General features: G+C 39.5%; 59 protein-coding genes (1 of these 59 running past the window's edge). 10 read left to right on the top strand and 49 right to left on the bottom strand.

The window, feature by feature from the left end; translation table 11 throughout:
* The 3 genes from G6554_RS08915 to G6554_RS08905 form a co-directional block, all read left to right on the top strand.
* Window positions 1–1,216 carry the 3' portion of an aminopeptidase gene (locus G6554_RS08915; protein ID WP_166240883.1) on the top strand. It extends 17 nt beyond the left edge of the window, so only the last 1,216 of its 1,233 coding nucleotides appear in the window; the start codon falls outside the window, past its left edge; its stop codon occupies window positions 1,214–1,216.
* 144 nt (window positions 1,217–1,360) lie between these two features.
* Window positions 1,361–1,750 (top strand): large-conductance mechanosensitive channel protein MscL, encoded by a 390-nt coding sequence (gene mscL, locus G6554_RS08910; protein ID WP_166240881.1) that lies wholly within the window; start codon window positions 1,361–1,363, stop codon window positions 1,748–1,750.
* A 50-nt stretch (window positions 1,751–1,800) separates the two neighbouring features.
* Entirely contained in the window at window positions 1,801–2,436 is a 636-nt protein-coding gene (locus G6554_RS08905) for a Bax inhibitor-1/YccA family protein (RefSeq protein ID WP_166240879.1), read from the top strand.
* A 38-nt stretch (window positions 2,437–2,474) separates the two neighbouring features.
* On the opposite strand, the gene G6554_RS08900 is transcribed toward G6554_RS08905, so the two are convergent.
* From G6554_RS08900 to G6554_RS08850, 11 genes are all read right to left on the bottom strand, one after another.
* Window positions 2,475–4,205: an aromatic amino acid hydroxylase gene (locus G6554_RS08900; RefSeq protein ID WP_166240876.1), complete on the bottom strand. Its 1,731-nt coding sequence runs from the start codon at window positions 4,203–4,205 to the stop codon at window positions 2,475–2,477.
* Window positions 4,206–4,243: 38 nt separating this feature from the next.
* Window positions 4,244–4,747: an RNA polymerase sigma factor gene (locus tag G6554_RS08895; RefSeq protein WP_166240874.1), complete on the bottom strand. Its 504-nt coding sequence runs from the start codon at window positions 4,745–4,747 to the stop codon at window positions 4,244–4,246.
* 91 nt (window positions 4,748–4,838) lie between these two features.
* On the bottom strand, window positions 4,839–6,170 hold the full coding sequence (locus G6554_RS08890; protein WP_166240872.1) for a polysaccharide biosynthesis protein: 1,332 nt from the start codon (window positions 6,168–6,170) through the stop codon (window positions 4,839–4,841).
* Window positions 6,171–6,278: 108 nt separating this feature from the next.
* Window positions 6,279–8,045, bottom strand: a complete 1,767-nt coding sequence (locus tag G6554_RS08885) for an FTR1 family iron permease (RefSeq protein ID WP_166240870.1) — start codon at window positions 8,043–8,045, stop codon at window positions 6,279–6,281.
* 31 nt (window positions 8,046–8,076) lie between these two features.
* On the bottom strand, window positions 8,077–9,369 hold the full coding sequence (gene efeB, locus G6554_RS08880) for an iron uptake transporter deferrochelatase/peroxidase subunit (RefSeq protein ID WP_166240868.1): 1,293 nt from the start codon (window positions 9,367–9,369) through the stop codon (window positions 8,077–8,079).
* Window positions 9,370–10,218 (bottom strand): iron uptake system protein EfeO, encoded by an 849-nt coding sequence (gene efeO / locus G6554_RS08875; protein WP_166240866.1) that lies wholly within the window; start codon window positions 10,216–10,218, stop codon window positions 9,370–9,372.
* 140 nt (window positions 10,219–10,358) lie between these two features.
* A complete protein-coding gene (locus tag G6554_RS08870) occupies window positions 10,359–10,991 on the bottom strand; it encodes a response regulator transcription factor (protein ID WP_166240864.1) in 633 nt (210 codons plus the stop codon).
* Window positions 10,984–12,033 carry a sensor histidine kinase gene (locus tag G6554_RS08865; RefSeq protein WP_166240862.1) on the bottom strand — a complete coding sequence of 350 codons (1,050 nt, stop codon included), beginning with the start codon at window positions 12,031–12,033 and terminating at the stop codon, window positions 10,984–10,986. The genes G6554_RS08870 and G6554_RS08865 overlap by 8 nt, the downstream gene beginning before the upstream one ends.
* Window positions 12,030–12,764, bottom strand: coding sequence for a cell wall-active antibiotics response protein LiaF (gene liaF / locus G6554_RS08860; RefSeq protein WP_166240860.1), 735 nt, complete (start codon window positions 12,762–12,764; stop codon window positions 12,030–12,032). Before liaF ends, G6554_RS08865 begins: the two co-directional genes overlap by 4 nt.
* Before the next feature lie 84 nt (window positions 12,765–12,848).
* Complete coding sequence (locus tag G6554_RS08855) at window positions 12,849–13,493, bottom strand: PspA/IM30 family protein (protein WP_166240858.1); 645 nt, start codon at window positions 13,491–13,493, stop codon at window positions 12,849–12,851.
* Between the two features lie 24 nt (window positions 13,494–13,517).
* Window positions 13,518–13,862, bottom strand: a complete 345-nt coding sequence (locus G6554_RS08850; protein WP_166240856.1) for a lmo0954 family membrane protein — start codon at window positions 13,860–13,862, stop codon at window positions 13,518–13,520.
* Between the two features lie 316 nt (window positions 13,863–14,178).
* Between G6554_RS08850 and G6554_RS08845 the strand changes: the two genes are divergently transcribed.
* Window positions 14,179–15,885, top strand: a complete 1,707-nt coding sequence (locus tag G6554_RS08845) for an IS200/IS605 family accessory protein TnpB-related protein (RefSeq protein ID WP_242637814.1) — start codon at window positions 14,179–14,181, stop codon at window positions 15,883–15,885.
* A 103-nt stretch (window positions 15,886–15,988) separates the two neighbouring features.
* Here the strand turns inward: G6554_RS08845 and safA are convergent, their stop codons facing one another.
* On the bottom strand, window positions 15,989–16,600 hold the full coding sequence (safA, locus tag G6554_RS08840; RefSeq protein ID WP_166240854.1) for a SafA/ExsA family spore coat assembly protein: 612 nt from the start codon (window positions 16,598–16,600) through the stop codon (window positions 15,989–15,991).
* Between the two features lie 108 nt (window positions 16,601–16,708).
* Between safA and G6554_RS08835 the strand changes: the two genes are divergently transcribed.
* The 3 genes from G6554_RS08835 to G6554_RS08825 all read left to right on the top strand — a co-directional run bounded on the left by G6554_RS08835 (window position 16,709) and on the right by G6554_RS08825 (window position 18,969).
* Entirely contained in the window at window positions 16,709–17,083 is a 375-nt protein-coding gene (locus tag G6554_RS08835; protein WP_166240852.1) for a DUF1360 domain-containing protein, read from the top strand.
* 87 nt (window positions 17,084–17,170) lie between these two features.
* Window positions 17,171–17,314, top strand: a complete 144-nt coding sequence (locus G6554_RS08830) for a hypothetical protein (RefSeq protein ID WP_166240850.1) — start codon at window positions 17,171–17,173, stop codon at window positions 17,312–17,314.
* Between the two features lie 128 nt (window positions 17,315–17,442).
* The gene (locus tag G6554_RS08825) at window positions 17,443–18,969 is read left to right on the top strand and encodes an FAD-dependent oxidoreductase (RefSeq protein WP_166240848.1); all 1,527 of its coding nucleotides are present in this window, start codon (window positions 17,443–17,445) and stop codon (window positions 18,967–18,969) included.
* A 104-nt stretch (window positions 18,970–19,073) separates the two neighbouring features.
* Here G6554_RS08825 and G6554_RS08820 read toward each other — a convergent pair whose 3' ends face one another.
* The 12 genes from G6554_RS08820 to G6554_RS08765 all read right to left on the bottom strand — a co-directional run bounded on the left by G6554_RS08820 (window position 19,074) and on the right by G6554_RS08765 (window position 30,749).
* On the bottom strand, window positions 19,074–19,211 hold the full coding sequence (locus tag G6554_RS08820) for a hypothetical protein (RefSeq protein WP_166240778.1): 138 nt from the start codon (window positions 19,209–19,211) through the stop codon (window positions 19,074–19,076).
* A gap of 52 nt (window positions 19,212–19,263) precedes the next feature.
* Entirely contained in the window at window positions 19,264–20,724 is a 1,461-nt protein-coding gene (locus G6554_RS08815; protein WP_166240846.1) for an amidase family protein, read from the bottom strand.
* A 96-nt stretch (window positions 20,725–20,820) separates the two neighbouring features.
* On the bottom strand, window positions 20,821–21,966 hold the full coding sequence (locus G6554_RS08810) for a DEAD/DEAH box helicase (protein ID WP_166240844.1): 1,146 nt from the start codon (window positions 21,964–21,966) through the stop codon (window positions 20,821–20,823).
* Window positions 21,967–22,054: 88 nt separating this feature from the next.
* On the bottom strand, window positions 22,055–22,354 hold the full coding sequence (locus tag G6554_RS08805) for a DUF5658 family protein (protein WP_166240842.1): 300 nt from the start codon (window positions 22,352–22,354) through the stop codon (window positions 22,055–22,057).
* Between the two features lie 98 nt (window positions 22,355–22,452).
* The gene (locus G6554_RS08800; protein ID WP_242637813.1) at window positions 22,453–23,301 is read right to left on the bottom strand and encodes an MBL fold metallo-hydrolase; all 849 of its coding nucleotides are present in this window, start codon (window positions 23,299–23,301) and stop codon (window positions 22,453–22,455) included.
* A 149-nt stretch (window positions 23,302–23,450) separates the two neighbouring features.
* Entirely contained in the window at window positions 23,451–24,248 is a 798-nt protein-coding gene (locus G6554_RS08795) for a response regulator transcription factor (RefSeq protein ID WP_166240840.1), read from the bottom strand.
* Window positions 24,245–25,933 (bottom strand): histidine kinase, encoded by a 1,689-nt coding sequence (locus G6554_RS26185; RefSeq protein ID WP_166240837.1) that lies wholly within the window; start codon window positions 25,931–25,933, stop codon window positions 24,245–24,247. Before G6554_RS26185 ends, G6554_RS08795 begins: the two co-directional genes overlap by 4 nt.
* A gap of 78 nt (window positions 25,934–26,011) precedes the next feature.
* The gene (locus G6554_RS08785; protein ID WP_166240835.1) at window positions 26,012–27,667 is read right to left on the bottom strand and encodes an ABC transporter permease; all 1,656 of its coding nucleotides are present in this window, start codon (window positions 27,665–27,667) and stop codon (window positions 26,012–26,014) included.
* On the bottom strand, window positions 27,657–28,766 hold the full coding sequence (locus G6554_RS08780) for an ABC transporter ATP-binding protein (protein WP_166240834.1): 1,110 nt from the start codon (window positions 28,764–28,766) through the stop codon (window positions 27,657–27,659). Before G6554_RS08780 ends, G6554_RS08785 begins: the two co-directional genes overlap by 11 nt.
* A gap of 100 nt (window positions 28,767–28,866) precedes the next feature.
* Complete coding sequence (locus G6554_RS08775) at window positions 28,867–29,910, bottom strand: ABC transporter substrate-binding protein (RefSeq protein WP_166240832.1); 1,044 nt, start codon at window positions 29,908–29,910, stop codon at window positions 28,867–28,869.
* A gap of 170 nt (window positions 29,911–30,080) precedes the next feature.
* Window positions 30,081–30,290 (bottom strand): heavy-metal-associated domain-containing protein, encoded by a 210-nt coding sequence (locus G6554_RS08770; protein ID WP_166240830.1) that lies wholly within the window; start codon window positions 30,288–30,290, stop codon window positions 30,081–30,083.
* 15 nt (window positions 30,291–30,305) lie between these two features.
* Complete coding sequence (locus G6554_RS08765) at window positions 30,306–30,749, bottom strand: flavodoxin (protein ID WP_166240828.1); 444 nt, start codon at window positions 30,747–30,749, stop codon at window positions 30,306–30,308.
* A 159-nt stretch (window positions 30,750–30,908) separates the two neighbouring features.
* Here G6554_RS08765 and G6554_RS08760 point away from each other — a divergent pair, with 159 nt between their 5' ends.
* Window positions 30,909–31,613: a Crp/Fnr family transcriptional regulator gene (locus G6554_RS08760; protein ID WP_166240826.1), complete on the top strand. Its 705-nt coding sequence runs from the start codon at window positions 30,909–30,911 to the stop codon at window positions 31,611–31,613.
* Here the strand turns inward: G6554_RS08760 and G6554_RS08755 are convergent.
* Complete coding sequence (locus tag G6554_RS08755) at window positions 31,610–31,858, bottom strand: amino acid decarboxylase (protein WP_166240824.1); 249 nt, start codon at window positions 31,856–31,858, stop codon at window positions 31,610–31,612. The two genes, G6554_RS08760 and G6554_RS08755, sit on opposite strands and share 4 nt — an antisense overlap.
* Before the next feature lie 259 nt (window positions 31,859–32,117).
* Between G6554_RS08755 and G6554_RS08750 the strand changes: the two genes are divergently transcribed.
* On the top strand, window positions 32,118–32,372 hold the full coding sequence (locus G6554_RS08750) for a hypothetical protein (RefSeq protein WP_166240822.1): 255 nt from the start codon (window positions 32,118–32,120) through the stop codon (window positions 32,370–32,372).
* 69 nt (window positions 32,373–32,441) lie between these two features.
* On the opposite strand, the gene kynB is transcribed toward G6554_RS08750, so the two are convergent.
* The 10 genes from kynB to G6554_RS08700 all read right to left on the bottom strand — a co-directional run bounded on the left by kynB (window position 32,442) and on the right by G6554_RS08700 (window position 43,814).
* A complete protein-coding gene (gene kynB, locus G6554_RS08745) occupies window positions 32,442–33,059 on the bottom strand; it encodes an arylformamidase (protein ID WP_166240950.1) in 618 nt (205 codons plus the stop codon).
* A gap of 126 nt (window positions 33,060–33,185) precedes the next feature.
* Complete coding sequence (locus G6554_RS08740; protein WP_166240820.1) at window positions 33,186–34,952, bottom strand: WG repeat-containing protein; 1,767 nt, start codon at window positions 34,950–34,952, stop codon at window positions 33,186–33,188.
* A gap of 113 nt (window positions 34,953–35,065) precedes the next feature.
* A complete protein-coding gene (locus G6554_RS08735; RefSeq protein ID WP_166240818.1) occupies window positions 35,066–36,031 on the bottom strand; it encodes an ABC transporter ATP-binding protein in 966 nt (321 codons plus the stop codon).
* A complete protein-coding gene (locus tag G6554_RS08730) occupies window positions 36,031–37,008 on the bottom strand; it encodes an ABC transporter ATP-binding protein (RefSeq protein WP_166240816.1) in 978 nt (325 codons plus the stop codon). The genes G6554_RS08735 and G6554_RS08730 overlap by 1 nt, the downstream gene beginning before the upstream one ends.
* A gap of 9 nt (window positions 37,009–37,017) precedes the next feature.
* The gene (opp4C, locus tag G6554_RS08725; RefSeq protein WP_481747915.1) at window positions 37,018–37,923 is read right to left on the bottom strand and encodes an oligopeptide ABC transporter permease; all 906 of its coding nucleotides are present in this window, start codon (window positions 37,921–37,923) and stop codon (window positions 37,018–37,020) included.
* A 31-nt stretch (window positions 37,924–37,954) separates the two neighbouring features.
* Complete coding sequence (locus G6554_RS08720) at window positions 37,955–38,911, bottom strand: ABC transporter permease (protein ID WP_166240812.1); 957 nt, start codon at window positions 38,909–38,911, stop codon at window positions 37,955–37,957.
* A 58-nt stretch (window positions 38,912–38,969) separates the two neighbouring features.
* On the bottom strand, window positions 38,970–40,649 hold the full coding sequence (locus G6554_RS08715; protein ID WP_166240948.1) for an ABC transporter substrate-binding protein: 1,680 nt from the start codon (window positions 40,647–40,649) through the stop codon (window positions 38,970–38,972).
* Window positions 40,650–40,984: 335 nt separating this feature from the next.
* Window positions 40,985–41,350, bottom strand: coding sequence for an SCP2 sterol-binding domain-containing protein (locus G6554_RS08710; protein ID WP_242637812.1), 366 nt, complete (start codon window positions 41,348–41,350; stop codon window positions 40,985–40,987).
* A 193-nt stretch (window positions 41,351–41,543) separates the two neighbouring features.
* Window positions 41,544–42,560, bottom strand: a complete 1,017-nt coding sequence (locus G6554_RS08705; protein ID WP_166240810.1) for a 4Fe-4S binding protein — start codon at window positions 42,558–42,560, stop codon at window positions 41,544–41,546.
* Between the two features lie 270 nt (window positions 42,561–42,830).
* A complete protein-coding gene (locus G6554_RS08700) occupies window positions 42,831–43,814 on the bottom strand; it encodes a Gfo/Idh/MocA family protein (RefSeq protein ID WP_166240944.1) in 984 nt (327 codons plus the stop codon).
* Between the two features lie 193 nt (window positions 43,815–44,007).
* Here G6554_RS08700 and G6554_RS08695 point away from each other — a divergent pair, with 193 nt between their 5' ends.
* On the top strand, window positions 44,008–45,663 hold the full coding sequence (locus G6554_RS08695; protein ID WP_166240808.1) for a glutamine--tRNA ligase/YqeY domain fusion protein: 1,656 nt from the start codon (window positions 44,008–44,010) through the stop codon (window positions 45,661–45,663).
* Window positions 45,664–45,746: 83 nt separating this feature from the next.
* On the opposite strand, the gene G6554_RS08690 is transcribed toward G6554_RS08695, so the two are convergent.
* The 14 genes from G6554_RS08690 to G6554_RS08625 form a co-directional block, all read right to left on the bottom strand.
* Window positions 45,747–46,766: a PAS domain-containing sensor histidine kinase gene (locus tag G6554_RS08690; protein WP_242637811.1), complete on the bottom strand. Its 1,020-nt coding sequence runs from the start codon at window positions 46,764–46,766 to the stop codon at window positions 45,747–45,749.
* A 14-nt stretch (window positions 46,767–46,780) separates the two neighbouring features.
* On the bottom strand, window positions 46,781–47,230 hold the full coding sequence (locus tag G6554_RS08685; protein ID WP_166240804.1) for a GAF domain-containing protein: 450 nt from the start codon (window positions 47,228–47,230) through the stop codon (window positions 46,781–46,783).
* 15 nt (window positions 47,231–47,245) lie between these two features.
* Window positions 47,246–47,899, bottom strand: coding sequence for a response regulator (locus G6554_RS08680; RefSeq protein ID WP_166240802.1), 654 nt, complete (start codon window positions 47,897–47,899; stop codon window positions 47,246–47,248).
* Between the two features lie 21 nt (window positions 47,900–47,920).
* Window positions 47,921–48,574 (bottom strand): sensor histidine kinase, encoded by a 654-nt coding sequence (locus tag G6554_RS08675; RefSeq protein ID WP_166240800.1) that lies wholly within the window; start codon window positions 48,572–48,574, stop codon window positions 47,921–47,923.
* A 272-nt stretch (window positions 48,575–48,846) separates the two neighbouring features.
* Window positions 48,847–49,119, bottom strand: coding sequence for a hypothetical protein (locus tag G6554_RS08670; protein ID WP_166240798.1), 273 nt, complete (start codon window positions 49,117–49,119; stop codon window positions 48,847–48,849).
* Entirely contained in the window at window positions 49,106–49,420 is a 315-nt protein-coding gene (locus G6554_RS08665) for a hypothetical protein (RefSeq protein WP_166240795.1), read from the bottom strand. Before G6554_RS08665 ends, G6554_RS08670 begins: the two co-directional genes overlap by 14 nt.
* Window positions 49,413–49,604 carry a hypothetical protein gene (locus tag G6554_RS08660; protein ID WP_166240793.1) on the bottom strand — a complete coding sequence of 64 codons (192 nt, stop codon included), beginning with the start codon at window positions 49,602–49,604 and terminating at the stop codon, window positions 49,413–49,415. Before G6554_RS08660 ends, G6554_RS08665 begins: the two co-directional genes overlap by 8 nt.
* Window positions 49,594–50,118: a Rieske 2Fe-2S domain-containing protein gene (locus tag G6554_RS08655; RefSeq protein WP_166240791.1), complete on the bottom strand. Its 525-nt coding sequence runs from the start codon at window positions 50,116–50,118 to the stop codon at window positions 49,594–49,596. Before G6554_RS08655 ends, G6554_RS08660 begins: the two co-directional genes overlap by 11 nt.
* 11 nt (window positions 50,119–50,129) lie before the next feature.
* Window positions 50,130–50,690: a 4Fe-4S dicluster domain-containing protein gene (locus G6554_RS08650; protein ID WP_166240789.1), complete on the bottom strand. Its 561-nt coding sequence runs from the start codon at window positions 50,688–50,690 to the stop codon at window positions 50,130–50,132.
* Window positions 50,691–52,859 carry a molybdopterin oxidoreductase family protein gene (locus G6554_RS08645; protein WP_166240788.1) on the bottom strand — a complete coding sequence of 723 codons (2,169 nt, stop codon included), beginning with the start codon at window positions 52,857–52,859 and terminating at the stop codon, window positions 50,691–50,693.
* Window positions 52,846–53,928, bottom strand: a complete 1,083-nt coding sequence (locus G6554_RS08640) for a respiratory nitrate reductase subunit gamma (protein ID WP_166240786.1) — start codon at window positions 53,926–53,928, stop codon at window positions 52,846–52,848. Before G6554_RS08640 ends, G6554_RS08645 begins: the two co-directional genes overlap by 14 nt.
* A gap of 149 nt (window positions 53,929–54,077) precedes the next feature.
* Window positions 54,078–55,253, bottom strand: coding sequence for a hypothetical protein (locus tag G6554_RS08635; protein ID WP_166240784.1), 1,176 nt, complete (start codon window positions 55,251–55,253; stop codon window positions 54,078–54,080).
* Window positions 55,254–55,398: 145 nt separating this feature from the next.
* Entirely contained in the window at window positions 55,399–56,559 is a 1,161-nt protein-coding gene (locus G6554_RS08630) for an HD domain-containing phosphohydrolase (RefSeq protein ID WP_166240782.1), read from the bottom strand.
* 126 nt (window positions 56,560–56,685) lie between these two features.
* On the bottom strand, window positions 56,686–57,671 hold a 986-nt coding region (locus tag G6554_RS08625), incomplete at its 5' end, for an ATP-binding protein (protein WP_166240780.1).

The raw sequence follows: 57,671 nt of genomic DNA, 5'->3' as shown, positions 1-57,671 counted from the left end.
AAAGCTTGAAAAATATGCTGAGCTTGCCGTCAAGGTCGGCGTGAATGTTCAACGGGGACAAACATTAGTCGTCCAGGCAACATTAGATGCTGCAAAATTTGTCCGCCTAGTGGTCAAAAAGGCGTACGAAGTAGGTGCCCACAATGTCGTTGTCAACTGGAATGACGATACAGTTACGAGAACAAGGTATGAGCTTGCTCCAGATGAAGCCTTCACCGAATACCCTATTTGGCGTGCAAAGGAAATGGAAGACCTTGCGGATTCAGGCGCAGCCTTTATGTCGATTATTTCTTCCAGCCCTGATTTGTTAAAAGGCGTGAACCCTGAGCGGATTGCTAATTTCAATAAAGCTGCAGGAAAAGCCCTGGGAAATTACCGCAAGGCGGCCCAATCCGATAAAGTGAGCTGGACGGTCATTGCTGTGCCATCTGAGGCATGGGCGGCAAAAGTATTCCCGGATGCGCCTGCTGAAACCCAAGTCAATATGTTGTGGGATGCCATCTTTAAAGCAGTTCGAGTGGATGTTGAAAATCCAGTTGATGCCTGGAAGAAGCATGACGAAGCCCTTCATGAGAAAGTACACTATTTAAATGAAAAGCGTTATCAGAAGCTTCATTATTCAGCACCTGGCACTGACCTAATGATCGAACTTCCGGAGAAACATCTTTGGGTTGGAGCTGGAAGTGTGAATGAAAAAGGCTTTGAATTTATGGCCAATATGCCGACAGAGGAAGTTTTCACTGTTCCATTAAAAACCGGTGTAAATGGTACAGTAGCAAGCACAAAACCATTAAGCTACGGTGGAAATATTATTGACCGTTTTTCAGTTACGTTTGAAAACGGGAAAATTGTTGGTGTGAAAGCTGAAGAAGGCGAGGAAATCTTGAAGCGTCTTGTCGAAACAGACGAGGGTTCTCATTATCTTGGCGAAGTGGCGCTTGTTCCTTTTAATTCACCGATTTCACAATCAAATGTTCTTTTCTTTAACACATTGTTTGATGAAAATGCATCAAACCACTTAGCAATTGGAAGTGCCTACGCCTTCTGCATCGAAGGCGGCAAAAAAATGACCTCCGAAGAATTATCTAAAAATGGACTAAACGAAAGTATTACCCACGTTGATTTCATGATTGGGTCGGCAGCAATGGACATCGACGGAATTACTGCAGATGGGAAATCAGAAGCAATATTCAGAGCAGGAAATTGGGCTTTTTAAACAATACTTTGAGCAGGTGTTATCGACACCTGCTTATTCCTTTATAGTAAAATTGGCTGATTCACTAGGTTCGATATTGCATTTCAAGTTGGTTAGAGGATAAAATGGACATTTAAGAAAATCCCATTTCGAAGGAGACTATATATGTGGAAAGAATTTAAACAATTTGCGATGAAGGGTAACGTCATGGACTTAGCTGTTGGAGTCATTATTGGCGCAGCCTTTGGAAAAATAGTTTCTTCCCTTGTCGCAGATATTATCATGCCAATTATTGCGTTATTTATTGGGGTCGTCGACTTCAAAGAATTACATTATAAAGAAATAAACTATGGATCGTTTATTCAAACAGTCGTTGATTTCTTTATCATTGCCTTTTCCATTTTCCTGTTTGTTAAGTTCATCAACCGCTTTAAAAAGAAAGAAGAGGCAGTACCTGCCCCTGTGAAAGTCGATCACAGTGAAGAGCTTTTAGCTGAAATTCGCGACTTATTAAAAGAAGAGAAAGAAATTTTAAGAAAAAATGAAACATCTTGACCACTTCCTCGTATATTTCTAGTAAGAAAACATTTTAGAGGTGAAGAAAATTGTATACACAAACATCAGCAGAATATATGCCATCCGTCCTACGCACGTTTGCTTTATCTCTGGCAATTGCCTTTCTTGGCACAATGGCAGGAGTATATGTACCGCCTAGCTTATTTTTACCGTTAGCTATTTTGGAATTTGTAATGATTCTCGCTGCTGTCTTCTTTAGACGTAAAAAGGCCATTTCTTATTCATTTTTATATATTTTTACGTTTATCTCGGGGATTACACTTTATCCCATTGTCGCTTATTATGCTGCAACGGCAGGTGCAAATGTTGTCATCATGGCATTTGCTACAACAACAATTGTCTTCAGCGGTATTTCGATTTACGCTGCAAAATCAAAACGGAATTTTTCTTTCTTAGGGGGGTTCTTACTTGCTGCCCTGCTGGCAATGGTGGCGATTGGACTATTTAATATGTTCTCCCCGCTTAGTTCTACAGGAATGCTTGCCTATTCCTTTATCGGAGTTTTAGTATTCAGTGGTTATGTTCTATTTGATATCAACCGCATGAAAAACTACGGCGTGAGAGCAGAAGATGTGCCATTAATGGCCTTAAGTTTATACTTAGATTTCATTAACCTATTCGTAAGTATTCTTCGTATATTTGGAATATTAAATAGTAGAGATTAACTCTAAAAGGAGCTTGGTAATCCAAGCCCCTTTTCTTTTTAGCTATTAAGAATTAACGTTAACCCCCGTTGGATCATTTGATTAACGGAAGCATCCCAATTAGTAGTCTGTAGCCGTTCCTCGATGAGGGCAATTTGTGGATGATCTGCATGGTACATTTTATAGAGTTCTAAAATTTCAAGACGCAATAGCCATTCCTTTGGATACTTTTCTTCTAAACTAGTTAAGACCTGTGCTACTCTTTGTTCATCCCACTCCTGCCCCTCACGCAAGCCCCTAATTTCCCCATATAAGGTTTCTAGTTCGTTCCAGCCCTGTTGCTCAACCTTTTCCGCTCCTTCCTCATTTGAAGGAATATCATAGTAATTGTTAGGATCAGCTGCACCTGCAAAGACAGAGGAAACATTAGCCCCGACGGCCATATCAAATGTCCCCCAGGCTGGTTCAAACAGCAACTTGCCCTGATAAGTCACTTTGCAATTACTAAACGAAATTAAGATGGGGGTTCCCTCTGCCAGCAAAATCCTTTTTACAGTCCCCTTTACCTTTACACCACTTTGAAATGTTAATTTTGCAATCCTTTGTTCTATGATTCCTAATTTTTGTAACTGCTCCGCAGAGCAATCCTCAAGTACAATATTCCCTTCTAGACAACCAACTGGTGTCCCAAAGCCTTTGCGATGTGTTTCTCTCCCATGGCCACCCAGCTGCTTATTGTTGAACGCTAATGCAGTTGGCCCCTTCGTCCGGAAATAAACCGCTTCACCATATTTATCCTTCAAAATCGTATCCAGCGTGCCGGATACTTGCAACCCGGAAGAAAACACCATCGTTGCCACACTATCGGTTAGCAGTGCCTTATCTAGGCTTTCCGTTCCGCCTTTTCGAAAGGCCATTGTCGCAGCAAATTGATCAACCGCTGCTACTAAGTCTTCAAAGGTCTTACAAACAAATAACTGTGGCTGTGGCTTTGTCACATTATATGGAGTCATGGTACACTCTTCAATCGAAAAGGGAATTTTCCTGACATCGTCTTTCAAACAGCTTTGGCTCTCCCCAACTGACGACAGTAACCCTGCCCCGTAAATCTTAGGATTGTCTAGCTCACCAATTAAGCCATATTCAACCGTCCACCAAAACAGTCTTGAAACCTGATCTGCTTCCGTTAATCCTTTTACCTTCGTTCTCGCTTCAGCAACTTGCTTTTCTGCTTCCTTTACCTGCTCAGAGGTGGAGTTAGGATCCTCCGCGACAATTGTTAGATGGCGAACGGCCATAAATACTTCTAGCTTCTCCTTACTGGAAAGTGCCTTGGCACCCATTTCACCAATTTTTCTCACAAATTTACGATACGATTCATCCAACAAAATCGGCGCATGGCCCGCAGCTTCGTGAATCATATCCGGCGCGGGTGTGTAGGCAATGTTGTGGATGTTTCGTATTTCTGTTGCAATCGGAAGAATCCCCTCTGCTAAAAAGCCATAAAATGCTGAACCGGGAATGAGCCCATCGATGGTAACTGCCCCCCAGCCCACTTTTTCCAGGCTTGTATTCATGTCCTCTACCTTCGGAATCGACTCGGTCTTGATTCCTGAATCCTTTAAACCATTTACATAGGCAGGATGGGCGATATCCTTTAAAAAAAAATGATTCTGTTTCATGACAAAGCGCCAAACCGCATGCTCTATCGGTGTATAGCAATGATAATATTGCTTTGAAATATATGGCTGTAAATGCACAGGAATATTTTTCATTCCTTTTCCAGTCATTTGACCATTCCCCTTTTTTAAAAAATTGAAATGTAGTCTTAAGCAAGTGAGAGCATTTTTGGCCGTAATCGTTCCTTTGCCCGTCTCATTCTGGTTTTGACGGTTGACATGGGCAGATTACTTTTCGTAGCAATTTCTAGAAGGGTTAGATCCTGATAGTAATAGAGATAAATAGGATAACGATATATTTCTGGTAATGTCATCACCTTTTCAGCCAGTTGTTCCGCAGATAATTTATGTAAGACATCCTCTTCAGGAATGGATATTGGTTCGCACGCGGCTGAATAAGAATAGACCTCTTCCTTCCAAAATTGTTTCGACTTTTTTTCTTTCCGCCAGTAATCACGGCATTTATTAACCGCAATCGTAAACAGCCAGCTTTTGTATTTAGACTCTTCCTTAATGGAAGGATATGCTAAATAGGCGGAGAGTAATACCTCTTGATATAGATCCTCTGCTAACTCCTTATGACCGACTAACGAAAATATATATTTATATATAGCGATTCCATATGCATGAACTAAATCGTCAAATGATTTCATTTTTCTAAGTCCTTTCCTTTTCTACAAACATCTTCATTTCATTAGACGGAAAGGACCGCTTCAACCCCTACACTCATTCGGAAAATTTTTATCACTCACTTGCCTTTGGGATTGCACCTTTTAGAAAAACAGAAACCCCAATCTTCTTACAGACCGTTAAGTAATGCATCATCGCCAATAAAACTGACCCGGTATTCATTCCAATAATAACCCCATTCATTTGCCATCCTTGGGAGGATCCCAGCCAAAGAATGAGTGCAAAACTAATAATCGTCGACCAGATGATATGGATAAAGCATTCCTTAATCAGATCGAGGCCAATTAAAAAGGCCTGCAATGGCATGATGAAAAAATGAAATAAGAAAAACGGCCATAGCAGCTGCAGAAAAATGGCTGATAGCTCTGATTTGAAAAAAAGAGACGTTAATTGCGGGGCAAATAGATAGAAAATGGTCACCGCCGCAACACCGTATAGCAAGGTCAGTTTCATCACCTGCTGTAGCATCTTTCTGAGTGTGGAATAATCCTTTTGCGAATGAGTTTTCGATACACCCGGAATGAGGACGATCATTAGTGAGTGGGCAATAAAGGCTGGGAAAAACCCAATCGATACCGCCACACCCATTAGCATTCCAAATTGCTCAGTCGCAAGAGTGTCGGTCAAACCGGAATGAACTAATGCCGCCTTTATGATAAACGGCTGAATTGCACCGGTGAAAGCTGAAAATAATCGTAAGCCGGTCGTCGGAATAGATACCGCCATTAAGTTCTTCCGAACAATCTTCTTATTGATATTGGAGAATGGCTGACGCTTCAGCTGCTGAAATTGGATGATAAACATGTAAACTAAATAAAGAAACACGACAATTTCACTGCCAATCAATGTTCCGATCGCAATTAACAGCGATGATTCCGCGTTAAACGAGAAAAAACGGAACAGGACAAACAGGGCGCCTAATTGAATGGCTTTTCGTAAAAAATTGGAAACGGCAATTTTCCCCATCTGCTGCAGCCCCATAAAATAGCCTCTAGCCACGGAGGTGAAGGCAATCACTGGAATGAGAATCATCACAAGCCATCTAATATAGGGATGATACGTATTAAATACCGGAATAAACGGGATAACCGCTGCAGCAACCAAAAACAGGATACTGGTGAAAATAATCGTAATCGTTAATGCGTGATAGAGGATATTTCGGTGGTAGCGTTCCTCTTTTTCCGCAATGAATTTGGAAATAGATACAGGCAGCTCAAAGCTGGACAGTAACACAATTAAAAAGATGGTTGGCAAAATGGACATATATAGCCCTAATCCATGTGATCCCAACTCCCTTGCAAGAATCATGTTCACCAAGACTTCAATTCCTTCCCCTAAAAAAGCAGCAGCAGCTAAAAAGAAAATTCCCTTATAGTAAATAGCCAATTTTTCTAATCTCCTTTTTTTCATCTCTAACAATAACTTATGAGACAAGTTCCTTGAATAGTAGGAGATTTTTTCCCACGAAAAAAAGGGCTAATGGAATAGCCCTTTTTAAACATTTGTGGTAATGAGTGGTTTATCAGAATTTCTTTTAACCAGGTAGGTCATGAAAACAATCACGGCAAGTAACCCTAATTGGCTAATCGTTGTTTCCCATGTCGGATACAGTCCGAGCCAGTCAATAAACGGCAGGTTTTCAACCGTCGAGGTTGGAAGTACATTCGAAATCTGTAAGGCATGAATGCTGATTCCAAGGATTTTAAAAGCCAAGAAGTAAATTAACAGGGTACCCACTTTAAAAAATAGGCGAATCGGAATTTTTACACTGTATTTAATAATGAGGAAGCCCACGATTGCTAATATACCAATGGCCAAAAGGATTCCTGCCGTCAGCTGCGCTAAACTAATATAGGGGGTAATTCCTGTATAAAAAATAATCGTCTCGGCACCTTCACGAAATACAGACAGAAAACTTATGAAGCCAAATGATAGAAGGCTCCCTTTGGCAATCGCCTGCTGCATTTGCTGATTAATGTACTTATTCCAGTTGCCAATACTCGATTTATTATGAAGCCACGCCCCTATTGTCAGCATCATAACAACTGCGACAACACCCGTTAATCCTTCAATATATTCCCTGCTTGAAGCGGCTACGATCTTTGAAAAAACGATGTTGATAATGACAGCCAGGACTGCACTAGCTAATAAACCGGCAATCACCCCTGCCCAAATCCACTTTTGCTGCGATGATTGCCCCATTTTTTTCAAAAAAGCAATTAACGTTACGATAATTAATAGTCCCTCTAATCCTTCACGTAATAATATAAGGGCGGCATCCCATAAGGAATAATTGGTTTTACTTAATAACGGCGCAAGACGTGTGTTTAGTTCCTTCACGATATCAGTTGCCTTTTCTGCATTTACCTTTTCAGAGTTTAGAATACTAATAGCAGTTGGGATTTTCGTTTCAATATCACTATATAACTTGCTATCTCTGGTAGAAACATCACCTTCCACCATTGGCCAAATAGTAAGGAGCTCGGTTAATTGGCTGCTGGCGCCTTGATAATCCTTTTCCGAGATTTGCTTTTCGGCTTGGGTTAAAAGGTTCGATACGTTGGTTAGTGAATAGTTTCCTTCAAGCTGTTTCGACGTTTTTCCCGCTAAAAAATTGTCTACCTCTGTTGTTAATTGTTCCGCATTCTGCTTGGCCTTCTCTAGATCAGCTGGCTCCTGAGTAATTGCGATTCGAATGAGAGCCGTGTATTTTTCAATATTCCCATATGCGGCAATGCTCTCATCATGGACAATTTTTTCAGAGGCAGTCCACTCATTTAATAATGTTTGGTATTGACCTTTTAAACTAGCAGTATCTCCTTTTTCAATCGATGCTTTTAAATTGTTGATTAGTGGAAGTAACTGTTTTACCTGTTCCTTTCCTTTTGCCTTATCTGTTGGATTTTGTTCCTTCTCATATTGCACAACTGCACTTGAAAGGGACGAAAGGCTTTTTGAAAGTATCTCATTTTCCACATTACCCTCGCCTAGTACTCTTTGAACCTCTTTAAGTTGTTGGTCAACCATTTTTGCCTGTTTGCTGTCAGCTTTCTTTATCGCCAGCCATTCATCAGCAAATTGCTTCATATTTTCCGCAACAACAGTTTGATCCCCAGCTTTTGCCTTCATTAAACTGTCACCAATCAGGACAAATAGTTCATCATGATTTTCAGCAGCTGCCGCTGGATGTATGTTTTGGAATAATACCAAAAATGAAGTTAGTAATAAAATTTGCTTACATATCTTCGTTAATCGTGGCATCTATCTCTCTCCTCTGTAAAAAGGGAAACAATTAATGAAAAAGGGTCTCACCTATAAATCCACCTTGTCTTGCTCCCGGTAGGCATGCAAAAATAGCACTACCTCTGTGCGATGTATATTCATTTAGTTTATCCACTTTAGCTAACCTATTTTGGATAGGGATAAATTGTTTACTCGGTGTCCGCTGGAAGCAAAGGAATAAAAGCCCTGCATCAAAGCTGCCTGTTTTCACGTCCATCCCATCAGAGTAGGAGTATGCCCGACGGAGAATTTTCTGAGAACCATCTCCATGTGATTGTCTCGTATGTGAATCAACAGGTATGATGTATTCACCTTGTTCTGTTTTCTTCTCAAAGTCCAATTGCTCAAACTCATCTTTTTGTCCAAGCGGCGCTCCGCTATCACGGTAGCGGCCAAAGGTTTTCTCTTGTTCTTTCAATGTTGACCGATCCCATACTTCAATAAACATTTGAATCCGGCGAACAACAAGGTAACTGCCGTTCACTAACCAATTAGGACCGTCCCCAGGCTGTACCCAAACATGTTCATTCATTTGCTTTTCACTTTTTACATCCGGGTTTGCTGAACCATCTTTGAAGCCAAACAAATTCCTCGGTGTTTCCTCTTTTGGATCAGCTTGTTTTGTTCGTTGGAAGCCTGTTTGCGCCCAACGCAATGCCGCCTTGCCCCGAGCAATCCGAATTAGATTCCTCACGGCATGGAAAGCTACCTGCAAATCATCGGCACATGCTTGAATACATAAATCACCGCCAGTCCATGCCTCTTCTAATGCATCAAGTGGAAATTTAGGAAGATCGACTAATTCCTTTGGCTGCTTTTGTTTTAGTCCAAAACGATCTTGGTTGTCTCTCACAAAAAGACTGGGGCCAACACCAAAGGTAATCGTTAAATTAGATGGTGATAAACCCGCTGCTTCACCTGTATCCTTTGGCGGGAGAAATTCATTGCTTGAAAGCTCTCCAACGGCCTTTCCTTCTGTTAACAATGCAGCCGCCTTTGTCCAATCCTTAAATAGTTTCACTAGTTCCGCTTTTTTGGAAGTTGTCACATCTAAGGAAACAAAATATACATGATTCTGAGTTTTTGTTGTGATTCCACCTTGATGCTCGCCATAAAACGGGATGATTTCCTTTGAATTTAGTGTCGCCGCATTCCCCTCTTTAAGCGAAAGCAAACCACCAAGTCCTGATGCACCGAGGATTACACCTACACCACCCACACCGGCTGTTTTAAGGATATCCCTTCTTGATATCTTTGTTCCTTTAAGAACAGAGTCATTTTGTGTGTTCGTATTCTCTGTCAATTAAGACGCCTCCGTAACAATTCCTATTTGTGACAACGGTTCTGCAAGCGCATCAATCGCCTGGCTAAACTCCTTCACTTGTTCCTTTGATAATTCGGTATAAAGCTTGTAGGCATCACCATTTTTTTGCTGGTTTAATAAACGATAAATCTCATCAAAACGTGTTTGAATTTCCTTTGAAAGGTCTTCATTCTTTTTCTTTAATTCCGGAGTTAATAGTTGGTAAATCTTTTCTGCCCCTTCTACATTCGCAGCAAAATCATATAAATCCGTATGTGAATAACGATCTTCTTCACCTGTAACTTTTGAAGTGGATACCTCATTTAAGAGATCCACTGCCCCCGTGATTAGCAAATCGGGTGTAACCTCAACCGTATCTACCTTCGCTCGTAATAGATTCACATCTTTCATCAGCTGGTCAGCATATTGCTCATATCCCTTGGTTGTGTTTTCCATCCATAAACCCTTTTCAATCCGGTGGTAACCGCCCCATTCTGCTTCAGGAACATCACCTTCCCGGGCATCAATTTTCGGATCAAGGTCGCCGAACACTTCTGCTATCGGTTCTGCACGCTCATAATGCATTCGTGCCGGTCCATAAAGCGCCTTCGCTTTATCAATTTCACCGTTTTTTACTGCAGTCGTAAAAGCCTCTGTTGCTTTTACAAACTCTTCAATTTCCCCTATTGCATATTGACGGTATTCATCTGTTACCCCTTTTAGTACTTCGGATGCTGTATTCTTTGTTTCTTTTACCTTTTCTGTTGTTGCCGTTTTATCCGTATTTGAACATCCAAATAAAAGACTGCTAGATAATAATAAAATTCCTGATACTTTCACTAGTTTCATATGTATGTAATTCCCCCATAAATCATATTTGTAATGATAATGATTTTCATTATCTATAATAACAGTAATTGAGAAGAATTTTCAATTGCTTTTTCAAAAAATAAAACCTTCCAAATTTTCGCATGGAAGGTTGAAGGGTTTTATTTTATTAATGAATGTTTAAACGCATAGATGACAGCTTGCGTTCGGTCTTGTACACTTAGCTTGCTTAAAATATTGCTGACATGGGTTTTAACCGTTTTTAGGGCGATAAATAATTGATCCGCAATATCCTGGTTGGTTTTCCCCTCTGCCATCAATAGCAAAATTTCCAATTCCCGACTTGTTAGGTCTTCATGTGGCAGATGGGTATTCTTTTGGCGCATTTTCACCATCATTTTTCCAGTCACTTCCGGTTCAAGGACGGATTGCCCATGGTATGTAGCGCGGACAGCGTTGGCGATTTCACCTGCTTTGGAAGTCTTCAGCATATAGCTGGTTGCTCCGGCTTCAAGCGCAGGATAGACCTTTTCATCGTCTAAAAAGCTTGTTACGATAATAACCTTTGCCTCAGGCCATTGTTCAATGATCTGCCTTGTTGCCTCAATTCCATCCATTTCCTTCATCACTAAATCCATGAGAATAATATCAGGGCGAAGTTCGAGTGCAAGTTCTACACCTCTTTTTCCATCAGCCGCTTCACCGACAACTTCAATGTCTGGCTGTGCTGATAAATAGGAGGACACACCAATCCTCACCATCTCATGGTCATCAACAAATACCACTCTAATCATTGTCACCATCTCCATTAATCATCACCGGAACTTTCACTTCGAGCCTCGTTCCTTTATTTTTAACACTAATTACTTTCAATGTACCGCCTACTTCAACAGCGCGCTCATGCATATTTTGCATCCCATAGGAACCCGCTTTCATTTCGTTTACCTCAAAGCCAATTCCGTCATCAACAATCCTTAGGATGACAAGGTCATCCCGTTTAACCAGTAGGACCTCTAGCATACCTGCCTTGGAATGCCTTAAGGTATTTGAGACGGACTCTTGCAAAATACGGAAAAGATGATCTTCTACCCCTTTATCTAACGGAAAAGCTTCCACCTTCCATTTAATATCCATTGTTACCTTTTGAGATAATTCGATTAAAAGCTCTTCAATTCCTTCTTGCAGCGTTTTATTCTTTAAGGCGACCGGACGTAAGTGTAAAAGCAATGCCCGCATTTCAAGCTGGGATTGATGAATCATCTCTTCTACCAGCTTCAATTGCTTGGCTTCACGATCATTTTCAGGCTGCCCCCTCGTTTCATTAATCGCAGACATCATCATGGATGCGGCAAATAATTGCTGGCTTACAGAATCATGGAGCTCACGTGCAAGACGATTCCGTTCCTGTTCGATGATTTCCTGAATTCTTGCTTCCTGGTCTTCTACTTTTTCGGTCGCTAATCGTTGTGAGAGCTTCGCCTGTTCTGACATTTGTTTACCAATTTTATCAATCCGCTCGGCAATCACTTGCATTTCCGTAACGGGAGGCTTTTCTTTCATTTCCAACGAACGACCTTCTTCTAATTGGTGCAAAGAGTGTTCAATACTGAGAAACTGCTTTCGCCAAAAAAAGCCTTGCGCCCCACCTAATAGGATTCCTATCGCGATGCTAAAAGCAGGAACAAAAATAACGATTGGAATATCCATGAAATGCTTATTCCATAATTCCGACCAGGTGTGTAAGGGGAAGACAAAAATAAAAACGGCTCCAATGATGATGGCGATGAGGAAGGAGAAACCGACACTCCAGACAATTTGACGCCCCGTCGTACTCATATCCGGCTCACCTCTAAATTCCCCACGACAAGTGAAGTAAAAATCTTCACCTTTTGTTCAGATTGATCATAACTAGGTGTTTTCAACTGAAACACTTGATTAAACATCTTCGATTCATGTTTGCCGAAAACAGTTGTCGAGCCAATTACACCAGAATGATGGATACTGACATCAATTTCATAGGGGACAAGAATCTGGATATTACCGATGATATTTCGCACGAAAATCACCGTTTCCCCCTTGGGCAGCATCGTAAGGCTGAGATCAATGATGGTATCACCGATTCCAGTCTGAATATTGACATCCTTCCAGTCATAAACAGTATCGGGCGTTTTTTGTTGCCCAATGAAAATATTTCCAAACAACGGCTCCGATTTAATCAAGGTTTCGTCTTGCTGAGCGGGTTCCGGTGTAACGATTTCAGGTGATATTTTTTTAGGCTGCTTTTTAGAACTTAAAAACTGGATGAAAAAGTGCAATAAAATCGCTAATAACAAAAATTTGAACGTCATCATATTGACGATACTAAGAACAAAGAAAATAATCCCGCCGATAAAAAGGAGTTTGCCTAATCTTCTTCCCGTCTTTTTACGTCCGAGATAAATCATTCCGCCTGAAATAAAAAGAGAGAATATCAGCCCTCTGTTAAAAAATAAAATCTCTAGGAGCAGAATGACAATACCGACAATAACCAGCCATCCAATATAATCGTTTTTTTCATTTTTAAACATCAGCCCACCCTCCCTTTTTATTGAATTTGATATAGATAAGAGACGCAGAATGACTACGCCTCTTAAGAATACCATTTTTACTTATTAAATGGACTTGCTTTCTTCCAATTTCATGTCTTTTTCTAGTTGAGCAATTCGTGAATCGATGGTGTTGCGGTAGAAGGAGCTGTTCACTTGATGCTCTAAGCGATCCAAATAGTTTTCAATGTCCTTAAATTTTGAGTAGGATTTATCTGAATACGTATTGGAATCAAGCACTTGGTTGATACGAAGGTTCGCACGGGTTACATTTTCACGGCCCATTAATTCCATCCTTCTTAGGTTCATATCTTTTAGCTTGTGCTTCATTTCTTCATATTTTCTTTCTAAGTCCCCAAGCTGCTCTTTTACCTGTTCAAGTGATGCACGTAAGCGGCTTGCCCTGTCGGCATATTGCTGATGTTCTGCTGAAGCGAATTGATTTAGCTCCGTTTCCCCTGCTTTAGAAGCAATTTCTGCTTGGAATTTTCTTTTTTCAGCTAATTCCGCCGCTTGATGATATTCTCTCGTAAATTCATCCTTCAATGTATATTGACGTTCCAATAACTTTCTTACCTTCTCTGTTTCCTGCTCACATTGACGAAGGTATTGATTAAGCAGTGCAATTGGATTTTTCTTTTCTTTTTGATCCATTGCCTCATGCAGATCAGCTGTAATAGTATTTTTAATTCTCGTAAATAAGTTTGTCATCGTTATTCTCTCCTTTAATTTATATTAATTTTTTAATTCATTCCATTGTTTTTCAAAATTGACAAATGGGTCAGATTCTTCTTTCATTTTCGTGTGTTTGCTCTCATTCCATTTTTTATATACAAGGAGAAGCACATAGGCTGCTGCCACGCCAATGATGGCCGGGACGTTATGGATGGAGGCCATGAGGACAATGAAACCGACGATCCCAAGACCAATTTTTCCACCTATAGATGTAGTTTTTAAAAATTGTTTGAAGATGAAGTACAGGAGCACTAGGCTGACAAGTAACCCCACCATTGGACCAATTGTTGAAAGTAAGATGACAGCTGCGATCCCCCCAGCAACCAATAAACCAAATTTTTTCATTTTGTTTTTCACTCCTTTCTTTATCTTGATTTCATCTTACCTTTTTCCACCGCTTTTCATAATTGCGCTAGAGCTTGATTTTTATATCGGACTTAAGACGTAGAAAAGGTCAGCCCATTAAGCACTGTGCTTAAATGACTGACCCTTGACTTTATCGTTTTGGGCGAGAAGACCCCTTCCTCAAGGAGTGTGAAGGGCGAAGCCCAATGAGTAGGGAGGGGATGAATCGCCCGTCCGAAGGAGAGTTTTCGTTGGAGGTCGAACGTATATTCTGTTATAATGGAATATATAAATGATTTCCAAAGGAGCATAACAAATGGGTACAAATGCATACTTTACAAATCGTGTATATAAAAATACATTGGATAAAAAGTTTGTTGACGCTACCAGTCATGCCCTTTTTTTGTTCAATAAAGCTAAACATTTTTCATTTAACACGTTGGTAAAAGAGAAAAGGTCAGGAAAAAGCAAACGAAATAAATCCCTTCACCTCACTATAAAGGAAAAATTTCAACTTGATGATTATTTTGCAAATTGCGCCCTTCAAGAAGCAAATGCAAAACAAAAGTCTTTAACAGAGTTAAACAAACTCTATATTGCAAATAAAGAAGAACAGATTAAATCTGTTAAAAAGAAGCTAAAAAGTGAAAAAACAAAACTTAGTAAGTTGAAAAAAATGAAATCAAGTTTTGTTAACGGAAAACCATCCTTCCCTCAAAAATCTAGAGAACAAAAATTAGGGAATTATTTTGTGGTGCAATTTAAAAAGAAAACAGATATCTATTATCATGCTTATCAATTTGAGCATGCTTATTTGGATATTCAAGTTAGTCGGACAAACACTAAAATCGGTTTTTTGACTTTCAAGTTACATAAGTTTGAAGAACAATTAAAACGTTTGAAAACAGTAATTTCAAGCGTTGTTTTTGGTACCAAGAAATTATTTAAATTGCAATACACCATGGATATCTATAAGAGTAATCACGAAAAGTGGACTAATAAATGGAACGATTCTCGGTACAAGACAATGGTTATATCTGGACGTAAAGATGCTGCTTCTGGAAACTTTGTTTTTAACTACGATATTGAAACCCACTCCTTAACTTATAAAACTCCTTCAGGTGTGTTAGTTGAAGTCAAAGAAATTTCTTTCCCCTATGGACAAGAAAAAGTTGAAGCAGCAATTTCTATTCAAAAAAATTGCAAAAATAAAAAGCAGTACGGAAAACCAATCGCTTGGTCTATCGAAGATCATGGCGAATATTACATATTCAAATGCATTATTACTGAAGAAAAAAATGAATTTGTAAATTATTCTAAAGCGGACGGAATTATTGGTATAGATTGTAACGTTGACCATTTTGCCATTTCAAATGTGAACAATAAGGGCCAACTTATTTCTTCATGGTCGCTAAAATTTGAGATTCTAGGAAAATTATCCAATCAAATTACGAAAGTTATTGAGGTTGAAGCGATTGAAGTGGTAAACGCAGCTTTTCGCGAAAACAAACCGATTGCTCTTGAAAAATTGGATACGACTAAATCAAAAGTTTCAAGTGCTTATGGCAATAAGAAGAGAAACATGATGATGTCTATGTTTGCCTATAACAAAATGATTTCTGCCATTCAATCAAGAGCTGTAAAAATGGGTGTGGAAGTATTTGAAGTAAACCCTGCATATACAAGTCAAATAGGAAAAATGAAATACATGAAGCGATTTGGAATATCCATTCATGAAGCGGCTAGTTTTGTTATAGCCCGGAGGGCACTAGGTTTTGAAGAGATACTCCCACCAGTATTGCATGCACTTTTACCGGAGAAGATAACTGGTATGCATCATTGGGCGCAGTGGGCATATATTTCTAAAATCCTGAAAGATGTTCGTGTTTGTGCGTTCTATCAATCAGATCTTTTTGATATAGACAGGTTTCGTTCTACGAACGAATTCTTTGCTCCAGGTACTTTAACAAACTTGGAGCAAAAAGGTTTGTCGAAGTTGAAAAGAGGAAAAACCGCCTCCTAGTTGAACGGGAGACGGTCATATATCTTAAATTCCTATGATATATGTCTTGTTATTTAAAGAATCCCCCACTACAAACAACCTGTAAGGGATGTTAAGGGGTAGTTCAATTCGAGATAAACATCTGCACCCAATAGTAACGATACGATCCACCAGTGGCATATCCTACTCCAATTCGGGTGTTAGAGCTTAAAATATTTGCCCGATGACCAGAACTATTCATCCATGATTGAACCACTGCCTGTGGTGTCGTTTGACCGGCTGCAATATTTTCAGCTGCAGAACGGTAGGAAATACCAAAGCTCTTCATCATATCAAATGGACTGCCATAGGTTGGGCTTGTATGAGAGAAATAATTTTTATCCCTCATGTCCGTTGCCTTATAGCGAGCCACCCTGGAAAGCTCCCAGTCTGCCACGAATGGTTTCAGGCCATTTTTCGCCCGCTCCTGATTGGTTAGCGAAATAACCTGATTTTCAATCGATTTCACTCCGCCTAATTCAGGAATATTTACCTTTTGACCCGGATAGATCAAGTTAGGATTTTTAAATTGCTGGTTGGCTTGAATAATCTCTGTAATTCCGACCTGATACCTTACAGCAATTTTCCAAAGTGTATCCCCTGGCTGAACCGTATAAATTTGTTGGGCAAACGAGACGCTTGGAATACAGAAAAGAGATAGTAAGAACAGAAAACTAAACCAAAAAGATTTTTTCATTTTTTCGCCTCCTCCGAATATATAATTTTGATTTCAAGCTCAAAATATACAGGGAATCAAAAAAATAAAATTCAGCTGTCTTTAAGTGGATTTTCGGAGGCATAAAATATGAAAGACTTATCATGGATGACCTATATTATGCTAATTTTAGCAAGCTATCGTCTAACCCATTTAATCGTTTTTGATAAAATTACAGAATTCATCCGCAGGCCCTTCATGAAAAAAGTTCAAGTTAAGACGGATAATGGCACGGAAACGAAGGAAGTCCCTGCCTCCATGTTTGGATATCTGTTGAAATGTTATTGGTGTGCCGGTGTGTGGAGTGCTTGTTTTTTGGGCGGTGCTTATCTGCTGTTCCCAAAAGTTACATTTGTGTTTATCTTAATTTTCTCTATTGCCGGTGGTCAATCGATTATTGAAACCTTCGTCGGCGTCAATATAAAGAAAGTCGATTACTATTCAGAACTGGGAAAAAAAGACTAAATTTGCTAAATAGGAAAATTTAGTCCCCTTAAGGCATATACCTGTAGAAAGCTTATTTTTCTCGGTAAGCTCTCTAAAGGGGGACGAATGATGACACTTTTGTGGACCATTGCTCTCGGCTTTCTGATTTGTCTTGGTTGTGTTGCATGGGGTATTTTCCATTTTTTAAGGGAAGCACTTGATTCAGAGGATGCATCCCGGATTGATAAAATAAACACCGATGAGGAATAACTTTTTCAGAACCCTGGCTAATCAGGGTTCTTTTTATGATGAAAAATTAATTTTTCACCTCCATGACATTTATTTTTCATTTTGGGAAAAATTAAACAGGAGATTATTTTAATGCTGGAGGCGTACATATGAGTGGATCTGAACATCAATTTCCTAAAACCTTTTGGCGCGAGATAGAATTACCGACTTATGAACCATTAAATGAGGATTTATCAGTGGACGTAGCAGTTGTCGGGGCTGGAATAACTGGGATTACAACTGCCTATTTACTGTCAAAAGAAGGGCTGAAGGTAGCCATTTTGGAAGCCGGAGGTGTCTTAAACGGGACAACCGGGCACACCACGGCTAAGTTAACCGCCCAGCATGGCATGATTTATGATGAGTTAATCCAACACTTTGGGCAAGAAAAGGCCAGGCTGTATTTTGAATCCCATATGAATGCCATTCAATTCGTTGAAACCATGGTAAAGGAAAATGGTATTGACTGTGATTACAGCAAAGAGGATGCTTATATTTATGCCACGACTGAAGAGTATGTTGAAAAGATAAAAACGGAGTGGGAAGCGTACAAAAGTCTCAATATTGACGGATCTTTGAAAGACACGATTCCATTTAATATCCCGGCCAAGGCGGCTCTATTGATGCGCAATCAAGCACAGTATCACCCGCTAAAGTTTTTAAAGTCGCTTCTAGAGGATGCCGTAAAGGCTGGCTGTTCTGTTTATGAAAATACAGTCGCTACAGATATTGAAGATGATGATACAGAACCAAAAGTAGTGACAAAGGCTGGTCATAGGGTGACATGCAAACAGGTGATTATTGCTTCACATTTCCCTTTTTATGATAAACCAGGTCTCTATTTTGCCAGAATGCATACAGATAGATCCTATGCAATCGGTATAAAAACAGACATGGACTATCCCGGCGGCATCTATATCAGTGCCGACAGCCCGGCCCGCTCCATTCGTACAACACCGTATAATGGGGAAAAGTTGCTCATACTCGGCGGTGAAAATCATAAAACAGGGCAGGGAATCGACACGCTAAAGCATTATGAAGCGCTCCAATTATTCGCCGAAGAGGCCTTTGGGCTGAAGGAATACCATTATCGCTGGTCCGCCCAGGATATGGTCACATTGGACAAACTTCCTTTTATCGGCAAATATACGGAAGGCCGGGAAAACGTTTTAATTGCCACCGGCTATAAAAAATGGGGAATGACGACAGGCATTCTCGCAGGACACTTGTTAACTGATTATGTGATGGACCGGGAAAATCCATACATGGAGCTCTATTCACCATCACGAGCATTCCAGGCAGATCCCGATTTTAAAAGTGTTGTCACCACCAATGCAGATGTTGCTAAGCATCTGATCAAGGGTAAGCTTGAGTATACCGACAAGTCCACAGATGATTTACAGATGGGCGAGGGTTCTGTTGTCATGTATAACGGAAAACGAGCAGGTGCCTATAAAGACGAGAACGGGAAACTTTATGTCGTCGACACCACTTGTACCCATCTTGGCTGTGAATGTGAATGGAATCGCGCTGAAAAATCATGGGATTGCCCGTGCCATGGCTCACGTTATTCCTATTCAGGTGATGTGATTGAGGGCCCGACAAAAAAAGCACTGGAATTGTTGAAAGAAGAGTAGTATTTGGGCTTGTTTTTGAAGATATGAACCATTTTCTTGATGATATGAACAAATCCCTTTCTTTTATAAAAAATGCCTCCTAGCTCAGCAGGAGGCTTTCTTCATTATTTACTATTCGGGCGGTTTCGTTTTATATCTTCCCCAGGCGTGAATTCAACTAATTCGGAGCTTTCCTTCATCGGCTTTTTCGCGTTATTGTTACGTTGTGCATTAGCATTTCCTAGTTTCGTTCTTCCCATCATACCCACTCCTTTTTGAGAAATTCACTGATAGTATGGATGAAAAGGAGCACTTTTATTCTAGTACGGGTGCCTTGCGGAAGCGTGTCATTTGCTCGAAAGCATACGCCACTTGAATTAAAAGTGGTTCACTGTAAGCTGTTCCGGCAAAGGTAATTCCCACCGGCTCCCCAAGAGACGTATAGCCAGCAGGGACCGCAATGGTGGGATAGCCTGCTTTCGCACTGATATGGGAGCCTTCATCGTTAGGAAAAACAATAACATCTAGTCCGTATTTCTCTAACGCAAAATCAATCCCTTTCTTTGTTGAATGATACAAGTCGAATTCCAATGCATCAATATAAGCAGCTTCCGTTAAAGAACCGCTTGTTTTTTCTGATTCCAGTAGTACGGCCTGGCCATATTTGAGCATCTTTTCTTCATCATTTTTATTGAATTCAATTAGATCTGCTAACGTTCTCACTGGTATGGATGGGTGAAGATCATTCAAATAGGCATTTAAATCTGGTTTAAATTCATAGGTTAAAACATCGTATTTCCATTCAGCCTTAGCGGAAGGGAAAACAATGTCCTCAATCATCTCTGCTCCTGATTTCAACAGTTCCAATCCTGCGGCCACAACTTTTTGTTTTTCCTTACTCAATAGCTCCATAAAGCCATCAAATGCTATGCCGATTTTCTTCCCCTTTAGTCCATCTTTTACAAGTAACTCTGACAAGTCGAATCCAATAAAAGGGTTTGTCTTGGTGATAGAATCGAGATCATCTTTTCCACATAAGGCATTTAACAGAATCACCGCATCTTCAACCGTTCTAGCCATTGGCCCTGCAGTATCCTGTGTGTGTGCGATTGGGATAATCCCTCTCCGGCTAATTAAACCTACCGTAGGTTTAATCCCCACTAATGAATTTTGGCAGGATGGATTCAGGATTGAGCCAGAGGTTTCGGTCCCAACCGCAGCAGCGGCAAAATTTGCGGCAATCGCTGCCCCGGAACCTGCACTAGAACCGCCAACATCAAATTTCCCCGGACCATAGGGATTTTCCACCTGTCCGCCTCTTGAACTATAGCCACTTTTCATTCCAATCGCCATAAAATTTGCCCATTCCGTCATATTTGTTTTTCCAAGAATGATGGCACCGGCTTTACGTAATTGCTCTGCTACAAATGAATCCTTTAGGGCAATCGAATCTTTTAATGCAAGTGACCCGGCACTTGTATGCATTTTGTCATGGGTGTCGATATTATCCTTAATTAGAATCGGAATTCCGTGTAACAGGCCGCGTGGCCCCTTCTTTTTCCGTTCCGTGTCAAGCGCTTCCGCTATCTGCAGCGCATCCGGATTAATTTCGAGGATTGAATGTAGCTCTTTATCGTAACGAGAAATTCTATGTAAATACAGTAAGACCAGCTCTTTTGATGTAAGCTCGCCGCTCGCCAACTTTTCCTGGATTTCGCTGATTGTTGTTTCCTCTAGCCATTCTTCGAGATATTTCTTTAATTTTGGATTCTCCATCGGGATCCCTCCGTTTCTCCTTAACAATTCAAGAAAAGAGCTTGAAAGTCCTTTTTCTAAAAAAAAAAGCAGTAGGAGGGCCCCCTCCTTCTGCCTTTATTTTCTAAACTTTTGACTTCTTTGTTCTTCAGCAACAATTTCCCCTTGATAAAAAATTCGTTTATGAAGAGGGATATTTAACTCCCGGCAATATCGCTTTAGTTCTCGCTCTTCTCGCTCCGTAACCAGTGAAATGATGGTACCATTCGCTCCCATTCTTCCTGTTCTTCCCGACCTGTGTACATATTGAGAAATGTCTTTAGGTGAGTCAATTTGAACAACATGGGTTACTCCTTGAATATCGAGGCCCCGGGCCGCAATATCTGTGGCAATCAGCATTTTCAGTTTTCCATCCCGGAAAGCTTTTAATGCCGCTTGTCGTTCTAGCTTTTTCATATCGCTGTGCAGGACTCCGATGGATAATTCTTTAAACAGCAATTTCTCTTTAAAAACCTGAATTTCGCCAATGTCATTAATAAACGCAAGGGATTTACTATGGTCAAGGCGAGTAATTTTTTCAATTAACTTAATTTTATCTCGTGGTTCACAGGAAAAATAGATATGCTCCACTTCCCCGGAAGAAGCCATTTCATCTTTTTCAATTCGAAGGACTTCAGGTTCCGCTGCCATTTCTTTTGCCAGCTTTTCTGTTGCCTGTTTCATCGTCGCCGAAAATAAGACAACTTGGCGGTCACTCATCGTCGATTTCACGATGTTTTGGACAGTGTGTAAATGCTCCGGTATTAACAGTTGATCTCCTTCATCTAGAACAACCATTTTTATCTCGTGCATTTTCACTTTCTTCTGTTTGATTAATTCAAGCAAGCGGCCCGGTGTAGCAAAAATAACATGCGGGCGCTTTTTCAACTTTTCAAGCTGTCGCTTTAAGTTTGCCCCGCCAATAATCGACGTACCTCTAATCCCGCTTCCTTCTGACCATTTTTGAAATTCTTGATAAACCTGCATAACCAACTCTTGGGAAGAGGCAAGGACTACTGCTTGTAAGGACGGTATAGTTGCGTCGATTTTATTTAATAAGGGAAGTAAATAAGCGAGCGTCTTCCCTGTACCTGTTGGTGACTCGGCAATGACATCTTTTCCTCCCAGAATCATAGGGATAGCAGCATCCTGAATCGATGTCGGCTGCTCGAAGCCTGATTGTTTCCATGCTTCCTGCAAAAATGGCTTTAACGTATTTAACATGTTGTACTCCTTATATCTTTTTTCTTATTATTTGTTTTTCGATATCGTATTGATACTATCGTATTAACGTTTAGGTGTCTAGTTAGGGTTATGTTGACGTATTGATGTAAAGGACAATCCAGACCATATGATACACAAGGACAGAAAAGTAGAGGACACAGGTGGAGACGATAAGAGTTCTAACCCAACGTTTAAAAGGGCGAAGATAAAACAAGCCCAGAAGCATAAGTGGCAGGATTATTTTTATCATATAAAAATAAGACCAGCTCTGTTCAATGACAAGCTTCATCATCGGATTCCCCTCATCAACGAAACCGGAAGACATACCAAAGTGGGTTAAGACCGCATCCAACACACCGGCAAATAATAGGAATAAACAGAGTCTCATAGCTCCCTCCTAACAAGGATTTCAGACAAATAATTCTATATTAAGAACACAAAAAGAACGTTAAAGGCTGCATATGACAGCAGCCTAGATAAACTACTTTAATTAACATACCTGCCACTATCAGGCCGGCCAATTTCAGCAAAATGCTCCACTAAATAATGTAGGTTCTTGGTTAGTTCTTCACCGCTCATTGGCAGACCATGACCAGTGATCGCTACTTGCGGTTTAAGCGCCTCTACTTTTTTCACGGATTCATAAGCCGCATTCCAGTCAGTGGTGAAATACTTGGGCGGGCCACTTATTTCCTGCATTTGCGTCATCACTTTGTAGAGCGATTCTTGCTTTACCGTCACAAAGACATCCCCTGCGATTAATGTCCCATCTTGTTCACGAAATAAGGAGACGTGGCCAGGTGTATGTCCCGGGGTATGAATCCATTTCCAGTCCGGCAGACTTGGAACAGTCCCGTCCTCCGGAAGCTTTTGCACATGTGCACTAATATCAATCCCATGGTTCGGGAACATTGGGGACATCTTGGCAACCAGCCCGCTGTCCACATTTGGATCCCCTGGCGGATAATCTTTCTTCCCGGTTAAATAGGGGAGTTCTCGTTCGTGGGCATAAACTGGAACACTCCACTCCTCCAATAACTCCGCAACGGATCCGGCATGATCAAAATGCCCATGTGTTAACACGATAGCCTTCAGACGGACATCTTCGCCAAACCGCTCTTGAAGCATTTCTTTTATCTCTTCCGCTGACTTTGGCATGCCAGTATCAATTAGGACACATTCATTCGTCACATTCGGATCTCCGACGGCAACAAGATTAACAATTTGATCTGTGTAACAATAAACGTCCTGCCGGACAATGGTTCCAATTCCATTGCCAATCGATGTCATGGGCAGAAAGGAATCCTCATATTTACTATCCTGGTTATTTTCCAACAAAAATTCCTCCCTTTCTTGGTTATTATTTAACTGGGAGGATATTTTATTACTTAGTAATACACTATTCATTATAACACTCATTTTGGTTCTTTATAAATAACATTTTACAAAAACAAAAACTGCCCATTAGGAGCAGTTCTGATAAATTAAATTCCACTGAGTGGATGGCTAACCCCCTGGATAAATTCACTCGGCGAATAACCCATGTGTTTTTTAAATACTGCATTAAATTGTTTATAATCACTGAATCCTACCATTTCTGCAATTTCGTAAATCATGTATTTCTTTGTGAGAAGTAAGGGTACCGACGCTTTTATCCGTTGTTGATTTAAGTAATGATGAAAAGTTCCCTTTGTGTCCTTTTTAAATACTCTGCTTAAATAACTTGGACTTACGGCTAGATCTTGGGCTACATCTTCCAAATTTATTTTCTCTGCATACCGTTCATTTATACAATTTATTACTTTTTGGGTATAATCACAATAGGCCGACGTTTCTATCTCTTCAGGAAAAAACACAGCCTTCATAAAGGAGAAATCTACCTTTTGTTGAATTAATTTATGTTTCTTCTTCTCAACTATTTTTTTATTTAGCAAATCCATCATTATTCTTAATACTTCTCTATCTATCGGTTTAAGTAAATAATCGAAAACTTGAAGTTGAATACTCTTTTTTGTATATTCAAAATCACTATAACTGGAGAGAATAACCTTTTCAAAATCATGAAATTTAGACGCTTGTTCTATCATATCAATCCCATTTAATATCGGCATTTTAATATCCGTTATGACTAAATCTGGTTTAAGGTCAATAATCTTCTGTAGACCCTCTTGCCCGTTTGAAGCTTCGCCAATAATCTCCGTTTGCATTTCTTTCCAATCCAGGGTATAAATCATTCCTCTGCGAATAATTTGTTCATCTTCAACTATAATGGCTTGAATCATTCTGACTCTTCCTCCTTTATAATTGGGATTTTCACCAAAACGAGTGTTCCTTTTTTCTCTTCGCTGTAAATTCTTAACCCGTAGCTCTTCCCATATAGCAATTGAATCCTGCGATTTACGTTATAAATGCCAATATGGTTGGTGTCATTCTCACCGAGAATCAATGACTTCTTTAATTCAATTAACCTATTCTTTTCGATCCCCTCTCCATTATCGCGAATCACCAAATATACATTTTTCTTTGTGTTTTTAATGATGATCTCTATTTTTAAATTGGTCTTGGTCCGAAATCCATATTTGATTGCATTTTCCACTAATGGCTGCACAATCAATTTAGGAAGAAAATAGTTTTCAGTCCCTGCCTGAACATCAATGTTGTAGTCTAAGGCGTCGCCAAATCGAATTTTCTGTAAGGTTAAATAATCCTTCAAATAATTCGTATCCTTTTGAATACTATTATATTGCATGCGATTACTCACACTGTATCTTAATAAATTGGAGAGAATAATAATTAACCGTTCTGCTTTATTAGAATCAATTTTAATCATATATTTGATATTTTCTAATGTATTAAATAAAAAGTGAGGATCTATCTGCATTTCAAGCTGCTTGATCTCAGATTGAGCATTTCGTTCAATTGATTCTTTGTTTTCCTTTAATAATCGTTCAATATCTTGCAAAAGCTGTTCGACATACTCACCAATGACTTGGAACTCATCCTCTTTAGCAAAGTTCACCTTTTGGTTAAAATCTCCCTTTTTTGCCTTTGTAATCATTTTTAGCAGAATATCGATTGATTTCATCTTTTTCAGCGTTGTCTGGTTTGCAAATATAATGGTCCCGATTGTGATGGAAAGGAAGACAATCAGTAATGTTACAAGCCCAATTTTATAGATACGCTTAAATAAGCCAATATACAAGATGGAATGAACATTAATGTTGGCATTAAGAATTGAAAGTTGTTTCGTGATATAGCTACTATTATTTACAGCCTTTAGTTTTCCTGACTGTGTTAGTAACATTTCATTTGATGTTAAGATACTATTATCATATTGGTCAGTGATTAAGATGTCGGTATAGTGGACATTATTCATTAGCTGGCGGAATTTATTTTCTAATAAATTGAAAATAATATAGCCTGAAACATTGCCCTGTTCATTGTAAATCGGATTTGCGATGTTATAGAAGATTCTATCTGTTTTAAGATTTTGGCGATTCGGGTACATAAGACTTTGATCGTTACGATTATTTTTCAACCGCTTATTTAAATACCAAACAGCATTTTTATGATTATCAACAGGATCTTCTATCCAATTTGTTGCGATTACATTCCCATCTGCGTCAATCACAGAAAACAAGCTATTTAGCTTTTGCTCATTCACTGCACTGTATAGGCGTTCATACATTTTGGTGCGATACGTGCTGTAGGTTTCCATTCGATTAATATTTATCTCTTTCGCTAATTGCTTACTTTGAGCAGATATCTGTGAAAATTTCACAATGATTTCATTTGCGACCATTTTCCCTTCATTTCGGGTATTTTCTTTTAGAATATGATAGCTAATGAAAAAGAATAGATTATAAAAAATAAAGACGATAATCGCAACGGGAACAATCCCAAAACTGATTAAGGAACGTTTCAGTTCCTTCCGATATAAACTGGAAACCTTGTTAGTAGATTCCACATCAATCACCTTTTCCTTGCGTCGTACAAGTTATGCCGAAAAGACAACTCAATAGCGGAGTTGCCTTCCCTATCAAATTTATAGGTTTACTTCTTTCGAACCTGTTGCTTTGAAGAAAATCAAAAGTGAGATTACCGTAGTGACTGTTAGAATTGTGGAAAGTGCTGCGGCAGTACCATAGCTTGCCCTAATGACCTCCGAATAGATTGCAACTGACATGGTTCTAGTTTTTCCAGTAAATAAAATAATCGACGAACTAAGTTCATTGATGACCGTAATCCAACTTAGTAGAGCACCAGCTAAAACACCTGGCATCATTAACCTAGCAGTAATATTAATAAACGTCTTCATGGGGGAATAACCTAAGCTAATTGATGCTTCTTCCATACTTGGGCTCAACTGATAAATAATGGCAGCACTTGATCGCATCGTATATGGAAGCCGGCGAATAATAAAGGAAACAATTAAAATAGCTGCCGTTCCACTTAATAGTAACGGTGATTTGTTAAAGGCAAGAAGCAACGTAATCCCCAATACTGAGCCTGGAACTATATAAGGGAACATGGCAATCGTATCAATAAAAGAGGTTAAGAAGTTTTTTCTTCTTACAGATGCATACGAAATGAGCATCCCCAATAATATGATAACTGCTAACGCAATGATCCCGTAGATATACGTATTTAAAATGGAATCACCCATACGTTCGATTACTCTGCGGTAACTTTCCAATGTATAACCGTCAATAAACATGGCACCTCTGGTTTTTAAGAATGACGTATAGATAACCATGACTTGTGGAATGATTGCTAATCCCACAATAACATAAATAAACAAATGGGCAAAAAGGTTTTTCATTCCTTTTGCTTTCTCAGGTTGAATAGGGCGAAGCGAACTCATTTCGAATGATTTCTTGTTGATAAAATATTTTTGACCAATAAATATAAAGGTTGTAATAAAAATCATTATGGTTGCAAGAGCCGCGGCAAAGTGTGCATCCCCGCCTACCTCACTAATAAATTCTGAGTAGATAAGCACAGGCATGGTCGAATAACCTTCTCCAATTAGCATTGGAGTCCCAAAGTCAGCAAGGGAATTCATAAAAACCAGCATGGCGCCTGCTAAAACTGTTGGCAGAATCAGCGGCAAGATTAGCGTTGTAACCTTTCTAATTCCTGTCACTCCTAAGCTTTCGGCCGCTTCACTTAAAGAGGCATCCATTTTTTTAAGAGCTCCAGAAACATATAAATAGATGTACGGGAACAATTTTAAGGTAAAAACCAATAGAATCCCACCAAACCCGTAGATACTAGGGATCGTTACATTAAAATGCTCCAGAAAAAATCTTGAAATGACACCGCTTCGGCCTAATAAAAGAATCCATGAATAGGCTCCAATAAATGGTGGCGATAATACAGAAATAATAATTAATATTTCGATAAGTCCCTTGCCGCGAATTCTCAGCGTCGACATTAAATAGGCAAGAGGCACCCCCAAAGCGATAGCCAGGATCGTCACGCATATGGTGACTGCGAAACTATGGAGCAATGATTGATAATAATATTTTTTCTCAAAAAAGGTTTGAAAATGTTCAAATGTAAATGAGCCATCGTTTCCTTGGAAACTTCCTAGCAACAACGCTCCAAGCGGATAAATTAAAAATACAGCAAAAAATAAAAATACAAGCAATGTCACTGAATTCCAAAAGTCTAGTTTTCTAGTCAATTTATTCCACATAACGGGTCACTCCCGAAATGAGACTTTCCTCACCATCTGCAGTGAATATATTAATTTTTTCTGCGATAACTTCTAAGTAAACCACATCATCTAACTGTATGAACCGATCCTTTTGATTGGTATCCTGTGTAAACTCGATACTTTGTCCATCATCCAAAACGAGCTCATAATTTATATATTTGCCTAAGAAATTCCGATGTTTAACTCTTGCTCTAATCCCAGACTGACGTTCAGATAGTGTAAACTCTTCCGGTCGAATTGCGACCATTACTTTGTCATTAGCACGAACTTCTGATGTTACATTTTTTATTTCAATCTGATAATCTTTTGTCATCCGAAGAAAATTCACTCCATTATCCTGTTCAATGATCCCTGGGAATAAATTGGAATGGCCGATAAAGGTTGCAACAAATGCATTAATAGGCCGTAAATAAATGGTATCTGGATACCCGACCTGCTGGATGATCCCGTCTTTCATGACGGCAATTCGATCCGAAATGGCTAATGCCTCTTCCTGATCATGAGTAACATACACTGTCGTGATATCAATTTCCTTTTGAATTTCACTTATGGCACGGCGCATGTCAATTCTAAGCTTTGCGTCCAGGTTCGATAATGGTTCATCCATCAGAAGAACTTTTGGATGAATAACAATAGCTCTTGCCAAAGCAACACGCTGCTGCTGCCCGCCAGACAAGCGATTTGGAAGGCGATCTTTATAGTCTGTGATTTTGACCGTTTCAATAATTTCGTCAAGCCGTTTGATCATTTCTTCTTTATTGATCTTCCGGTTTTTCAAACCGTATTTTACATTGTTGTACACATTCATATGGGGAAAAATTGCATAATTTTGAAAGACCATCCCAATATTCCGTTTATGGGCTGGAATATCGTTAATTACTTGCTGATCGAATGAGATCGTCCCTCCGTCGATACTGTGGAAACCTGCAATCATCCTTAGAAGCGTGGTTTTCCCGCAGCCTGATGGGCCTAATAATGTGAAGAGTTCACCTGGTTTTATTTTTAAATTTAAATCAGGAATTACCGTATTTTTTTCATAGTCCTTCCGTACCTGCTCAAATGTGATTGATGTGCTCAATTTGAACAACCTCCTTTTTCATGAATCTACGATGTTTGGATTATTTTAAAAGAGTATGAGCCATTGACTACTCATACTCTTTCATGTTTGATTTCAATTCTTAATTACTTGTAAAAATATCCTTAAATTTATCTAGAATGGTTTCTTTATTTTTGTTTGACCATGCTTGATCGTCACTAATTAATTTGATTTCCGTAAGCGGCTTCATTCCGATATCCTTCTTGATTTTCACTGTAGAAAGAACAGGACGGCGATTTAGCTCATTTGCCACCATTGTTTGTGACTCTTCGTTGGTAATAAAATCAATGAATTTCTTGGCATTTTCCAGATTTTTTGCACCTTTAATAATCGCGGCACCATCGGGCTTCACAATTGTTCCTTCTTTTGGATAGACTATCTGTACTGGGGCGCCATCATTCATATAATTCACAACTGGCTCTTCAAATGTAAGCCCAACAGAGTATTCACCATCTGCTACACCTTTGTATACTGCAGAGGATCCACTCAATAATTTGTGATCAAGATTCCCAATTAATTTTCCTACATAATCCCATCCTTTTTCAGGATCACCATTGCCCATCGCATATAATTCGTTAATAACTTGTTCGAATGAAGAAGATGACTTTGCTGGGTCTGCAAACGCAATCTTCCCTTTCAATTGCTTATTCAATAAATCCTCATATCCACTAATATTTAATTCACCCGCAAGGTTTTTATTTACCATAATGACACTTGGAACGAGTGAGAATCGTGTGATAAAGCCATCATCATTTTTATAGTCATCAATAACCTTGTCTTCATTTTTGGATTGATATTTAGCAAAATGATCTTTGAATGGATCTAACGATGATAAAGATCCTCCCCACATGACATCCCCTAAAGGATTATCCCCTTCCGATTCAATTCGTTTCAAAAGCTCCCCTGCACCTGCAGAAATAACTTCCACCTTAATTCCTGTTTCATCTTCAAATTCTTTTACCAAAGGCTCATTAAACTCAATTGGATTTGGTGAATAAACTACTAGTTCCTTACTTACACTGTTCTCAGTCTTTGTTGTTTTTTCATCTGATGAACAACCTGTTAAGATTCCCGAAATTCCAAGTACAGCCACTAATGCTGCAGACAACAATTTCCCTTTCTTCATTACTCATTCCCCCATTTTTATTTTTATAAAAACCACTTTCGTTCCTGCTACATCAAATATTAAACGCTTTCATAATAATCAACAATCCAAAAAAGTGACATAAATATCCGAAAAAATGAACTAGGGTAAATATTCCAAATAAAAAAAGAACTGCCTTTTTAGGCAGCCCTTTAATCAAATGTTCGCAGTATAATCTTATTTAGGTTACGGTTAATTTCCTCCGATTGAATGATGCTTTCATTAAAGTTAATTTGGATTTTACCGGTTCCAGATACAATTTCTACTTTTTCTATTCCATTTGTTCGTTGCATCTGTCTTTTTATCTTCCCGATACAACCGGTGCAGGCCACATCATTTAATGGGATTTCAATCATACTCATAATCCCCACATCCTCTCAAAATTTTTCTACAAAGGATTGACCAAACTTCATACATTCTTCTTTTTCCGCAGTGGTTGGAGAAAGGTCAATTTTTAAACCTTCGTGCACAAGCTCGGCACCCAGTTCTGCCAGTTTTTCCGTGAGAATATCAACCGCTCCCCCACGATGCTCATAGGAAGAGTCGCAGGAACCAAATGCAGCTGCCCTTTTCCCTGATAAATTCAATTGATCCATTTCATCATAAAAGTCGAGAAACTCATCCGGAAGATCACCGTCTCCCCACGTATAGGCTCCCAATAATATCCCATCATATTCTTGAAGGTCTGGAACATCTACTTCTAAGATATCCTTTATCGAGACAGTACCCCCTGCCTCTTGAATGCCTGATGCAATAAGATTGGCTATTTCTTCTGTATTCCCTGTCATACTTGCATAAACAATTAAACAGGTTGCATTCATGGTGGAATCACCTCATGTTTTTCTTTCATATTAATGAAAATCATTCTCATTAACATTGACCTGTATCAAGAAATATAATAAATTGATGCAAATCACTTCATTATTTTTAGGAAGCAGATATTATTAAGCTATAAGGATGTTTAGAAGGAGTGGTGAAGGATGAACTGTGATCACTGTTGCTCGCATGGATCTTCATGTATCACATCTGTGCCCGTTTTTAAAGGGATGAAAAAAGAGGATCTTCAGCTATTACAAAATGTCACAAGGAGCCGTCACTTTTTAAAGGGTGAATTCATTTTCCAAGAGGGGGAGCGTTCCGAAACACTTTTTGTTGTGAATGAAGGCCTGATAAAGCTAACGAAAATGTCGGCTGAAGGAAAAGAACAAATTGTCCGTTTGTTGTTTCCTGGGGATTTCTTCGGGTTATTTTCATTACTTCGAAATGAAAAACATTATGCAAATGCTGAGGTTATTGGGAGTCCCACTGTCATTTGTTCCATTGAAAAAGGGGATTTCCTTAGGACGATGGAGAAGAATGCGGAATTATCCTACCGGTTTTTACTGGCTGTTAATGATCGTTTATATGAAGCAGATGAATCGGTTGGCTTTTTAAGTTTGATGGAGGTAGAACAGCGGCTTGCGCGGGCACTCATCCTTTTTCATGATAAATTGAATGCCTTTAATGGTACCTTTACATTACCAATAACGAAAAAAGATTTAGCGGGGTATATCGGGACAACTCCAGAATCAATAAGTAGAAAGCTATTAGCATTTATGTCCCAAAAGCTAATCGCCATGGACGGGCGCAGACAAATACAAATTCTAGAGTTGGACCAACTTAAAAGTATGGCCGAAATGGACTAAAACTCATCCAATTTTACTGCCATTAGGCGAAAATGCATCGGTTCGATTTCATTGACAATCACGTTCATTCCAAAAGATTGTAAATTGGCGATTAACGGCTCACCGCGATGTGGTAAATGAATTTCAAAAATGGTACCTACTGGTGCCGCTTTAATAAAGTTTAAAATTTCCCGTCGTGGATGTTCCCCCTTTGCAACACGTTCCCGGATATCCATGACTGCTTTTTTATCAATTATTTCAAACATAACTAACACTCCCCTTCGAAATGGTTTATGCCTTAGTTTACCATCTTTTTTTTCCTAAGGAATTGATATAAATCAATGTTAATTGGAGAGAAGTTTAAGAAATAGCCTAGAAAGCTTTGGAAATACTGGATTTGGGCAAAAATTGATATATTTGTAATTTCGAAAGGTTTGTGAACATTCCTGGGTATTTGATATAACCGGGTGTGAATGATGGTAGAATGAACAACAACAAGATAACAATATAACGGAGTTGAGAATAATGTTTAGCAAAATTGCTGTTATCGCTTCGCTGTTGTTTTTTCTATTTGGAACCAATGTATTTGCCAATTCGCATTCGGAAGAATCTACTTCAATAAACGAGAACGTACGGACAGATCATGCCAACGTGCGAACGAAAAAGACTACTACCTTAGAACCCTCATTTAAAGACTATGTTGTCCCAGTATCCGTCGGTCTCTTATTCATCATTGGCCTCGGAAGCTACTGGTTCATATACAGAAGAAAACATGCCTAACCAACGGTGCCTGACACCCTTATTACTACGATAGTAGTAATAAGGGTGTCAGGCACCGTTTCTATTCTACTATCGTCGTAGGATTGCGCGGACGGGGCTGCCGTCTCCTTCGACGAGTGGCAGCGGCAGGGCGATTAGTTCGTAGTCACCCGGTTCGATTTCGTCGAGCATAAGGGATTCCAATATGTGAATTCCGTTTTCATTCAAACTATGGTGCGCAGGCAGCTCCTTGCTGTCAATTGGATCCACAGACGGTACACCCAAGCCGATAAGCTTAACCCCAATACTTGCCAAATAAGGCGCTAAATCCGGGTTAATATGAGGAATTTTCTCGGGGAATTCACTTGGATTTACCCACGCAAGTGTTCGAAATAACACCCTCTTACATCCATCAAGGTTAACCCCCCGCAAATCAGCTTCACCAATACTTTCCTTGCCACCCATATCTATGACTTTCGCTGGCCCGATGTAAAGATTGAGATCAAGTTCAATGATTCGTTTTCCATTGTTATCAAAATGAAAAGGAGCATCTACATGCGTTCCCGTGTGCGCGCTTAATTGAAGACTACCTACATTGACTGAGCCGCTTTCTTCCATTGGCCATGAAACCACATATTGAAACGCAGTATCCCCGGGCCATACAGGCATACCATTCTCAAGTTTTCTTGAAACATCATAAATCTTTATCCCATCTCACCCCTAATTCAATCATATCGTGTTTTCACCATTATTTCACAATACCCCACCCCTTTCCAGCTATTTCGAAGCCAATAATTTCATAGTAAAAAGGCAGGGGGCCGAACTCCTGCCTTTTTACTGAAACGACTTCCAAAACTCGCCGTCTTGATTAATCATATCTTTCAGTTCATCGAAGGGGATTGTAAAGGTTGGAGATCCCGCAGCAAAGGAGGCAATTTCATAATGCTTAAAGTAAATATTTAAGGCATCCTCACGAATAAAAAACGGCTGATCCTCCTTCATTCCATGGTAATCATCAGGAGAAAGATAAGAAGAATATTGTTCATTATTTTTAATTTGATCCATAATCATATCACTTATTACTTTCACATAAGGGCTCCCAGGTTTAAACAAGTCTTTCAACTGATACATCGAACCATTCTTAAGATTAATATGAACATACTTTTTAACAGGCATCCCGTGAGCAGCACAAAACATGTAATCGTACCCATTTATCTCCATCACAAGCAAGTTTTTCTTGTAAAAGGTTACCTCAAAGTCACCAGTATAATTGGATTCCAGCTGCTTCCCAGCGGGCGCGGGTTTAACACCCGCAAGCTCCTTTAATGACTTATTCACCATAACCATATCCGGATTTTCCATTCCTTGTACCTGTGGGTAATAAACAACATATTCCCTATTCGGTCTAAATTTATGCTCAATTACTGAATACTGATTATTTAGCGGGATAATGTCCGCCTGCTTCCAGACCACACCACTATTTTGATTAAAATACACCAAGCGATTATCAACTTCACTCTTGATTAGTGTCTTGTCAAAGCTTAGCCAGCCGCTGCCACTGACCATTGGAAGATGTACCTTCCTCTTCCCATTCTTATCAATAAAAAACGTATGCTGGTCATCAGAAACAGAAGCCACCCCATCGGAAAATGGGGTAATGTCATGAAAAATAAACCCTGTTAGAATCCGGCCATCTGAATCTGCTAACGCGTAAATTGATCTTAAGCATGGCTGCTCTGGTGCCAGTTCTTTCCCAATTGCAAACCGATTTTCACCAAGATCCATAATGCTAGTATAATTTGGTTTAATTAAAAAATTTCCTTCTCTATCTATTACGCCATAATAATGATTATTTTTTACAGTCAAACCAACAATTGCGCGGTCGTCGATAAATGCTTCTGCACTTGAAAACTGAGGCTCCAGGACTGTTTTCCCCTGTTCATCGATATACCCTAATTTTCCATCCTCCCTCTTTTTATATACAAGAAGACCTTGGCCATATTGATCAACAAACGCAAAAGGATAGGATTGTAATACCTTTCCGGTAAGATCAATTAGTTCGTAGAGGCCGCTCTTTGTTTTTACAACCGCTTTCCCCTCTGAAAAATCACTGGCAGATGGATAGATAAGGGGAATAACCACTTTGCCTCTCTTATTCAAAAATCCATGCAAGTACTGTTCATCCGTATCTGTCACCCCAACTAATAAACGTCCACCTTTATACTCTGGGTATGCGACAGAATAGGCCCTTTCGGTTATTTCCTTGCCACTTCCATCAATAACTTTATTCCCCTGCTGATCGTTGACGACTGCCCTTCCTTCTGAAAACGGTTGTATCGTATCGTATTTCGGTTTCACAATAAAATACCCGTTATCATCGATGAGGCCTGATTTATCCATCATCTCAACATTCGCCAAACCATTATCCTGAAAATCCTTGGCATTATCATATATCGGCTGGAGAACAAATTTCCCTTTCTCATCAATATATCCCCATTTCGTGCCGCCGATTTCTTTCACTGGAGCAGGGAAAAGATAAACCGCTCTTGTTTCAAAAGCATCCAAGATCCACGAGATCCAATCGCCATCATGTTCGGCCATTACATTCACCCATTTTACTTTTTCTATATTTATATGAAATTGAGTGGGCTGTGTGATTTAGAAAAAAAAGAGGCAATACAGATTCTGTATTGCCACCTTTTTTCCAAATTAAATTATACATAATGACAGGCAACAAAATGGCCGCTGCCTGTGTCGCGATAATCCGGCACCTGTTGTGCACAAAGGTCAGTCGCTATCGGACATCTGGTCCGAAACTTACAGCCTGAAGGCGGATTTATAGGGCTTGGAATATCCCCTTTTAAAATAATCCGCTCTCTCTTGGCCATGGGGTCTGGAATGGGCACAGCCGATAAGAGTGCTTTTGTATAGGGATGAAGTGGATGATCAAATAACTCTTCTTTAGAAGCCAATTCTACAATATTCCCCAAATACATAATGGCAATTTTCGTGCAAAGGTGTTCCACAACACTTAAATCATGGGAAATAAACAGATAGGATAATCCATTTTCCCTCTGTAGGTCACTGAATAGATTTATTATTTGCGCTTGAATGGATACATCAAGTGATGCGACTGGTTCATCCATAACAATAAACTCAGGATTTAGCGCCATCGCTCTAGCAATGACGATACGCTGCCGCTGTCCGCCGGAAAATTCATGTGGATATCGATCAATATGAAACGGAGCTAATCCGCACTTTTCCATTACCTCTAACACCCGCTCGCGTACCTCCTGTTTTGAAACAAGACCGTGCTCGACCATGGCCTCGCCAATTGCATCCCCCACTCGGAGCCTTGGATTTAACGAACTAAACGGATCTTGAAATACAAGCTGTGTTTGCACACGAAGATTGCGGAGCTCCTTTTTGGATAATGAAAAAATATCTTTCCCCTTAAACTTTACCTCTCCTCCTGTCTTCTCATGGAGGCGTAAAATGGTTTTACCAATCGTCGATTTCCCACTTCCAGATTCACCAACAAGCCCAAATACTTCGCCTTTGGCAATTGAAAAACTAACCCCATCAACAGCCTTCAACGGATCTCCGAATTTTTTAAACATACCTTTTGAAGCAGAATAGTATTTTTTTAGATTATGAACCTCTAATAATGCTTCGCCCATTATTCTGCACCGTCCTCATAGAGCCAGCACGCAGCTTTTTGCCCGCCCGAAATTTCATGTAATGCCGGCTGCTTTATCCTGCAAATATCCATTGCATGCTCACAGCGATCTGCAAAATAGCAGGATTCCTGCAGATTAACTAAATTCGGAACCTGGCCGGCAATAGTATATAGACGATCTTTCCGTTCACCAATCACTGGTTTTGCCTTCAACAATCCTTTTGTATAAGGATGCTGCGGGTTCTTAAATAGCTCTAAAACCGGTCCCTCTTCCACTACTTTCCCCGCATACATTACCACCACATAATCAGCCATTTCTGCCACTACGCCAAGATCATGGGTAATTAACAAAATAGATGTGTTAAATTCCTTTTTTATCTCCCGTAATAAGTCTAATATTTGTGCTTGGATGGTCACGTCAAGAGCGGTCGTTGGTTCATCCGCAATGATAAGCTTCGGATTACAGCTAATGGCGATAGCAATCATTATCCGTTGCAGCATCCCGCCGCTTAATTCATGAGGATAAAGATTGACGACTTTTTCAGCATTCGGGATTCCAAGCATTGTAATCAGTTCCATTGCCTTTTTATAGGCATCCTTTTTGCTTAACAATAAATGTTCTTGGATTGGTTCAATCATTTGTTCCCCAATTGTGAAAACGGGATTTAAAGATGTCATCGGTTCCTGAAAGATCATGCCAATCTCATTCCCTCTTAAACGGCGCACATCCTTTTTTGATAAGTGGAGCAGGTTTTTTCCGGCAAAATTAATTTCTCCGCTTTCCACCTTGCCGTTTTCCGGTATTAGCTGCATTAATGACAATGCGGTAATACTTTTGCCGCATCCTGACTCTCCAACGATACACACGGTTTCTCCTTCACGAATAGCAAAACTAACGTCATTCACTGCCTTCACGACGCCGTTTTCCGTGTAAAAGTTTGTTTGCAGGTGATCTACTTGAAGCAGCGTCTTATTCATATGATATCCCTACCTTCTCATTTTCGGATCAAGTGCGTCTCTTAGTCCGTCCCCCAGTAAATTGATAGAAACGACAGTTAGAAAAATAGTGGTTCCCGGTGGAATCCAAAGCCATGGACGTTTCCTAAAATCCATAAAGTTATTGGCTGCATTCATCATATTCCCCCATGACGGTGTGGGCGGAACGACCCCAAGTCCAAGAAAGCTTAGTGCGGACTCACTTAAAATCGAACCGGCAACATTTAAGGTCGCCACAACCAAAAGAAGTGGGATGGTATTCGGAATAAGATGGTGGATTATTTTCCGGCGGTCCCTTAACCCCAGTACCTCTGTTGCCTGCATAAAAGGCTGTTCCTTCAATGATAAAATTTGTCCTCGCACTAGGCGTGCAAGACCTGGCCATCCAACAAAGCTAAGCATAATCATAATAATATAAAGCCGGTATTCAGCCGGAACTTTCCACTCTGATAGAATGGCTGCCAAAATCAATAGAAGCGGTAAGCCTGGAATCGACATAAGAATGTCGGCAATCCGCATGATAACCATATCGACAACGCCGCGATAAAAGCCCGAAATCGCCCCCAGTAATGAACCAATCATCACCGATAAAAACATGGAAGCAATCCCGATGGTTAACGAGATTTGTCCGGCCATCATTAATCTCGTTAACACATCCCGCCCATAATTATCTGTCCCATGCCAATGCGAGCTGCTTGGCGGCTGATTCATATCAGCAATACTCGTTCTGTCTTGAATGTACGGTGAAAAATGCGGACCAATAAAACTCAGTAAAAACATAAATATCAGGAAAAACAAACTGATCATTGCTAATTTATTCTTTTTTAGGCGACGATACGTTTGCTTCCATAACGAAGGTGATTTTACGCTCTTCTTCGTCACTTGTTTCGTCACGATCGAACTTTGTGGTTCCAATTTGCACCCCTCCCTATTTCAATCTAATTCTCGGATCAACAGCAGCGTAAGTTACATCCGCTAAAAAGTTTCCAATAATGGTTAAACAGGATAAAAACATCGTAAAGGCCATCAATACGGGATAATCGCGGAAGCTGACTGATTCCAGCTGAATTCTTCCTACACCCGGCCAATTAAAGATTTGTTCCATAATAATGGCACCGGAAAAAAGCCCCGGTAATTCAAAGGCAAGCAATGTAATGGCTGGAAGAATGGCATTTTTTAAAGCATGTTTAAAAATAACCACACGCTCTTTTAAACCCTTCGCTCGGGCGGTTCGTATATAGTCCTGGCGAATCACCTCAAGCATCCCAGTGCGAAAATAGCGGGTTAACGATCCAATGCTAAGTAAGGTTAGGATGAGAACAGGTAGAATCATATGCTTGCCCACTTCAAGAAGATAGGTCAGCCCCGTACTGGTACTTCCAGTATCAATCATTCCGCCAATCGGCAAGATTTGCAGATCGACACCGAACCATTTAATAAATAGCAAGCTGATAAAAAAAGATGGAAAGGACATCGCTGCAAACACAAAAAATGTTACTAGCCCATCAAACAAGGAATATTGCTTAATGGCGGAAATGACACCCGTCACTAAGGCAATGGACCAAGTTAGGATTAAGGCAAAAATAGCAACAAAAAAGGAATTCCACACATATTTATTTAACAGGGATAAAACCTTTTCCTGATGCTTTAGCGAGTAACCAAAATCACCGTGTAAGGCATTTCCGAGCCATGTAAAGTACCTCTGCAACACCGGCTGATCTAAACCAAAAAGTGCTTTTAATTCTTGAGCCCTTTGCGGGGTCAAATTAATATTTGAGTCAATATAATCACCCGGCAGCATCGCAAATAAGAAGAAAATGATAAACGATGTCCCGAACAAGATGACAATCATTTGTAAAAAACGCTGCAAAACGTACTGTTTCATTTTTTCTCCCCCTTAACAGAATAAAGTGCCTAGCAACATGCGCTAGGCACTTTATTGATTACTTTTTAATCGAAATGTTCGGCAAGCTAGCGCTAATGCCTGTATAGTTATCTGGATATAAACCTTGAATTTGACCACTAATCGCTCTGGCGCTTTGGCGGTAGTGAATCAGAATTACAGGAGGGTTGTCATTTAGTTCTTTGTATAAATCGTGATAGATGCCTTTACGTTTTTCAATATCTAACGTATTTAATCCTTTTTGGATTAACTCATCAACCTTAGGATTAGAATAGCCTGCAGCATTATTTGGGTTAGCTGATGCAAATTCTTCAACAGGATCACTTGGGTCTAAGATTTGTGACGTCGATACTGCGGCGAAATCATAATCTTTCTCGTTTAACTTAGCAACCAAGGCATTAAAGTCCATGATTTCTGGTTCGAATTTAATCCCAATATCCTCATAGTTTTCTTTGGCAATAGGGATAATTGGATCTTCAGCTGTTCTCGTTAAATACCGAATCACGAATGGCTTACCATCTTTTTCGCGGATGCCATCCTTACCGACCTTCCAGCCTGCATTATCAAGTAATTCTTTCGCTTTATCAGCATTAAATTCATATTTGTTAATACCTTCATCGTCATATGCCCATGAAACTTTAGAGACCGGAACGTTGGCAACCTCTCCGTAGCCTTTAAATTTCACATCCACAATTTTTTGACGATCCAAACCATAAATCAATGCTTGTCGTACTTCTTTATCCTTGAACTGCGGACGTGTATTGTTTACATAAATAAAGCCAAAGTCATTTACCGGGCCGACTTGGATATTGGCAAATCCTAAGCTTTTCAACTGTTCCACGGTATCATCATCTGCAGAGAAACCGGCATAATCAAGCTCGCCAGTTTCAAACAATTGCAGGGAGGTGGAGGTATCTATAACCTTGAAAATGAGATTTTTTGTTTTCGGCTTACCTGCGTAGTAATGTTCATTGGCCACATAACGGACTTCTTGGCCAGGAATATATTTTTCAAATTTGTATGGACCTGCACCAAGTGGTTTTGGATAAAGTTCTTTTAAATAATCGAGTTTACCATATTGATAGTCTTTACCATAATAGGCTTTAGATAATACTTGACCGCCTAATAGAAGCAGGGACTTCGCATTCACTTTTTCAGTTGTAATTTCAATTGTCTCTTTATCGATGACTTTAATCCCTTCAATCGATTGTGCCTTACCTTCTTTATACTCTTTCCCGCCTTTAATCGCCGCAAGAGAAATATCTTGGTATCCGGCATATGCTGGATCATATAGAAGTGTTAAGGTAAAGGCAACATCGTCCGCTGTTAGCGGTGAGCCGTCACTAAATTTTAAGCCTTTTCTTAAGTGGAATGTATATGTAAGTTGATCATCAGAGACATCCCATTTTTCAGCAAGGATTCCGACAGGCTTTCCTTCCTTATCTAGATTCACTAATGGAGCAAACATAGGGTCTGTTACGTTTCCATCCCAACCATTTTCATAAAAATATGGCAAGAAAACGCCTCCTGGCGCGGAAATTCCTGCAATGAACAAATCCTTCCTCGCTTTTGCTTTTTCCGGAAGTGCTGCAAGGTTTGTTGCTTTATACTCTTTTCCTTCAGTGCTTTTTACGCTTGCACTTTCTGTGTTTCCTTTCTTGGCTGGTGCCGGTGATTCCTTTTGACTTGAACTATCTAAAGCACAAGCAGAGAGAATCATAGAAAGGACAATCACGCTGATGAAGCTAGTTAAACTCTTTTTCACCTTATTCACCCCTGTTTACTTGGTTTTACTTCAAAAAAAATCCAATCCTTCTCATCGTTCTGTATCCAAACTTCAAAGCCGACAAATCCTATTGGTTTAAAATACAATATAAAGATTACTCATAGTTTACACAATTGTCAATCAGTATTTCACTAAAATATTCATATATAATCAGATTGCACTAGTAATAATCCTTTCTCTTATTACTTTAGGCCTAATAAAAATAGCACAATTATAACTTGTGCTATTTTGAGTGAACATTATTATTCTTTTATTATGGCAAAAATAAATTACAACGGTTCCTTAATATTGTATCTTTTAAGAATCGTTTCTATTTTCATTCCCTTAGCGATATCCCCTTTTGCCTTAACCTTCCCTGTCAACAGTGCAACAGCGCCGCTTTGTTTTCCTAATAAAAATTTCTTGAAGTTATCATAGGATAAAGCCATTGTTACATCCGGGGTTGTTTCGACCCCTTCTTTAATGGTTAGTTTACAATCTTGAAAATAGTGCTGGTATGTACCGGTTTGCTCTCCATGAACATCATATTGAACAACCCCGTTAAAACCCTTCATTGGTGCGGGATTTGCATTAAAGATTTCTTCAATTCTTTCCATCAGGTCTGGTAACGAATATTCGTTAATTGCCTTTGCCATCTGAACATCCCCCTCGCAAGTGAAAAACTTTGTATTGCATATAAATCTATAATACTAATACAAACCTAAAATTTCCAATGAATAATTTTTGAACTCTTTTGACTTTTCCTTAAAGTTTCAACACTTCAACAAAATTTGGTATCCACAGGGGCAGAATATAAGCAATCTTCAGCAGCTTATTGAAATATTCCTCTTAATGACCAATATAGCGTGCATCCGGAATCAATTCTTTCCATTCTTGATAGGAGATGATTGTATCCCAGTGGCCTGTCATTTTGGCAATTCCGATCACCACAAAAAACAGGACGAAGAAGGTCGCCGGGACGAACCATTTATTTACTTTCCTACCCGCAACGTTCATGTTCAAGGTATCTTTAACCGGGCAGGCTTCCACACATGACATACAAGCAGAGCAATTAAGTGACGTTACCTTTTCAACTTTATGAACCTGCAAACGCTGTGGACAAACCTTTGTACACATTTCACAATTTGTGCAGGTATCTTCATTTCGTACTATTTTTGTTAGTCTAAAAATGGAGCCTAAACCAATCAACGCACCGTACGGACAAAGGAACCGGCACCAAAAATTTCTGAAAAACAACGATAGGATAAAGATGACAATGAGAAATTTCAACGTAAAGCCGCCAATATTTAGGAACAATAATAACATTTTTACATCGGAAACCTTATTATAAGGATCTACCAGAAAGCTTTTCGCGCTAAAGATATCCATTTGAATCACCATAGCGATAAAGAATAGCAGTAATACATATTTGATCGGTGTTAAGAACCAAACTAGCCATTGTGGCATGTCAAAATTCTTTTTAAATATTTTTCTACCAAGCCAGGCAATCAGTTCATTTGCCGTGCCAACAGGGCAAATCCAGCTGCAGAAGGATTTCCGGAGCAGAATCCCTGCTCCTACAAAGAATGAAAGCAGCACAAGTCCTGCTGGGTGAATCACGTCAAAGTCGCCGCTCGTCAGCCAAACCTTCAGCGCAACAAGTGCACTGATGGGCAAAAATCCCTCCACTGCCGATGGCCTCTCAACGAAAGGTGTTTTTCCCAACGTTTCAAAATGCTGATAAAACTGATAAAACTGCAGACCGACATATAGTAAAAACAATAGAAACAGTGCCTGAACGGTGTATCTTGTGATTTGCACGGGCTTACGTTTCAACTGTTTCTGATACCAAATTTTTGACTTCATAACCGTTCCTCCATTCTTTCGTTACCTTAACTATAAATAACGAAAAATACAGGGTATGTGATATAAGTCAATGGGACAATTCATTTCATAAAGATGTCACATTGGCATCATAAATTTGTCAAAAAAGTTTTTTATTATTGGTAAGTCCGTAGGGTAAGAGGTTTCTACGTTACTCCTTAGTTTAGGAAAAAGTATGCCGTTCCTCGTCTATCAGTGAAGAAGGTATCATAATAGAAAATGCCAGTGGATAAAATATCCACTGGCACCTTTTTACTTTTCCGCATCAAAAATGATGTTATTTTGCTTTCTAGCCTCTTCTGTAATTCGTAAAACAATTTCACTCCAGTGTTTTAGCCGCTTATATTCCTCATTATTTTTCGATTCAATAATCTCAGCGATATTGATGCCTTCATAGACCATATTTTGTTCCTCTTGTTCCACACTGAGAATTTGGCTTTCCTTTGAATGGCTGTCAATAAATTGAATTTCGGTTATTGGCGCCGCATCTTCAAGGACAAACGTTCCCTTCTCCCCATGTATTTCACACGGCAGAACGGAATGAGAGATCTTTGAGCAAAGAATTGTACAAACGAATTCGTCATATTCCAAAACAAGCGTACCGCTGCCATCCACACCGCTCCTTAAAATCACCGGATGATAGGTAACCTTATTAGGCTCCCCAAACAAGCCGACCGCTAAATACAATGGATAGACCCCTAAATCTGCAAGCGCACCACCCGAGTACTTTGCTGAGAAAATATTAGGTTCCTCTCCTTGCAAAAACAAATCATAGCGTGAGGAATATTGGATATATGGAAGGATTGCACTTCTCAGCTTTCCAGCTTCATGAAGCTTTTCCTTTAAAATCTTAAAATTAGGTGTATGGATATTGCGAATCGCTTCGAATAAATAAACACCATTCTCCTCTGCTATCTTGTAAGCCTCTTCTAATTCAGCAGTAGTAGAAAAAATCGGCTTTTCACAGATGACATGTTTTTTATTCTTCAAAAAGGTTAGAGCTTGTTCAAAATGAACAGAATTAGGCGAGGCAATATAGACTGCCTCAAACTCCTTGCTCTTCGCCATTTCTTCTATATCTGTATAATAACTAGAGGCGTTATATTGATCAGCAAGCTTTTTTCCTTTTTCCTCTGTTCGTGAAAAAACACTAACTAAATGAAGCTGCTCGCTAAGTCTAGCTGCCTGAATAAAAGATTCGGTTATCCACCCTGTTCCAACTGTAGCAAAGTTAATCATTTTACAACCTCTTTCTAATCATACTTTTCAAGTACCCATTTTAACGTATTTATCCGTCACTGACCAATTTTTCATAGAAATTTTTTCATGCTGAAGCTGTTTTTCCGATGAATTGTTGGGAACAATGGAAAAATATCAGGTTTTATGGTATTTATAGATAATAGAGATTTGATGAAAGAGGTTGAAAAGGGTGGAAAATCAAACAGGAAATTTCATTAAAGATATCATGATAAAAGATTTAGAATCAGGTAAGCACCGAGAGATTGTCACTCGTTTTCCTCCAGAGCCAAATGGGTATTTACATATTGGACATGCCAAATCGATTATCCTTAACTTCGGATTAGCAGATGACTTTAACGGTAAAACCAATTTACGGTTTGACGATACGAACCCTGCGAAGGAAGATATCGAATATGTAAATTCCATTAAGGAAGATGTAAAATGGCTTGGTTTTGAATGGGATAACTTATTATTTGCCTCCAATTATTTCGAGGAAATGTACAACAGAGCCATTCTTTTAATTGAAAAAGGACTTGCTTATGTGGATGACCTGTCAGCTGACGAAATTCGCGAATATCGCGGCACACTGACAGAGCCGGGGAAGAATAGCCCTTACCGCGAGAGGACCATTGAGGAAAATCTGGATTTATTTAAACGAATGCGCGCTGGCGAATTTGACAACGGTCAGAAAGTTCTAAGAGCAAAAATTGATATGAGCTCACCAAATATCAATTTACGTGACCCTGTTATTTATCGTATATCCCATACCTCACACCATAACACCGGCGATAAATGGTGCATTTATCCGATGTATGCATTTGCCCACCCACTTGAAGACGCGATTGAGGGGGTCACTCATTCGATTTGTACGATTGAATTCGAAGATCAACGTCCACTTTATAATTGGGTTGTCGAACAATGTGAAATGGAGAGCAGACCGCAGCAAATCGAATTTGGCCGTTTAAACGTGTCCAATACAGTTATGAGTAAACGCAAGTTGAAGCAATTAGTGGATGAGGGCTTTGTGGATGGCTGGGATGACCCGCGGATGCCAACCGTTTCCGGGATGAGAAGAAAAGGATTTACACCTGAATCCATCCGTGCCTTTGTGAGCGAGACCGCTGTAACGAAAAACAACAGCACGGTGGATTCGCAAATGCTTGAACACTTTGTCCGCGAAGATTTGAAATTAAAGGCACCGCGGACAATGGGCGTTATTAATCCACTTAAGGTGGTCATCACGAATTATCCAGAAGGTCAAATTGAATTACTTGATGCAGAAATTAATCCGGAAAATCCAGAAATGGGCATGCGCAAGATTCCGTTTTCCCGTGAGATTTATATTGAAAAAGATGATTTCATGGAAGATCCGCCTAAAAAATATTTCCGTTTGTTCCCTGGTAATGAAGTTCGCCTAAAGAATGCTTATTTCATTAAATGTGAAGACGTTATTAAGGATGCAAACGGGGAAGTAGTGGAGCTGCACTGCACATATGATCCGGAAACCAAGAGTGGTACCGGCTTTACTGGCAGAAAGGTGAAAGGAACGATTCACTGGGTGGAAGCAACACACTCTGTTCCGGCAGAATTCCGTTTATACGAACCATTAATTTTAGACGAAACGGAAGAAGCTGATAACGAGGGGAAAACATTCCTTGATAACGTAAATCCTCATTCCCTTGAGGTATTGCAAGGTTTTGTTGAACCAAACATGCGAGAAAGCCGACCACAGGAGAAATTTCAATTCTTTAGACACGGCTACTTTAACGTCGATCCAAAAGACACAACAGTAGACAAACTAGTGTTTAACAGAATTGTTTCATTGAAAAGCTCGTTCAAATTATAAGATAAGCGTCTTATCTTATAAAGAATACACACTGGTAAACGTATAAAAGGTGACAGGCACCATTTCGGTGCCTGTCACCTTTTTTAACTTGCAAACTGTATCGGTATTTCTAAGATTATTTTCGTACCTTTTCCTGGTGATGCGGTAATCGAAAGTTCCCCGCCAACAGACCTCGCTCTTTCATCCATGCTGAATAGGCCCACTCCTGGAGATTGCCTTTTCATGTCAAACCCCTTCCCCTTGTCTTCAATCATCACCCGAACCACATCATCCATCTCTCTGACGATGACAGTGGCTTCTGCGACCTCTGCATATTTTCGGAGATTCGTTAATGCTTCTTGAATAATTCGGTATATCGTGAGCTCAATACTGATATCAAGTCGACGGTTTAGTACACAATCAAAGTAAACATCGATATGGTAATGGTCTGAATATCGGGATAAATAGGATCGGATGGCTGGCACTAAACCAAGGTCATCTAACACTGACGGCCGCAGCTCCCAGGATATTTCACGGATTTCTTCGATTAATTGGGTCGCTTCGTTTTGCATCTGCGAAAGAAGTGGATGATCCATTTCAGAAAGCAACCGATTAATGGTAATAAGGTGGCTATATAGGTTTTGACCGATTCCATCATGCAAATTTCGGGAAAGGCGCTTTCGTTCCTCTTCCTGTACATCAATGATAGTCCCCATCATTTTCTGTAATTCCTGCTCCACACGCTTTCTTTCTGAAATTTCATAGCGAATCGCAAGATATTGGTACGGCTTCCCTTTTTCGTTTAGAAACGGAACAATTGTTGTATCAACCCAATAATAGGTTCCATCCTTGGCAAGATTACAAATTTCGCCTTTCCAAACCTTCCCCGAACCAATTGTTCTCCACATCTCTTTGAAAAAGCTCCCAGAATGGAGCCCCGAACTTATGACCCGATGGTCCTGTCCCAAAAGTTCTTCCCGTGAATATTTGGAGATATGACAAAATTGATCGTTCACATATTTAATAGTGCCCCGCGAATTCGTGATGGCTACAATCGAGGATGCATCAAGAGCAAATTTATAATCCATTAGTTCATTTTTGGTTTGCTGAATATCTATATCCATTTCCGTCCCCCGCATTACAGTAAATGCTCTTTTAGAATTTGTTCTAAGGATTGTGCAGAATCCTTTACCACTTCCTGCTCCTCTTCGGTAAAGGAATATTTCTCCCTTTTTCCCACGAGCAGTACTCCTTTGGGAACAGCATTAAAAAATAAAGGAACCGCATATGAGGCCACAAGTTTTTCGGCAAGAGCAATTGGATAATCCGTCACTTTCCCCAAAATATCATGAGGAAAGTTTTTCATCATCATCGGGCTGCCACTTGAAATCACTTTTCCGGCAATTCCTTTCCCAAAACGGACGGTTATTCTTTTGTATTTATCATTCAGATTTCCGGCGGCATAATGCCATCTTACATCAGGTCCTGATTCATTTTGGATCGCAAGAGCGACAAATTCACTATTAACAGCGGCCATTACCCCACTGCATAAATCCGTAACCGCTTGAATTTCCTTAATCGCTATCATCTAAGGTGATACTCCTTAAATTCCATAACCTAGTAACCCCTTTTTAACGGCATATTCCACCAACTCGGGCCGGGTTTTCATCTGCAGTTTTTCCATCAAATTTCCTTTATGGGTTTCAACCGTTTTCACACTAATCACTAACTGCTCCGCTATTTCCTTATTAGAATAACCTTTAGCGATCAGTGTCAAAACTTCCTTTTCACGATCAGATAAGAGGTTATACATATCACTGCCATCTTGTTTAAGACTTCCCAAATATTCTTCCATCAACCGCTTTTGTGCTGATGGATGAAGATAAGCATCCCCTGCCGCAACTGACTCGATAGCGGCCATTAATTCATCGTGTGGAGCGCTTTTTAATATACAGCCAGATGCCCCGCCTTGAATGGCACGGAATAAATATTCTTCGTCATCATGCATCGTGAGAATTAATATATTGATCTCCGGTTTTAACTTTTTAAGTTCTGTAGTTGCTGACAATCCATCTTTTCCATGAGGCATACTTAAATCCATAACCACAACATCAGGCCCCAGCTTCAATGCTTTTTTAATTCCTTCATTACCTTCGGAGGCTTCCCCGACAACTTCCATCTCGGGATTTGTATGCAGCAGCATTCTTAACCCGCTTCTAACAACAGCATGGTCATCAACCAGTAGGATTTTTATCACTTTTTAACTCTCCTTTAATTCCTATAACGGTAGAGATAACTCAATAGATGTTCCTTCTCCTATTTTAGATGATATCGTGCACTGTCCGCCAGTTAGATGCATTCTTTCCATCATTGCTGCAAGGCCATAAGAATGATGGTTTTCAATATGCTCTTCTACCTGAAACCCTTTCCCGAAGTCTTGAATGGTGATAGTTAATTCTTCTTTATTCCAGACAAAGTATATTTTCACATTCGATGTATCTGCATATTTCGCAATATTCGCAAGCGCTTCCTGACAGACACGAAAGACGGCGATTCTGTTCTGTTCAGGTATCAATTTTTCTTCACCCGTTGATTCTAAATCAACTAAAATGCCAAATGTTGAGGTATATAATTTAATATAACTTTTTACTGCAGGAAGTAAACCAAGAGTGGTTAGGGCAGGTGGATGCAATTCAACAGACAGCAGCCTAATTTCCTGAATCGTCTTTTCTATTAGGGATTCCATTTCTCGAACATAATTTTTCAAATGTTGTTCTTCTATAGCTGACTCAACAACCTGCAAACCAGTTAGAATACTGTATAGATTTTGTCCGACACCTTCGTGAAGCTCCAAGGCAATTCGCTTAATTTCTTCCTCTTGGGATTGAATAATATAAGAGCTAATCTGCTGCTTTACATGTAAATCTTCCATTTTACACCACCTTTAGTTAAGAAAAGCGCAAGCGCCCTGGTCAGCGGCGTATGGCCTGGAGCGCTCCAACTGAGATAAAGGAAACACGGAGAGCGGAGCGCATCCGTGCTTGACTTATCGTAGGGCGGAGCGTGAAGGACACTAGCCGCTAGGGCGCTGGAGCTGGACATTTCTCAAAGTCGAAATTTTATACATTCTTTTCTTTTAAAAAAAAGGCAGGCTCTTAATTAAAAGACCTGAACCTTTTTTGAAAAACTACTGCGCCTAGACGCTTACGCTTTTCTTACCTTATAGGTTAAACCACTTTCGGGATCTGATGCAGACCATTGATCTTCCGTTTTTATTACACGACTTGCACGGGGCACAGCAAGAAAATTAAGATGATCAAAATAGAATCGAATATGGGTGCTGTCAGGGCAAAGCTGGATCTTTTTTACCGTTTTCTTTACAGCCGGCGCCTGGTCACCGCCTTCTTCATCATGGATGAAGATTTCTACCTCCACACCGGCAAATTGATTTACATCTTCAACATTAATGAGTTCCACAGCTGTTACATCCTCTCTTCGCGGGATAGATGAACATTTTATAGCCCTGCAGATACTCCCAAAACTTCTCTTCTGCATTCTCCTCGATGAACTGGATGGTTTCTTCCTCAGAACCCCAGTCACTCATTCCTTTTATTTCAGCCACAACCATCTCAGCACCATCGATGGTCTGCTTTTCTTCTAAAAACCAGTTCAATCGTTTTTTTGCAAAGATCTGTTTTAATAATTCATCAATTTCCGCTTCAAAGCCACCTATTTCTGGTCTTACAAAACAAAAATCGATATAGGTTTCACTAGTCATGGACATTCACACCTTTTTTATAAATAAGGAAGGCGATTGGAAACAAAATAATGTTGATGACCGCAGCTATGATTACGTTTGTTACATGTTCATAAAAGTATTGATGAACCATATATTGCGTAAAAATAATGTTTAACATTAGAACCGCGAGTAAGAGGGCCACAGGTAGGTAACTACGCTTCATAACGCTTCACCCCCACGGCATAAACTGCACCATTTTCTACCTTCACATGAATTTCAGGAAGCGGCCGTCTAGGAGGGCCGGCAATGGGTGCACCCGTTTCTACATCAAACTTGCCGTGATGACATGGGCAAAGCATTTCACCCTCATCCTTTTTCCAAAAAACCGGGCAGCGAAGATGGGTACAAGCATTTTGATAGGCCACGTATTTTTTCTCAGAAAGTCGAATTAAAATGGCACTGTCATGCTCTCCAGGGAAAGCAAAGTCAACAGCATCCCCCACAGATAAAGCACTAACGTCCGTGATTTTTTGTTTCGGATATTTTTTATCTTCAAGACCATTTAATTCCTTCGCAGCCAACACACCCCATGGAAGGGAGGAAACGGCAAATACTCCCGCAGCGCCAACCAAGGTTTTCATGAAACCGCGACGATCCAATTTTCTTTCATTATTGCGATTGATATTATGTGTATAGTTATCTTCATTAAACGGGATTTTATTATTTTTATCTGTCATGTTAATCCCTCCTAAAACAATTTCGTGACGCCCTGCAGGATTCCAGGGAGATTCACTTTAACGTTTGTTTCGCCTTCTAAATAAGGCATACTTGTTACCCATTTACCATTATCAAGATTAAATTGCTTTTGTTTCGCTTCAATTTCATCATCTGTTAACCATTGAAGTGTATTGGAAGGACAAACACTCGCACACATTGGTGGAATGCCATCCTTTGTCCGGTCGATACAGAGGTCACACTTATACATTAAATTTTGCTCTGTATCAAACTTCGGAATACCGTACGGACAAGCAATCGTACAGTTTTGACAGCCGATACACTTTTCCACAAGCGCCGAAAGAACAGCACCTGTTTCGTGAATTTGAATGGCCTGAGCCGGACAGCTTCGTGCACAAGCAGGATTCACGCAGTGAAGGCACATAAGAGGCATGGTTTGACGGTTAACAAGTGGGTTAACGTCGTAAACATAGTTACGGTTACGTTCCTCATGTCCTCCGCACTGTGTACAAGCCGCCAAGCAGGAGCGACACCCTATACAGTTTTCAAGTTCTAAATAAAGCCTCTTTTTCATTTACTGCACCTTCTTCATTTCTAGTTTTTCAATCTGCGCGGCACAAGCCTTGTATTCCGGCATCCGTGACATGGGGTCTAGAGCTGCAATTGTTAAGAGATTAATAGATTTATCGTGGCCAAAATGGTATGGCACAAATACGGTATCTTTTCGAATAGCTTCTGTGATTTTCACTTTATATTCAGCTTCGCCTCTGCGTGTATAAAGGCGGACATATTCTTCATGAACAATATTGTATTTAGCAGCTGTTTCCGGATGTACCTCTACATATGGCTCAGGGCACATATCACGTAAAAATTGAATGCGGCGTGTTTGGTTTCCAGATAAATAGTGGTAAACCACGCGTCCTGTTGTTAAACGTAATGGATATTTTTCATCCGGTTCTTCTGCCGGCGGACGGTACGGAAGGGCACATATTTTTGCCTTTCCATCCGGATGATAGAATTTTTTATCTAGGAACATATGCGGTGTCCCTTCGTCGGCTTCATCTTTACAAGGCCAGAACACTCCGTCTTGTTTGTCAATTTTATCCCATGTTGCACCATAGTAATCGGCATAACCGCCTTTTGATGCTAAGCGGAATTCATCCGCAACATCTCTTGCTGTTTTCAAATGAGAGAAATATTTTCCTCTGCCAAGGTATTCTGCAAGCTCTGCTTGAATCTGCCAATCCGGCTTTGATTCACCAAGTGGCTCTTGGGCTTTATTAATCTTAATAATCCGTCCTTCTAGGTTTGTCACTGTTCCTTCATCTTCTGACCATGTAACGGTTGGAAGAATGACATCGGCAAATTCCGCTGATTCTGATAGGTAGAAGTCTGCACAAACCATGAAATCCAAGCCCTTCATTGCTTTACGAACAAAGTTTAAGTTCGGTGCGGATACAGCAGGATTTGAACAAAGCAAATACAATCCTCGGATGGTCTTTTTCTCCATCAATTCGAACATTTCATAGGCTGAGACACCTGGCTGCGGCATCTCTTCTGGCGTAATTCCCCAGACCTGACACACTTCTTCCACATGTTTCGGATTCGTTATTTTACGATAACCTGGCAGTAAGTCTGATTTCTGCCCATGTTCACGGCCGCCTTGGCCATTACCTTGACCTGTAAAAGTGGCAACACCTGATTTTGGACGGCCAATTTTTCCAGTGACTAATGCCATGTTGGTATAAGCCGATACATTGTCGACCCCTTTATGCTGCTGCTCGATCCCACGGGCAAACATGACAACGGCATTTGGTGCCTTTCCATAAATTTCTGCGGCACGAATAATTTTTTCAGGATCAACGCCAGTAATTTCACTTGTATATTCCGGAGTAAATTCTTTCACCAATTCTTTTGTTTCCTCAAAACCATTTGTGTGGTTGTTAACAAATTCTTCATCGGCATAGCCGTTTTGAATCAGTAGGTTTAAGATTCCATTTGCAAGAGCTAGGTCTGTTCCCGGTCTTAAATCCAAGTGGACATCTGCTCTTCTTGCAATTGGAGTTTCGCGAGGATCGGCAACGATTAAGTATCCGCCTCTTTCCTGTACTGCCCAAACACGGAACATGGAAGTTGGGTGACATTCAGCCGTATTACTACCAGCGATAAACAAGCAATCTGTTTCATGAAGGTCTGTCCATGGCAGTGTTGATCCACGGTCTACACCGAAAGAACGGAGGAAGCCACCAGCTGCACTTGACATACAGAAACGGCCGTTATAGTCGATATAGCGTGTTTGCATGGCTACCCGGGCGAACTTACCTGTTAAGTAACATTTTTCATTTGTCATCGATACACCACTGAATACTGATAAACTATCTTTTCCGTATTTTCCTTGAAGCTCTGCAAACTTTTTAGCTATTAAGCTGTAGGCTTCATCCCATGTGGCTTCACGGAATCCTTCTTTTGTCCCTTTGAGGGAGGCATCATCACGGATTAATGGTTTTAAGATGCGATCATCATGGTTCGTCTGCTGGTAAGCGGTAACCCCTTTCGGACACATTTTTCCGACTGTTACCGGCCAGTCATAACGAGGCTCAACACCAATAATTTTATTTGTCTTCGTATTAACACGTAAATTCATCCCACATTGCATCCCGCAATAGCTGCAGTGTGTTTTTACAAGAGTTTCATTTGGATGACGTACATTTTCGATTTCTTTAAAAAACTTATCCCTTTGCATTCTGGTTTGCCTCCTTGACTTTCACTTGATGCGTTGCGAATCCTGAGAATCTGGAAATCCGGTACTTTCTGCGGCATGGCAGGCATAATTCAGCAAGGTTAAAACCATCTTGCATATTAAAATCGATCTCATTGACACCTAATACTTGAATGACATCATTTGATTGCTCAACAGATACGAAATGGTCGCCGCATACTTTACATTCTTTCATATGTTGTTCTCCATAATGTTCACGATAATTTCTTGCAAAAACACTCATTGGACGGAAAGGAATGTGCGCAAGCTTTCCGAATGGTAAATAAATCAACGTCACAATGACGGAAAATTGGTGGATAAGTGACATTTGCGGCTGCATCCAGCCATGTAATACGATGTTCTGGAAAGTGAGTAAAAGGCCAGTGATCGAAATGAATAGTAACAGGTAAAGTGGTAAGAAGTCATACATGAATTTTTGTTCTGCTCTGGCCTGCATGTTTTTCAAACGGCGGTAGAGTGCCATTGCCACACCTGCCGTAACCATGATTGCGGCAATATTTAAAGCATTATAGGATAACCAAGCAATGATTCCTTCTGCTTTTACATGCAAAACATTCATTCCAAATAACACGATGGTATAGTAGCCATTATCCTCCATTGTAAAGTACATCCAGCTGAACACGAGCGGGAAAGTAACTAAACATGCAAGCACACAGCCCCAGCCGATTAGGATATGCTGTACCCAACGGTAAATTCCGCGATTGCGGATGAAATCGTAAATCGCTAAATGATTGACTGCTGTTTTTGGCGTGCTTTTTCTAAAAAGCAGCTTTAACCCTTTTTTTATAAAAAGTTTGGTTGGCGGCCTTTCGCCCCAGGCAATAAAGCGGTAAAAGAACCCGCCAATAAAAACGATGGTCCCAACCATATATCCATATAAATTCAAGTCGACATGGGTAAACATTCTGGTTCCGATAAAAGTTAAGATTAGTAGTCCGACAACAGCTAGAAACATTGATTTCGCAAAATGGGATGCAAACGCATCATTAACAGAGCTTCTCGGTTTTTTGGTCGTAGAAATAGTTGACTCCATTTTCTTGATCCTCCCTAAAAAAAATAACACATCCGTTTTCTTACCTTTATTGTAAGAAAAACAGAAGTGTTATCTATATAGGGGAACTCCCCCATCATCGGGGGAAAAAACCCTTAGAAATATTATTTTAGACAAATTTCTGACACAAACTAATACTTTAGGTATTTTTTTCGCCATGAATTCAAAAGTAATAGTAAGAAGATGCCGACCTGGAGTGTAAAAACCACTGCATCCCAGAAAACAAGGCTTGTTGGTGATTGTAAGTATCCCGGAAGGAGTATTTTTGCCGCATGAATTATTTCAGGAATATAATACTTTGCATATAGGAAAATCGTTAATCCTACCCCAACAACACAGAAAATGGAGTAAAAGAAAATCGTCCTTCTTTCGCTTTCAAATTCAACCTCATCCTTGGCGCTAAATTTAAGAAATGGAAACCATTTGCGAATGGTCTGATTCGCATTTTCTATCAAATTGTAACACCCGGATACATTTTCAAAGACAAAATATAGATCCGTTTTCATATAAATGCAGCATTGAAATACAATTCTCGTAAATATATCAAATACAGCAAGTGTCGTTAAACTGAGTGAAATCCCATTTGGAAAAATTAATTGACAAATTAGGGCAATAAAAAGAATGACTGTATCAAAGCAAAGACCTGCTAAAAATAACACATTCCTATCCTTAGAGGGTAGTCTCCAAATCGATGACATATCCGTTTCAAAGACAACAAAAAATAACCGATGACCAATCCCCAATTTGGTTGGAAGATTGTGAGCTCTCATGGCCAAAATATGCCCAAACTCGTGGATAAGCACCAAAATAAAGGAAATCGTCATCCATACAACCACATTTAATACCATAATATCAAAAACAAAAATATCTTTATAATGAGGAAATAAGGAAGGCTTGACAATGACAAGAATAATATTTACTACTAACAGGGATAGATACAAAAGATACGAAATCTTATTAAAGAAGAATTTTCCGACCTTTGGAGAAATGGACGAAAACCCCAAGGGTTCCTTTTGCTGAACCTGTCGTTCAACTTTTACACCATCAATTTCCTCTATCAATTGCAATTCCAATAACTGTTCAGCAAAATCGAGAAGATCAACGTCATCATTCGGATATTTATCTTTAAGCTTTTTCTCAATATCACCTAAATGCTTACCAACAGTTATTAAATTTATCGCTTCAACACAAACTTCTGGCATTTCATAGAATTCACCTGAATCTATATCTTCAATAATATAATTTTTTTTATCTTTACGAATATTAAGTGGAGCCAATAATAGATTTGAATCGAGTGTAATGGTCATTATAACACCCTTTAACTTATAGTTTTATAATTAAAGAAGGATGCTTAGCTTTGCGCTAGCATCCCCACTTTATTATGGCTTGATTCCTGCATATGGACACCACCAGCAAGTTGTTTTAACTTTTTTTAGTTTACGGATTTTCATTTCATTCCACCTCCCTATACATTTCCCACTTTTTTGTCCATGGATATTTTTCATGAAATTTTCTCCAAGCAGGAAAGACCTTTTTAAATTCTTCCACTAACATTGGATCAAATTGGGAACCTTCACCTTCAATAATCCGTTGAAATGCTTCCTCAACAGGCATTGCTGCCCTATAAGATCTTGAGGAAGTCATTGCATCAAAAGCGTCTGCAATAGCCGTTACTCTTGCAAATAATGGAATAGCTTTACCCTTTAATTGATCAGGATAACCCATTCCATCCCAACGCTCGTGGTGAGAGCGAATTACACAAATACTATCCTTTATTCCCTCAACATTCTTAACCGCATCAGTACCAACAACTGGATGAGTTTTAATAATCTCAAATTCTTCTTTTGTTAGTTTTCCCGGTTTCATTAGAATTTGATCTGGAATATGAACCTTTCCAATATCATGAAGTAAACAGGCATAATAAAATGACTTTTGTTCCTCTTTGGTAAATCCCCCTATTTCCTTTGCTAATAATAAAGCGTAGCTCGCTACACGTTCACTATGACCCCTAGTATAAGGATCTTTCAACTCCAAGGTCGCAATAACACCCTTCACAATTTCTTCTAATTGATTATCATATAAGGTACTAATCGACCGGACATATCCTTGGAAACGAGTTAATAAAAAGAATGACATGATGGATAAAATAGCAATTAATATTAACGGGATTATCACAAATGAAGCATTTAATATGTATCCAGTAAAAATGTATTTTAAAGCTACTCCAATACTAACTAACCAAAAATATCTTGTATTTAAGAAAAGAGGTAATGATAAAATTAAAAATACCTCTACCACATTACCACTTGAATAGTCCTCTCCCCTACCATAATATGTAATAACATCAACAATAAATGAGGAGAGTAAATAGCTTATGAAAACCAAATATTTTATCCAAAATTGCTTATTAACTTTATTTAAATAAAAGATTACTGGAATCAATATTGCCAATACAAAATAGGTGATATACCAAAAGTTACTAGGTAGCCCGCCAGCCTTATGACGTATAAAAACGGGTAAAAAGTAATAGTATAGAAAATCATAACCTATTAAAATGATATAAAAGAATAATAAAAACCATTTGACGGTTTGCCTTTCCTCGTGTGGAATCATATTAACCTCCAGTGTTTCTAGCACATTTTTAAGAATTTCGCAGTACTAATTGTTGTATTTCACAAAATCACTTAAAGTACCGTGCCCACCTACATTATATATTATTGATATACCCCTTGTAACATTTTATTTCCATGAATTTTGTTTAATTGGTAATATCACAGTAATCTTTGTTCCTGTACCAATCTCACTTTCTATTTTCAACTCTCCATTATGATCCTTGATAATCTGGTTGGTAACCAATAACCCAAGACCAGTTCCATCTTTTTTTGTTGTAAAAAATGGTTCACCTAAATTTGGAAGGCTTTCTTCAGCAATCCCATAGCCTTCATCCTGAATGGAAATATATATTTTACGGTCCTCAACACATTTTACAAGAATCTGTATCTTTCCTCCTTCAGGCATAGATTCAATAGCATTCTTGATTAAATTAAGAAAGACCTGTTTAAGTTGCTTTGCATCACATTCAAGTGGTGGTAAAGTATCTGCCATTGTCATCTCAAAAGATATACCTTGTCTTTCAGCCTGATGCTTTGTTATTGAATGTGTATAGGTTATTATTTCTTCAATATGGGCACTTTCAAATTTTATTTCTCTTGGTTTCCCAAGATACATTAGATCCTCGACTATCGAATTGATCCGATCAATTTCCTGGATCATAATTGGATAAAACTGATTCCCATTCGGATTTCTTTCCTGCTGCAGCTGTGTAAAACCCTTTAATGAAGAAAGGGGATTACGAATTTCGTGCCCAATGGCTGTAGCCATTTGACCAATAACCGCTAGCTTCTCTTTCTGATGAAGCTCTTCATATACTAACTTTAAAGAATTTATGAAGGAGATAAATCGTGTCAAAAGAATTGATGAAATTGCTGATAAAATAATTGTTATTATCGTTGGCGCCAACACACTAGTTTCTTGAAGAACTACTCCTAGCAGGATATACTTCCCAATAATGCCCAAAGAAACAATCCAGAAATACCCCTTATTTACAAATATCGGTGAAAATAATACAAATAATAGCTCTACAGCATTTCCCGAACTAAAAGGAATGGTGGTTCCTAAATATTTTATAAGATTATCGATAATATCAATAAGTAAATACCCTACAA

It is taken from the genome of Bacillus sp. MM2020_4 (assembly GCF_011250555.1).
Taxonomy (GTDB): Bacteria; Bacillota; Bacilli; order Bacillales; family Cytobacillaceae; genus Neobacillus.
Note: the sequence above shows the minus strand (reverse complement) of the source record. Positions and strands in the feature narration are given on the sequence as shown.

What these genes read in the sequence shown, in the direction of transcription:
- mscL (WP_166240881.1), top strand. Translation starts at nt 1,361, where the DNA reads ATGTGGAAAGAATTTAAACAATTTGCGATGAAGGGTAACGTCATGGAC.
- G6554_RS08900 (WP_166240876.1), bottom strand. Translation starts at nt 4,205, where the DNA reads ATGACTGGAAAAGGAATGAAAAATATTCCTGTGCATTTACAGCCATAT.
- G6554_RS08895 (WP_166240874.1), bottom strand. Translation starts at nt 4,747, where the DNA reads ATGAAATCATTTGACGATTTAGTTCATGCATATGGAATCGCTATATAT.
- G6554_RS08885 (WP_166240870.1), bottom strand. Translation starts at nt 8,045, where the DNA reads ATGCCACGATTAACGAAGATATGTAAGCAAATTTTATTACTAACTTCA.
- efeO (WP_166240866.1), bottom strand. Translation starts at nt 10,218, where the DNA reads ATGAAACTAGTGAAAGTATCAGGAATTTTATTATTATCTAGCAGTCTT.
- G6554_RS08870 (WP_166240864.1), bottom strand. Translation starts at nt 10,991, where the DNA reads ATGATTAGAGTGGTATTTGTTGATGACCATGAGATGGTGAGGATTGGT.
- G6554_RS08865 (WP_166240862.1), bottom strand. Translation starts at nt 12,033, where the DNA reads ATGAGTACGACGGGGCGTCAAATTGTCTGGAGTGTCGGTTTCTCCTTC.
- liaF (WP_166240860.1), bottom strand. Translation starts at nt 12,764, where the DNA reads ATGTTTAAAAATGAAAAAAACGATTATATTGGATGGCTGGTTATTGTC.
- G6554_RS08855 (WP_166240858.1), bottom strand. Translation starts at nt 13,493, where the DNA reads ATGACAAACTTATTTACGAGAATTAAAAATACTATTACAGCTGATCTG.
- G6554_RS08850 (WP_166240856.1), bottom strand. Translation starts at nt 13,862, where the DNA reads ATGAAAAAATTTGGTTTATTGGTTGCTGGGGGGATCGCAGCTGTCATC.
- G6554_RS08845 (WP_242637814.1), top strand. Translation starts at nt 14,179, where the DNA reads ATGGGTACAAATGCATACTTTACAAATCGTGTATATAAAAATACATTG.
- safA (WP_166240854.1), bottom strand. Translation starts at nt 16,600, where the DNA reads ATGAAAAAATCTTTTTGGTTTAGTTTTCTGTTCTTACTATCTCTTTTC.
- G6554_RS08835 (WP_166240852.1), top strand. Translation starts at nt 16,709, where the DNA reads ATGAAAGACTTATCATGGATGACCTATATTATGCTAATTTTAGCAAGC.
- G6554_RS08830 (WP_166240850.1), top strand. Translation starts at nt 17,171, where the DNA reads ATGATGACACTTTTGTGGACCATTGCTCTCGGCTTTCTGATTTGTCTT.
- G6554_RS08825 (WP_166240848.1), top strand. Translation starts at nt 17,443, where the DNA reads ATGAGTGGATCTGAACATCAATTTCCTAAAACCTTTTGGCGCGAGATA.
- G6554_RS08820 (WP_166240778.1), bottom strand. Translation starts at nt 19,211, where the DNA reads ATGATGGGAAGAACGAAACTAGGAAATGCTAATGCACAACGTAACAAT.
- G6554_RS08815 (WP_166240846.1), bottom strand. Translation starts at nt 20,724, where the DNA reads ATGGAGAATCCAAAATTAAAGAAATATCTCGAAGAATGGCTAGAGGAA.
- G6554_RS08810 (WP_166240844.1), bottom strand. Translation starts at nt 21,966, where the DNA reads ATGTTAAATACGTTAAAGCCATTTTTGCAGGAAGCATGGAAACAATCA.
- G6554_RS08805 (WP_166240842.1), bottom strand. Translation starts at nt 22,354, where the DNA reads ATGAGACTCTGTTTATTCCTATTATTTGCCGGTGTGTTGGATGCGGTC.
- G6554_RS08795 (WP_166240840.1), bottom strand. Translation starts at nt 24,248, where the DNA reads ATGATTCAAGCCATTATAGTTGAAGATGAACAAATTATTCGCAGAGGA.
- G6554_RS08785 (WP_166240835.1), bottom strand. Translation starts at nt 27,667, where the DNA reads ATGTGGAATAAATTGACTAGAAAACTAGACTTTTGGAATTCAGTGACA.
- G6554_RS08775 (WP_166240832.1), bottom strand. Translation starts at nt 29,910, where the DNA reads ATGAAGAAAGGGAAATTGTTGTCTGCAGCATTAGTGGCTGTACTTGGA.
- G6554_RS08770 (WP_166240830.1), bottom strand. Translation starts at nt 30,290, where the DNA reads ATGAGTATGATTGAAATCCCATTAAATGATGTGGCCTGCACCGGTTGT.
- G6554_RS08765 (WP_166240828.1), bottom strand. Translation starts at nt 30,749, where the DNA reads ATGAATGCAACCTGTTTAATTGTTTATGCAAGTATGACAGGGAATACA.
- G6554_RS08760 (WP_166240826.1), top strand. Translation starts at nt 30,909, where the DNA reads ATGAACTGTGATCACTGTTGCTCGCATGGATCTTCATGTATCACATCT.
- G6554_RS08755 (WP_166240824.1), bottom strand. Translation starts at nt 31,858, where the DNA reads ATGTTTGAAATAATTGATAAAAAAGCAGTCATGGATATCCGGGAACGT.
- G6554_RS08750 (WP_166240822.1), top strand. Translation starts at nt 32,118, where the DNA reads ATGTTTAGCAAAATTGCTGTTATCGCTTCGCTGTTGTTTTTTCTATTT.
- G6554_RS08740 (WP_166240820.1), bottom strand. Translation starts at nt 34,952, where the DNA reads ATGGCCGAACATGATGGCGATTGGATCTCGTGGATCTTGGATGCTTTT.
- G6554_RS08735 (WP_166240818.1), bottom strand. Translation starts at nt 36,031, where the DNA reads ATGGGCGAAGCATTATTAGAGGTTCATAATCTAAAAAAATACTATTCT.
- G6554_RS08730 (WP_166240816.1), bottom strand. Translation starts at nt 37,008, where the DNA reads ATGAATAAGACGCTGCTTCAAGTAGATCACCTGCAAACAAACTTTTAC.
- G6554_RS08720 (WP_166240812.1), bottom strand. Translation starts at nt 38,911, where the DNA reads ATGAAACAGTACGTTTTGCAGCGTTTTTTACAAATGATTGTCATCTTG.
- G6554_RS08715 (WP_166240948.1), bottom strand. Translation starts at nt 40,649, where the DNA reads ATGATTCTCTCTGCTTGTGCTTTAGATAGTTCAAGTCAAAAGGAATCA.
- G6554_RS08710 (WP_242637812.1), bottom strand. Translation starts at nt 41,350, where the DNA reads ATGGCAAAGGCAATTAACGAATATTCGTTACCAGACCTGATGGAAAGA.
- G6554_RS08705 (WP_166240810.1), bottom strand. Translation starts at nt 42,560, where the DNA reads ATGAAGTCAAAAATTTGGTATCAGAAACAGTTGAAACGTAAGCCCGTG.
- G6554_RS08690 (WP_242637811.1), bottom strand. Translation starts at nt 46,766, where the DNA reads ATGGATATAGATATTCAGCAAACCAAAAATGAACTAATGGATTATAAA.
- G6554_RS08685 (WP_166240804.1), bottom strand. Translation starts at nt 47,230, where the DNA reads ATGATAGCGATTAAGGAAATTCAAGCGGTTACGGATTTATGCAGTGGG.
- G6554_RS08675 (WP_166240800.1), bottom strand. Translation starts at nt 48,574, where the DNA reads ATGGAAGATTTACATGTAAAGCAGCAGATTAGCTCTTATATTATTCAA.
- G6554_RS08665 (WP_166240795.1), bottom strand. Translation starts at nt 49,420, where the DNA reads ATGACTAGTGAAACCTATATCGATTTTTGTTTTGTAAGACCAGAAATA.
- G6554_RS08660 (WP_166240793.1), bottom strand. Translation starts at nt 49,604, where the DNA reads ATGAAGCGTAGTTACCTACCTGTGGCCCTCTTACTCGCGGTTCTAATG.
- G6554_RS08655 (WP_166240791.1), bottom strand. Translation starts at nt 50,118, where the DNA reads ATGACAGATAAAAATAATAAAATCCCGTTTAATGAAGATAACTATACA.
- G6554_RS08650 (WP_166240789.1), bottom strand. Translation starts at nt 50,690, where the DNA reads ATGAAAAAGAGGCTTTATTTAGAACTTGAAAACTGTATAGGGTGTCGC.
- G6554_RS08645 (WP_166240788.1), bottom strand. Translation starts at nt 52,859, where the DNA reads ATGCAAAGGGATAAGTTTTTTAAAGAAATCGAAAATGTACGTCATCCA.
- G6554_RS08640 (WP_166240786.1), bottom strand. Translation starts at nt 53,928, where the DNA reads ATGGAGTCAACTATTTCTACGACCAAAAAACCGAGAAGCTCTGTTAAT.
- G6554_RS08635 (WP_166240784.1), bottom strand. Translation starts at nt 55,253, where the DNA reads ATGACCATTACACTCGATTCAAATCTATTATTGGCTCCACTTAATATT.
- G6554_RS08630 (WP_166240782.1), bottom strand. Translation starts at nt 56,559, where the DNA reads ATGATTCCACACGAGGAAAGGCAAACCGTCAAATGGTTTTTATTATTC.